General features: G+C 45.5%; 48 protein-coding genes and 1 riboswitch. Of the genes, 1 reads left to right on the plus strand and 47 read right to left on the minus strand.

The window, feature by feature from the left end:
- Positions 1 to 310 precede the first annotated feature (310 nt).
- The 30 genes from G588_RS22795 to nudC form a co-directional block, all read right to left on the minus strand.
- Positions 311 to 1,060, minus strand: coding sequence for an alpha/beta fold hydrolase (locus G588_RS22795; protein WP_022779100.1), 750 nt, complete (start codon positions 1,058 to 1,060; stop codon positions 311 to 313).
- 12 nt (positions 1,061 to 1,072) lie between these two features.
- Complete coding sequence (locus tag G588_RS20195) at positions 1,073 to 1,402, minus strand: hypothetical protein (RefSeq protein ID WP_022779101.1); 330 nt, start codon at positions 1,400 to 1,402, stop codon at positions 1,073 to 1,075.
- Positions 1,399 to 2,118: a DUF6796 family protein gene (locus G588_RS0112635; protein ID WP_022779102.1), complete on the minus strand. Its 720-nt coding sequence runs from the start codon at positions 2,116 to 2,118 to the stop codon at positions 1,399 to 1,401. The genes G588_RS20195 and G588_RS0112635 overlap by 4 nt, the downstream gene beginning before the upstream one ends.
- A 19-nt stretch (positions 2,119 to 2,137) precedes the next feature.
- A complete protein-coding gene (locus G588_RS0112640) occupies positions 2,138 to 2,917 on the minus strand; it encodes a class I SAM-dependent methyltransferase (protein ID WP_022779103.1) in 780 nt (259 codons plus the stop codon).
- Between the two features lie 105 nt (positions 2,918 to 3,022).
- Positions 3,023 to 3,709 carry a DUF6796 family protein gene (locus tag G588_RS0112645; protein WP_022779104.1) on the minus strand — a complete coding sequence of 229 codons (687 nt, stop codon included), beginning with the start codon at positions 3,707 to 3,709 and terminating at the stop codon, positions 3,023 to 3,025.
- Positions 3,710 to 4,078: 369 nt separating this feature from the next.
- Complete coding sequence (locus G588_RS0112660; RefSeq protein ID WP_022779107.1) at positions 4,079 to 4,585, minus strand: hypothetical protein; 507 nt, start codon at positions 4,583 to 4,585, stop codon at positions 4,079 to 4,081.
- Positions 4,586 to 4,611: 26 nt separating this feature from the next.
- Positions 4,612 to 6,348 carry an ABC transporter ATP-binding protein gene (locus G588_RS0112665; RefSeq protein ID WP_022779108.1) on the minus strand — a complete coding sequence of 579 codons (1,737 nt, stop codon included), beginning with the start codon at positions 6,346 to 6,348 and terminating at the stop codon, positions 4,612 to 4,614.
- Entirely contained in the window at positions 6,348 to 8,099 is a 1,752-nt protein-coding gene (locus G588_RS0112670) for an ABC transporter ATP-binding protein (protein ID WP_022779109.1), read from the minus strand. The genes G588_RS0112665 and G588_RS0112670 overlap by 1 nt, the downstream gene beginning before the upstream one ends.
- A gap of 105 nt (positions 8,100 to 8,204) precedes the next feature.
- Positions 8,205 to 8,819 (minus strand): TetR/AcrR family transcriptional regulator, encoded by a 615-nt coding sequence (locus G588_RS0112675; RefSeq protein ID WP_022779110.1) that lies wholly within the window; start codon positions 8,817 to 8,819, stop codon positions 8,205 to 8,207.
- 272 nt (positions 8,820 to 9,091) lie between these two features.
- Positions 9,092 to 9,649: a chromate transporter gene (locus G588_RS0112680; protein WP_022779111.1), complete on the minus strand. Its 558-nt coding sequence runs from the start codon at positions 9,647 to 9,649 to the stop codon at positions 9,092 to 9,094.
- Complete coding sequence (locus G588_RS0112685; RefSeq protein WP_242830368.1) at positions 9,646 to 10,275, minus strand: chromate transporter; 630 nt, start codon at positions 10,273 to 10,275, stop codon at positions 9,646 to 9,648. The genes G588_RS0112680 and G588_RS0112685 overlap by 4 nt, the downstream gene beginning before the upstream one ends.
- Positions 10,205 to 10,942, minus strand: a complete 738-nt coding sequence (locus G588_RS0112690) for a NifB/NifX family molybdenum-iron cluster-binding protein (protein ID WP_022779113.1) — start codon at positions 10,940 to 10,942, stop codon at positions 10,205 to 10,207. The genes G588_RS0112685 and G588_RS0112690 overlap by 71 nt, the downstream gene beginning before the upstream one ends.
- Before the next feature lie 134 nt (positions 10,943 to 11,076).
- Positions 11,077 to 12,000 (minus strand): GNAT family N-acetyltransferase, encoded by a 924-nt coding sequence (locus tag G588_RS20200; protein ID WP_196804984.1) that lies wholly within the window; start codon positions 11,998 to 12,000, stop codon positions 11,077 to 11,079.
- A gap of 86 nt (positions 12,001 to 12,086) precedes the next feature.
- Positions 12,087 to 13,178 carry a radical SAM protein gene (locus G588_RS0112700; RefSeq protein WP_022779115.1) on the minus strand — a complete coding sequence of 364 codons (1,092 nt, stop codon included), beginning with the start codon at positions 13,176 to 13,178 and terminating at the stop codon, positions 12,087 to 12,089.
- A 29-nt stretch (positions 13,179 to 13,207) separates the two neighbouring features.
- Positions 13,208 to 13,618 (minus strand): flavodoxin family protein, encoded by a 411-nt coding sequence (locus tag G588_RS0112705; RefSeq protein ID WP_022779116.1) that lies wholly within the window; start codon positions 13,616 to 13,618, stop codon positions 13,208 to 13,210.
- A gap of 99 nt (positions 13,619 to 13,717) precedes the next feature.
- A complete protein-coding gene (locus tag G588_RS0112710; RefSeq protein ID WP_022779117.1) occupies positions 13,718 to 14,485 on the minus strand; it encodes a ZIP family metal transporter in 768 nt (255 codons plus the stop codon).
- Positions 14,486 to 14,504: 19 nt separating this feature from the next.
- Positions 14,505 to 15,008, minus strand: coding sequence for a GNAT family N-acetyltransferase (locus tag G588_RS0112715; RefSeq protein ID WP_022779118.1), 504 nt, complete (start codon positions 15,006 to 15,008; stop codon positions 14,505 to 14,507).
- A gap of 88 nt (positions 15,009 to 15,096) precedes the next feature.
- The gene (locus G588_RS0112720) at positions 15,097 to 16,866 is read right to left on the minus strand and encodes a glycoside hydrolase family 13 protein (protein WP_022779119.1); all 1,770 of its coding nucleotides are present in this window, start codon (positions 16,864 to 16,866) and stop codon (positions 15,097 to 15,099) included.
- Positions 16,867 to 17,043: 177 nt separating this feature from the next.
- Positions 17,044 to 18,276, minus strand: a complete 1,233-nt coding sequence (locus G588_RS0112725) for an ATP-binding protein (protein ID WP_022779120.1) — start codon at positions 18,274 to 18,276, stop codon at positions 17,044 to 17,046.
- A 130-nt stretch (positions 18,277 to 18,406) separates the two neighbouring features.
- On the minus strand, positions 18,407 to 20,005 hold the full coding sequence (locus G588_RS0112730; protein ID WP_022779121.1) for an alpha-L-arabinofuranosidase C-terminal domain-containing protein: 1,599 nt from the start codon (positions 20,003 to 20,005) through the stop codon (positions 18,407 to 18,409).
- A gap of 143 nt (positions 20,006 to 20,148) precedes the next feature.
- A complete protein-coding gene (locus tag G588_RS0112735; RefSeq protein ID WP_022779122.1) occupies positions 20,149 to 21,327 on the minus strand; it encodes a MerR family transcriptional regulator in 1,179 nt (392 codons plus the stop codon).
- Positions 21,328 to 21,439: 112 nt separating this feature from the next.
- Complete coding sequence (locus G588_RS0112740) at positions 21,440 to 24,427, minus strand: glycoside hydrolase family 3 N-terminal domain-containing protein (RefSeq protein WP_022779123.1); 2,988 nt, start codon at positions 24,425 to 24,427, stop codon at positions 21,440 to 21,442.
- Positions 24,428 to 24,725: 298 nt separating this feature from the next.
- Positions 24,726 to 25,541 carry a nitroreductase family protein gene (locus tag G588_RS0112750; protein WP_022779125.1) on the minus strand — a complete coding sequence of 272 codons (816 nt, stop codon included), beginning with the start codon at positions 25,539 to 25,541 and terminating at the stop codon, positions 24,726 to 24,728.
- 100 nt (positions 25,542 to 25,641) lie between these two features.
- On the minus strand, positions 25,642 to 26,982 hold the full coding sequence (locus G588_RS0112755; protein WP_081644346.1) for an MATE family efflux transporter: 1,341 nt from the start codon (positions 26,980 to 26,982) through the stop codon (positions 25,642 to 25,644).
- Positions 26,983 to 27,099: 117 nt separating this feature from the next.
- Entirely contained in the window at positions 27,100 to 27,345 is a 246-nt protein-coding gene (locus G588_RS0112760) for a hypothetical protein (protein ID WP_022779127.1), read from the minus strand.
- Positions 27,346 to 27,378: 33 nt separating this feature from the next.
- Positions 27,379 to 29,529 (minus strand): ATP-dependent helicase, encoded by a 2,151-nt coding sequence (locus tag G588_RS0112765; protein ID WP_022779128.1) that lies wholly within the window; start codon positions 29,527 to 29,529, stop codon positions 27,379 to 27,381.
- A 60-nt stretch (positions 29,530 to 29,589) separates the two neighbouring features.
- A complete protein-coding gene (locus G588_RS0112770) occupies positions 29,590 to 31,083 on the minus strand; it encodes a GH39 family glycosyl hydrolase (RefSeq protein ID WP_026668766.1) in 1,494 nt (497 codons plus the stop codon).
- Between the two features lie 125 nt (positions 31,084 to 31,208).
- Positions 31,209 to 33,230: a membrane protein gene (locus tag G588_RS21645; protein ID WP_022779130.1), complete on the minus strand. Its 2,022-nt coding sequence runs from the start codon at positions 33,228 to 33,230 to the stop codon at positions 31,209 to 31,211.
- 91 nt (positions 33,231 to 33,321) lie between these two features.
- Positions 33,322 to 34,812: a PrsW family glutamic-type intramembrane protease gene (locus G588_RS21650; RefSeq protein ID WP_022779131.1), complete on the minus strand. Its 1,491-nt coding sequence runs from the start codon at positions 34,810 to 34,812 to the stop codon at positions 33,322 to 33,324.
- A 23-nt stretch (positions 34,813 to 34,835) separates the two neighbouring features.
- Entirely contained in the window at positions 34,836 to 35,654 is an 819-nt protein-coding gene (nudC, locus tag G588_RS0112785; RefSeq protein WP_022779132.1) for an NAD(+) diphosphatase, read from the minus strand.
- A gap of 275 nt (positions 35,655 to 35,929) precedes the next feature.
- On the opposite strand from nudC, the gene G588_RS0112795 reads away from it, so the two are divergent.
- Positions 35,930 to 36,940: a tyrosine-type recombinase/integrase gene (locus G588_RS0112795; RefSeq protein ID WP_022779134.1), complete on the plus strand. Its 1,011-nt coding sequence runs from the start codon at positions 35,930 to 35,932 to the stop codon at positions 36,938 to 36,940.
- A gap of 10 nt (positions 36,941 to 36,950) precedes the next feature.
- On the opposite strand, the gene G588_RS0112800 is transcribed toward G588_RS0112795, so the two are convergent.
- The 17 genes from G588_RS0112800 to G588_RS0112880 all read right to left on the minus strand — a co-directional run bounded on the left by G588_RS0112800 (position 36,951) and on the right by G588_RS0112880 (position 55,648).
- A complete protein-coding gene (locus tag G588_RS0112800) occupies positions 36,951 to 37,982 on the minus strand; it encodes a pyridoxal phosphate-dependent aminotransferase (protein ID WP_022779135.1) in 1,032 nt (343 codons plus the stop codon).
- A 48-nt stretch (positions 37,983 to 38,030) separates the two neighbouring features.
- The gene (cbiB, locus tag G588_RS0112805) at positions 38,031 to 39,020 is read right to left on the minus strand and encodes an adenosylcobinamide-phosphate synthase CbiB (RefSeq protein ID WP_022779136.1); all 990 of its coding nucleotides are present in this window, start codon (positions 39,018 to 39,020) and stop codon (positions 38,031 to 38,033) included.
- Positions 39,021 to 39,030: 10 nt separating this feature from the next.
- Entirely contained in the window at positions 39,031 to 39,816 is a 786-nt protein-coding gene (locus G588_RS0112810) for an adenosylcobinamide-GDP ribazoletransferase (protein ID WP_022779137.1), read from the minus strand.
- Positions 39,803 to 40,315, minus strand: coding sequence for a bifunctional adenosylcobinamide kinase/adenosylcobinamide-phosphate guanylyltransferase (locus tag G588_RS0112815; RefSeq protein WP_022779138.1), 513 nt, complete (start codon positions 40,313 to 40,315; stop codon positions 39,803 to 39,805). The genes G588_RS0112810 and G588_RS0112815 overlap by 14 nt, the downstream gene beginning before the upstream one ends.
- A complete protein-coding gene (locus G588_RS0112820) occupies positions 40,312 to 41,403 on the minus strand; it encodes a nicotinate-nucleotide--dimethylbenzimidazole phosphoribosyltransferase (protein WP_022779139.1) in 1,092 nt (363 codons plus the stop codon). The genes G588_RS0112815 and G588_RS0112820 overlap by 4 nt, the downstream gene beginning before the upstream one ends.
- Positions 41,397 to 42,758 (minus strand): cobyrinate a,c-diamide synthase, encoded by a 1,362-nt coding sequence (locus G588_RS0112825; protein WP_022779140.1) that lies wholly within the window; start codon positions 42,756 to 42,758, stop codon positions 41,397 to 41,399. The genes G588_RS0112820 and G588_RS0112825 overlap by 7 nt, the downstream gene beginning before the upstream one ends.
- Positions 42,745 to 44,829 carry a precorrin-6A reductase gene (gene cobK, locus G588_RS0112830; protein WP_022779141.1) on the minus strand — a complete coding sequence of 695 codons (2,085 nt, stop codon included), beginning with the start codon at positions 44,827 to 44,829 and terminating at the stop codon, positions 42,745 to 42,747. Before cobK ends, G588_RS0112825 begins: the two co-directional genes overlap by 14 nt.
- A complete protein-coding gene (gene cobJ, locus G588_RS0112835) occupies positions 44,819 to 45,571 on the minus strand; it encodes a precorrin-3B C(17)-methyltransferase (protein WP_022779142.1) in 753 nt (250 codons plus the stop codon). The genes cobK and cobJ overlap by 11 nt, the downstream gene beginning before the upstream one ends.
- Before the next feature lie 77 nt (positions 45,572 to 45,648).
- Entirely contained in the window at positions 45,649 to 46,584 is a 936-nt protein-coding gene (locus G588_RS0112840) for a cobalt-precorrin 5A hydrolase (RefSeq protein WP_022779143.1), read from the minus strand.
- A 43-nt stretch (positions 46,585 to 46,627) separates the two neighbouring features.
- Positions 46,628 to 47,392 carry an ABC transporter ATP-binding protein gene (locus tag G588_RS20220; RefSeq protein ID WP_022779144.1) on the minus strand — a complete coding sequence of 255 codons (765 nt, stop codon included), beginning with the start codon at positions 47,390 to 47,392 and terminating at the stop codon, positions 46,628 to 46,630.
- Entirely contained in the window at positions 47,382 to 48,410 is a 1,029-nt protein-coding gene (locus G588_RS0112850; protein WP_022779145.1) for a FecCD family ABC transporter permease, read from the minus strand. Before G588_RS0112850 ends, G588_RS20220 begins: the two co-directional genes overlap by 11 nt.
- Positions 48,403 to 49,170 carry a precorrin-4 C(11)-methyltransferase gene (cobM, locus tag G588_RS0112855; RefSeq protein ID WP_022779146.1) on the minus strand — a complete coding sequence of 256 codons (768 nt, stop codon included), beginning with the start codon at positions 49,168 to 49,170 and terminating at the stop codon, positions 48,403 to 48,405. Before cobM ends, G588_RS0112850 begins: the two co-directional genes overlap by 8 nt.
- A gap of 3 nt (positions 49,171 to 49,173) precedes the next feature.
- On the minus strand, positions 49,174 to 50,328 hold the full coding sequence (gene cbiD, locus G588_RS0112860; RefSeq protein ID WP_022779147.1) for a cobalt-precorrin-5B (C(1))-methyltransferase CbiD: 1,155 nt from the start codon (positions 50,326 to 50,328) through the stop codon (positions 49,174 to 49,176).
- A gap of 7 nt (positions 50,329 to 50,335) precedes the next feature.
- Positions 50,336 to 50,974 carry a precorrin-8X methylmutase gene (locus tag G588_RS0112865; protein ID WP_022779148.1) on the minus strand — a complete coding sequence of 213 codons (639 nt, stop codon included), beginning with the start codon at positions 50,972 to 50,974 and terminating at the stop codon, positions 50,336 to 50,338.
- Positions 50,975 to 51,012: 38 nt separating this feature from the next.
- Positions 51,013 to 52,479: a cobyric acid synthase gene (locus tag G588_RS0112870; protein WP_022779149.1), complete on the minus strand. Its 1,467-nt coding sequence runs from the start codon at positions 52,477 to 52,479 to the stop codon at positions 51,013 to 51,015.
- Between the two features lie 5 nt (positions 52,480 to 52,484).
- Complete coding sequence (locus tag G588_RS0112875) at positions 52,485 to 54,008, minus strand: ABC transporter substrate-binding protein (RefSeq protein ID WP_022779150.1); 1,524 nt, start codon at positions 54,006 to 54,008, stop codon at positions 52,485 to 52,487.
- Between the two features lie 5 nt (positions 54,009 to 54,013).
- The gene (locus tag G588_RS0112880; protein WP_022779151.1) at positions 54,014 to 55,648 is read right to left on the minus strand and encodes a sirohydrochlorin cobaltochelatase; all 1,635 of its coding nucleotides are present in this window, start codon (positions 55,646 to 55,648) and stop codon (positions 54,014 to 54,016) included.
- Between the two features lie 296 nt (positions 55,649 to 55,944).
- Positions 55,945 to 56,062, minus strand: a riboswitch (cobalamin riboswitch). This riboswitch is flagged as partial in the annotation.

The raw sequence follows: 56,062 nt of genomic DNA on the forward strand, positions 1-56,062 counted from the left end.
CCTCCAGTTTAGACACTCCTACAGTAATCCAATCTATTTCCAAGTGTACATGCCTCTTTTCTCAGGCACTCCTACAATAAACCATTGCTGTAACAAGTGTCTTTCTGTAAATGAGTTGTTCCAGCAAACACTCATACTATCACAAATCCGCTCCACGAGTGATAAACTCATTATATCAAGCAGGAGCTTCCCTTTCTTCAAAAGAGCTCTCACACATGCAAGATGAAGGGCTGATCGAGTATAGGAAAAATCATTTCAAACTTCTTATGTCAGATTAGATATTATGTGTATTGCCACACTTTCCCCTTTTTCATTTTCCTCTATTTATGAAATCTTCAATCTCTTCCACATACTCTCTTGTATGTGCTGCCATGTATCCACAATGCGGGTATCCTTTTCTAATAACCACCTTCACATCCGGCATGTACTTGGCAAAAGATTTTATAGAAAGCTTCAGGTCAAAATCCTTCTCGCCATATTCAAGATGGAGTTTTGCCTGCTGCTCTTTTGACAATGGCTTCATATCGTAGGTACAACAAGCATGGCATATTGCATCGATATCACTCAGAGTTATCCTTTCAAAATTCTTGGTCATCATCTTTGCGAAGTCATAGCCATACCAATCCACTAGGGATTTTGATGCTTCCACATGAGTCTTATCCAGCTGTTTCTTTCTCTTTCTGAACAGATTACACACAAGCACTTCTGCCATCTTAGAACTCTTATTGAGTGCAACACCGTCAAACCAGGCACGTTCTAAATTAAAATCGGAATCCCAGAATAGCCGCCATGCAACTGCTACGCCAAGTGAAGCTCCGTATACAAGCTTGATATCCTTATAGTCTTTATCAGTCAGAAACGCTTTAAGCTGCCTGTACTCTTCATCGGCGCTGATATATGCCCCGGCTTTACCATGACCTCCCTGATCGGGAGCGATGATAAAGTAATCTCCCTTAAGATACGGACTCATCAGATCATGCAGATTTGCTCCGGATATCATCATCGGTGCCAGCAATATGAGCTTTGGATTATCCGGATTTCCATATTCGTTGATATACATATCATTTCCCCTTCAAAACAAAAACACCACAATACCATCATAGATATTCATTACTTCAAGAAATAGCAGAGCCTGTAAATATGCCGTTTTGAAATCAGAGACTCTGTTCCATAATCCGATAATGAGTATAAGCGCTGTCAGCATTACTATGTAAAACTCTGTCATGAAGACCTTGCGCTTTTTCTGCATAGTTTCTTTTGTTATAAGACCTATATCTATAGCCCTTTCCTGTACTGCTTTCGGATAGAAATACAATCCATCAATAGCGCCCCCTCTTACCGCGTACATTACCATCGCAGTAAAAAGCAGGCAGAATAAAACCATCTGTATCAGAATAATCATCTGTCACCAACCTTAACTTTCTTCGCCATAACCAAAAGTCCAACGAACATCCACAAATTCCCTATACTGATCCAAGCAGCAGTAATAGCATTGCGAACTTCTGATTCAGGAAGGAACTTAAACAGCATGACTGCGGCCATTCCTACCGCAGGACAGAATATCCAGCACCATTTAGGATATGGAGTCAGCCCTTTTGTGAATGCTGCAATATGTGCCACATGTTGGATGATCCAGAATAGAAAGAACACTATCATTCCCGGCAAAAGAAAGTATTTACCAAATTTCACTGCTGCATCCACTGCAATCTCCGGGGCAACATCGTTCATATACTTGTAAAAGAAGCATGTGGATAAACAAGGAACGTGCACTCCACACCCCGCATAGGCCAACACACCAAGTATTCCTGTCCTGTACAAATGAGCGTATTTCTGTGATTTAGGAACAATCAGTCTATATACACCAAAGTAACAAAGTGCCTCAAGTGGAATACCTATGAATCCCAGAAATGCTGACCAAAACATTCTGGTATCCGATAATTGCAAATATGCTGATAAGAACCATTCCATACCTGTTTTAGAAGAATCATGCATCCCATAGCCTATAAGCACATCTCCCACAAGCACCATGCATGCGGCAAATATGCCTATCCGCATAAGCTTCTCTATCCTGTTCCAGTCTAACTTGTCATCAATTCCGATGTCATTAAACTTATCCATACATTCCGCCCTTAATGCTTTACCATTTAAATACAGCAAGCCTGTTGTTGATATTCTTGCCCACAATGGCAAAGAGTTTTCCGCGTATTGAGTACTTCTTCATTTCTTCGTTATAATTCGTCTCAGACACAAGGCTCATCCTTGGTTCAAGATCCAGATATTCACGGCCTGACTTTGTTCCCCAGCCGAAAGAAGCATTAGTATGTTTCACAGCATCGTGATGGCTACCATTCTTTTCAAGGAACGGAGAATGAAGCTCCGCAAGAAGATATCCATGTTCGAAGCTGTCACAAAGCATGTTGATGCATGTCTTTACCTGGTCTTTGGAAAAGTATTCAAGGACTCCTTCCATAACCACGATGGTCATGTCTCGCTTAGGAAGTTTCCTTGTCCATTCTCCGTCAAGCGCACTCCCATCGAGCATTGTGCACCTGTCCCTGTCAGAGTACACTTTACGTCTCTTCTCTATCTGATCCGGAAGATCCACATCAAACCACGTGATCTTGCCATTGTCTACCTGCAAGAACTTATCATCAAAGCCACATCCAAGATTAATGCAGAGAGCATCAGGGTACTTGCTGATAAGTCGTTTTAACTCATTCCTATACAGTATTGTTCTGGCTACAACTCCCTCATGTGATAAAAAGGGATCGTATTTACTAACATCAACTCCAAGAGCATCAATTATCTCTTTTGCCTTAAGGTCGATAATCCTGGCATTAGACCTTGCTGTCTCACTTGCCTTTATTGCAAGCGGGATAAGCGCTGTTTCCTGTACATCACCAAAAGTAAGTTCCATTGTCCACTCCTCCTTTATATATGTTAGCCTATGCTAACTTAAAATTATAATATTCTCTTCACCTTCTGTCTATAGGGCATGTCCTTTAGTTTCTGCCGTTACTTCTTATATCCATTCCCTCTCATCCTTGTCTACCAGGCTTAACGCACAGACCAGATACATGAGCAGCCATCCAAAAGACTCGAAACCGGAATCTAGACCTTCAGAAATGTAATTCATGAGCTGCCCTAATATTGAGGTAATCACCGGGCAACAAATAAATGCAGCCTTTTTCACAGGAATCATTTTCTTAAATACCATTCCGATCCAGGCAATTGTAACGAAAACATCGCATACTACAAATCCGATGCCCATGGGAACTGCAATACTTTTCAATACTCTGAACACCATATCAGCAGAAGTTTTCACATCGCCTGTAGCAGCCATTCCTGCATTAAACACAACAGGGAGCATGCATATACCTATGTGGATGAAAGCAAAATAAAGTATTCCGCTCCAGTTTGCAATCTTGAAAAGGCCAAACAGCTTAGAATAATTAAGGTGATATTTCTTTTCCATAACCCTAAGAAGTTCAACAGCAGCCACAGCAAACAGGGTTGCGCAAGCAAATCCGAGAATGGACGATACTGCATATCTCCAGTCAGGAGCTACGCTCCATTCAACTCCCATATAGGCATCCGGTGAACTGGACGTACTAAATGTACCGTAGCCAAGGAGATAATCTCCTATAATCGCCAATATCATCGAATATACCCCGAACATGATCTTCTGTCTTGATGTAAGATTCTTCATTTTCTCCCCCTTACAACGACTTTGTGAGCCTGTAGTCACAACAGTCATCACCTTCAGCCACTGATTTAGTCCGTTTATAATCAACTCCCCTGAAGCCGTTCATATATCTTTTGCCTTAGCTTTTCCGTATTTTTCAGCCAATTCCGAATAAAAACGCTTAAATATAGAAGATTTTTTAAGAGTATTGCTCATACAGACTGCTCTCCGTTGCTTCTTCATCCCCAATCTGTTACTTACTATACTTCATGATACTACTTATTGTTAGTCATTGCTAACTTTTCTCAAAAATTTATCATCATAGTCATAGTACGCAAACACCTCCGCAAACTCTCTCATTTCCGCTTCTGTCAATTTTACCTCTTTTCTTATTCACCCCATCAAACTTATGAACAGTCCTACAAGAGCTGCAGGAATCAGTGCAAACACCAGCCCCGGGAATATAGCCCCTTTTAAATGGAACCACTTCTGATGGTAAGCCTTGTCCATGTGCTCTGTTCCTTCCAGCCTGAACATTTTCATATTTGCAAATAGCACCCAGTCCAGAAAGAGTGTGTCATAGGCTCCAATCCATACCATGAGTCCAAAAGCGATCGCGAATCCCTGCCAAAATGTAACTGCCCCGGCAAGCTTCGCGCATATGGTAAGAATAACTGTAAACATGATTATTCCACAGGACTTCGCCAGTACTACCTTTTTTGATTTATATGAAACATCCACTCTTTCATGTGTTTTGAAGTATTCTTCTTGAATATCAGGCGGGTAATTATGGATACATGCCGGACTGTACATTTTTTCCCCATGAAAAGACACAAAAAGAATTGTTGTAAATAATACTGCAAATACTATCGCTTCAATTACCAATACATACCAAACCATGTTACCTGCTTCCCTCCCTCATAATTTCATGCAATTTTCCAGGATACCGCTTCTTGTCTTTCACTAACAAAATTCTTATATATTCCAGGCTTGTTCAACAGTTCTTCATGGGTGCCCTTCTGAACTATCTTACCGTCTGCAACAACCAATATCTGGTCCGCATGTCTTACGGTCTTAAGTCTGTGTGCGATCATGATAATTGTCTTGTTCCTGGTAAGCTCTTCAATTGCTTTGGTAAGCTCTGCCTCATTCTCGGGATCAACATTAGCAGTTGCTTCATCGAGGATAATGATAGGCGCATCCTTCATGATGGCTCTGGCGATAGAAATTCTCTGCTTCTCGCCACCTGAAAGAGATGCGCCTCCCTCACCGATAATGGTATCGTATCCTTCCGGAAGACTCATAATGAAGTCATGACAGCGGGCTTTTTTTGCAGCTGCAATTACTTTCTCCATTGGAGCATCAGGCTCACCGAATCTTATATTGTTGGCAATGGTATCTTCAAAAAGGTAAACTCGCTGGAAAACGAAACTGAAATTCTTCATAAGGCAGTCAAAGCTGTAATCCTTAACATTTCTGCCTCCAAGAAGAACTTCGCCTGAACCGACATCCCAGAATCTTGCCATAAGATTGGTAAGAGTAGTCTTCCCGCCGCCTGACGGCCCCACTATTGCGGTAGTAGTATTCGCCGGAATCTTTACTGATACTCCATCAATTATCTTCTTATCTTCATAGGCAAAAGAGATATCTCTAAGTTCAATATCCATTGAATCAGATACAATGTCCGCCCCGTCAATATCCATTGGCGGAATATCAAGAACTTCATTTGCCTTGTCGACAATGATATTTACATTTCTCATAAGTGCAGAGAAGCCTCCCATCATATCAAGACTCTCATAGATCATAAATGATGAAATCGTCATGATTATAGTATATAGAAGCGGCATGGAGCCTGTAAGGTAGAAATATACTGAAACGATGCACATGAGTACTCCGGTAAGCTTGGTCGCAAGTCCCTGAAGGAACATGTATGGTATAACCGTAAATTCCATTTTAGTATCCGCTGCCTGTTTTTCTTTTATAGCATCTTCAAGTTTTCTGGCAGTCTTCTCAGTCAGATTGTAATTCTTTACTTCAGCGATACCCTGTATGTACTCAATTACTGCGCTAACAAGTGTTTCACCTGCCTTAGCTACTCTTGGCGCAGCCGGGCGTGTTGCGCGCTGCATCATAGTATTGAAAAACGAGAAAACAAGTATGCCTGCTAAAAGAATAAGCGCAATACGTATATCAAATACTGCAAGGAACGCGAATATCACAGCAGTTGTTACCAGACCCTGAGTCGTGATCATTACCACCAGTGTAGCCACATCCGCCAGTTGTTCCATAGTATTGGTAGTAATATTGGTTATTCTTCCAAGACTGTTTGCGTTAAAAAAGCCCATTGGAAGATACCTAAGATGCTCTGCAATCTCAATCCTTTTTCCCGAGCAAGTATTATATCCTGCCTCAGTCTGAAGCATAGTTGTCTTTAGTCCTACAATCACCTGCCCCGCAATAGAGACGCACATTAAGCCAAATGCAGTCCAAATGGTGGTATAGCTCATATTCTCTTCCAAGATACCCTGAATGATTGTTGCTATGGCCGGAATCTTGATCATGGCAAACATTGCCTTTAGCACTCCTAAAAGCATAGCGGACAGGAGCTTTTTTCTATTTACTTTATTAGCAAAATCGAAATACATTTTTAAAGTACGAAACATTATGCCACCTCCGAATCTTTGGAAGATATGTGGGCTTCCCACATTTCCCTATATAGTGGTGATTCTTTTAGAAGCTCCTCCTGAGTTCCCTTAGCCACTACATTTCCGTCATCTATCACAAAAATCTGATCTGCGGAGGCTATGGTAGAAAGTCTGTGAGCAATAACGATAAGTGTTCTTCCTGCGATAAGCTTTGCAACACTTCTCTGAACAAGAGCCTCATTCTCCGGATCAGTATAAGCTGTAGCTTCATCAAGTATGACAACAGGTGCATTCTTAAGCATCGCCCTTGCAATGCTGATTCTCTGTCTTTCTCCCCCTGAAAGATGTCCGCCTGCGCCACCGGTTTTTGTATCATATCCCTTTTCAAGATTCATAATGAAATCATGGCAACCACATGCTTTCGCTGCGTTTATCACTTCTTCATCGGTAGCATCTGGATTTCCCATTCTAATATTTTCCATGACAGTTTCATCAAACAGATAGTTGTCCTGTGAAACGTATGCAATATTCTTGTTATAATCTGCCAGCGGAATATCCCTTATATCCACTCCACCATACGTGATCACCCCTCTGTCCGGATCCCAGAAAGATGCGATGAGTTTTGCAATGGTGGATTTACCCGATCCCGAAGGTCCTACAAGTGCATTGACAGTTCCTTCTTTTATTGTCAGGTTAACGCCATGGAGCACCTCGTTCTCGTTGTATCCAAAGTGTACATCGTTAAACTCTATAGTATTATCCAGCGGCTTTTTATTCATTGTCTCCGGACGGATCAATTCTCTTTTCCCAAGAATTGACGTAGCTTCAGCAATAATGGATCCCGTTTTCTTTAGATTATCCATGTGTCCTGCAACTACCATGAACGGTGATACCAGTCCCAGCGTAAGAATGATAAGAAGCATGGCATCCGTACCGTCAATTTTTCCCTGCATGTAAAAGAGTCCTGCAAAAGGCAAGAGCGTTAAAAGCTGCGCAGGTAAAAGAGTGAGAGCAAGATTCTGCCATAAATTGCACCTTCTCATCCATTCGATGAAACAGTCTGCACCTTCTTTCGCAGCAACTATAAACTTCTCGTATGAGGTCTTAGTCTTGCCAAACGCCTTTATTACCTCAATGCCATTAATATACTCTACAGCTGTGTCATTAAGGGCTTTGGTCTTAACAATGGTATTGTTAAAGCTCTCCTCGGAGCCCACCATCATCAGACTGTAAAAAATCAGTCCCAGCGGAACACTGATGAGCGAAAGCAAAGTAAGCTTCCAGTTGATAGTGAACATGATCACAAGAATGCCGATAGGTACCACCGCATTAGAAATCATCTCAGGGATGATATGCGCAAGCGTTGTTTCTATAGAGTCTACTCGCTCAACAATTATGTTCTTGTAGGAGCCGGATGAATCCTCCAAAACATCTCCCAACGGCATAAGACTTAGTTTTTTGGTAAGTCTTCTTCTGATTTCCGCAAGAACTCCAAATGTTGCCCTGTGGGACAGGGTTGTGGATATGCTGTGAAAAGCCTTATTTACCAGCCAGCAGCATGAAATGATAACGCATTGTGTCAGGAAAAAACTCATATCCCTCTCACCATCAATAAGTGCTCTTACAATCTTTGCCACGTAAAAATAAGGCACAAAGCCTGCCAGGACGCTTATTGTGGCAAATATAATACTCAGGATGTATGAGCTTTTATTCATGCCTGCAAATTCAAGCACCCAGCTGAGTGTGGATCTCTTTTTAGTACTGTCCATATTCTCTTCTTTCCCTCCCTTTCTTTCGACATGTACTTCGCCCTCTGTTAGCGTTAGCTAACACATATCCTTTATAAATCCCCGCAATATGCGGGGATCTGATACCTATAATTCAAAAAATTCCTTCCATGCCGGTCCATAGAAATTCTGTACTGTTCCGGCAAAGTGAACCGCTTCTTCTCTGGAGAATCCATGTGTCACTGTTTGAAAAAGTGCTTCGATGCACGCGGTCACCAGAAGATGGAATTCTTTTTGATTAATATCTTTCACATGAATTCCGTTTTTCCTGATCTCATCCATGTACCGTAGCGTCACTTTTTCCTCAAGATTTGCTATATCATGCTTGAAGTTCTCATAAATTGAGCCCTTGGACTTGCAAATAATAAGCTCAAACTCATCATAGTGGTCGTAGATAAACTCCATAGCCCTTACCAGCTCGCCCTTTGAATCGCTTACATCTGCTATTTTGTTCTTTGAAAGATCATCAAAGTATTCATCTTCAATTTGATGATACAGATTCATGAGTCCATCCAAAGCCGGCTTGACCAGAGAAGTAAACATCTCTGCCTTCCCGGGGAAATGCTTATAAAGGCCGGATGCGCTCATACCACAGGCAGTTGCAATGCGGCGCATAGATGCGTCTTCAAAACCATACTTTTTAAACTCGTCAAAAGCGGCCTCTACAATTTTCTCATGATTCGCAGTCTTATCTCTTGGCATGTTCTCTCCCGTTTAGATGCAACAAAGAATAAGCGAACAGTGTACGCTAATGTATTTTTAGAGTACACTGTTCGCTTTCCTTCGTCAATCGTTCTAAATGAATATTTTTCTCAGTTTTCTTTTGTACACGATAAAGCAAGTTTTGTCATGAAGCCTGCAATTTAACCATATGCGAGTAGACTCCATTCATGCCTAAGAGAGTATTATGATCACCCTGCTGAAAGGATGTATTATTTACGCCTTCATCAAGGAACTTCAATATTAGATGGAATTTAATACACGACTATCCCCATTACTGCAGCAATGCAAATCAGCAAGATCGGTGATATCCCTGATTTAACTATTTTTCTGGAGCCAAAGTAAACAGCAGCCAAAACAGAGCATACTACGACAGCTTTTATATCCGGGTCAAGTATTGTTCCCTTAATGACAGTGTTCTGTAAGATCATACTAATGCTCATGGCAAGTATTACCCCCATGATACATGGCTTTAGTCCTCTGAGCACCGCTTTTACATAAGGATTATTTAGCAGTCCCCTCATCAGTATCATTATAAGTACGATAATCACAAACGCAGGAAGGACAACTGAAAATGTTGCAATCAAAGCCCCGGGAATCCCTGCTGTCATGCTGCCTACATATGTAGCCATGTTGACCATGATCGGTCCGGGTGTGCTTTCACTTACAGCGATCATATAGGCAAGTTTCTCATCATCAAGCCATCCATAATGCAGAACCACATCCCTTATGAGTGGTATTGCTGCATAAGCTCCGCCAAAAGAAAACAGTCCGACTTTCAAAAATCCAAGGAAGAGATCAAAATATATCATATGCTTCGTCCCTCCCCGTAAATTTTATTCCTGACGCAAAATGTTACAAGACTGCAGAGGCCTGCTGCAATCATTAAAGATATTGATGATATCTTTATTGAAAAGAGATTAACTGCCATCATAATAAGAAAAACAGTTATTAACACAAACAGCTGAAATGGTTTCTTTGGCATCTTTATTATCATCTTAAGTGCCGCATCCAATATCAGTATGCCTACAGCAATCTTTATTCCTTTAAATGCGCTGGCTATCCATGCTATTTCAAGAAAACTGTCAAGGAACAGCGAAATCAGATAGATGATAATAAAGGACGGAAGGATCACTCCTGCTGTAGCAGCGACTGCTCCCACCATTCCACGCTTTTTGTATCCCACATAAGTAGCACAGTTTATCGCAATCGGACCAGGTGTTGATTCAGCAATGACTGTGATATCCATCATCTCATCATGGCTGATCCATTTTTTCTTTTCCACACAGATATCCTGTATCAGCGAAATCATGGCATATCCGCCGCCAAATGTAAATAAACCTATCTTTGCGAATGTCAGAAACAGCTCAATGACCACAATGACCTCCGCAATGATGATCCTCATCATGGTGATTACCACATGTATGTCCTTCTCCATGATGATTGCACTTAACGTCCGGATTATAATCCAGCGCCCCATCAAGAAATGCCTTTACTGCCTCATCTGCACTACCTGATACGCCACCATATAGCTTTATTCCGGCTTTGCCAAGCGCTGCCTGGGCTCCACCGCCAATTCCTCCACAGATAAGTATGTCAACCTTACCGCCCATAAGGAATCCTGCAAGAGCACCATGCCCCTGACCGTTTGTATCTACTATTTCTTCGTTTACAATCTTTCCATCTTCCACGTCATAAACCTTGAACTTCTCTGTATGACCAAAATGCTGAAAGATCTCACCATTATCATATGTTACTGCAATTCTCATATCGTTTTCTCCTTTTACTCTAAGGTTCTTAAAATTCTCACTCTGCATAATATTAAATCTGACATTGCCACCCGAGATAGTAAGGCTCCGTCCTTCTACCAGCATCTCAGCGATCTTTTTACGCGCGCTCTCATACATAGCTGTTACAGTTGTCCTGGCAACTCCCATTTCTCTGGCGCACTGTTCCTGAGTCATTCCCTCCTTGTCCAACAAACGGATTGTTTCAAACTCATCAAAATTTAGCTTTATGGCTTCTCCTTCGATGGTCTCTGACGGACAAAAGCCAAACTGCCCGGGAAGACCCGCTATTTTTCTGCATTTTGTAAACTTAGGCATACCCCATCCTTTCTGACATATGTCAAAATGAATATTATCAGCGATATTGACATATGTCAACAAGTGCTCGAGTGACGAAAAAAAGCCCAAACTACGATTTCAGTCCAGGCCGCTTTCACAAAATATATTTAGATTTAATCTTCAAGCAAGTTTTTGAACACCTGTGTTATTCTTGATTCGCCTTTATGGTTCCAGATAAACTTCACATCACTTCCAACAGAAGGCTCTTCAGTTAATTCATCCGAAAGCGTCGCAGGGATCAAGAGTTCCCAGTATCGAACCATGTATTTATCCCCATCTATAGCTTCTACTACGCCAAGATGCTGCTCAAATATCTGCATGAAACCTTCCTGAACTTTGACCTTGCGATATACAGGGAATTCCTTATTAATCTCCTCAAGCCTCTTTTCATCTTCGAGTTTTTCAAAGTCTGCGCTCTCTATGAGCTTGCCTTTTATCTGTGAAAAGTCCTCACTGAGAGGAAGGCACATAAGGGCATCAAATGTATTTCCCTGTGCATCCGTGATACCGCATTCTGCGCCGCGCTTAAACCCAAATCTCGGATAGTAGTTTGGCTCTCCCATTAGTGCAATGGCTTTTATTCCCTCTTCCTTTGCAAGCTTTATGGTCTCTCGCATAAGAGCACCACCAATGTCATTTCCTTCCATAGTCGGTTCAACAGCCAATGGACCGAAAGTAGCTATTTCATGTCTGGCATCTCCATCGACGATCCATGCCTTTGTATAATAAACAGCCCCGACTATTTTGCCGTCGACCTCTGCTATACGGCTGATCTCGGGAATGTAATCCTCTGATTCCCTGATAATGCGAATAAGAAAATGTTCGGTGCATCCGGGCCAATACTTATTCCAAAAACTACGCATAGCCATTAGTTCTACATTTTTATAATCTGCAGGCGTCTCCGCCCTTATTATCAAATTCTCAAGCATGGTTGTTCTTATTTCCTCTCTTGTAATCGCAATTTCTTCAGTTTCTCTGATACTTAATAGATATTTCCACAAACATAGTTCAAGTATAACAAAAAAAGAGACTTTCACGAATTATTATCGTCAAAAGTCTCTTTATTCTTTGATGCAATTCACATTATTTGGTCCATATCACATCTAAAGCAAAAAAATTCTGGCTATATTCCAAGAATCGCCTCTACTTCATGCCTTTTTTCATAGAGAACACATCCGCCATCGTGATCATCCATAAGTACGCCTTCTTTCTGCAATGCTTTGAATAATCTTGAGTTCATGGCTTCCCTGAGGGATGTGTCCTTAACATTTATGTCTGAATATGGAGAAAACGGGCAGGGCTCAGCTCCGCCCTGGGAATTGATGTGAAAGAACCCTCTTCCGGCTGCAATACATCCACCTGAGCTCTTCTCATCACCGGGGAAAGATACAAATACCATCTCCTGATGTTCCTGCCTGAGCCTCATTATCTCTTTTCTAAGATATTCCCTTTCCTCATCTCCGGGAGCCAGGTGCTTTGAGTCGTCTGTCACAGGCACAAACTCGACAAATATCACTGCTTTACAGCCCTTATCTGAGAGCTTACCTATGAAATCCTCAGAGGATACATCTTTAAGGTTATCGGTAGTAACTGTCACCGATGCGCCATAAATGAGGCCGCGGCGGTTAAGCTCATCCATATTTGAGATAAGTTTGTCATAAACACCCTCACCACGACGGCGGTCAGTCGCTTCCTTTTCACCCTCGATGCTCATGATAGGGATAAGATTCCTGTTATTATCAAACATGTCAAAATACTTATCAGTCATGTAAGTACCGTTGGTAAAAATAGGAAACAGAATATTCTGTTTATTGCCCGCAGCTTCTATTACACCTTTTCTAAGAAGCGGCTCTCCGCCTGCCAGAAGTATAAAGCTTACTCCAAGGTCATCTGCCTCATTGAAGATCTTAAGCCATTCATCATCAGTAAGCTGTCTGACCGGCTCAGAATCATTTGTAGCATTGTTGCATCTTGAATAGCAGCCTGCGCAGTGAAGATTACAGCTGCTGGTTATACTTGCAATGAGAAATGGAGGGATATGCTCACCCTCTGCTTCCAGCCGTGCTCTTTTCTTTGATGCCGCTTTAGTTGCCAGTGCAAACTTAGCCATATATGCGCTCTCTTTTGGGTCCTTGAGAGTAGCTTTTATCGCGTCTGAAACTACCCTTTCGACTCCATGTGTCATATATTCCTGAATGTTAAAATCTTTGCTCATAATTCCAATACCTTTTCTAAAAACTGTAATTACTCAACAAACTTTTTAGCAAATGCAGCAGCATCCTTCATATCATCGGCATTGGGCCTGCCTTTATGGATGCCTTTAAACTCACCCTTGCAGTGGAATTCCCTCTCATCCATAGGAATACCGACCTTGTCAGCTTCCGCCTTAACCTTCTTGTATGTGGAATTAAGCATTGCTGCAGATCCGAAATTAACGATTTTTCCTACGTTGTTACTGTCCAATGAACCAATAAAATCACGTACCTCCGGATCTATATTGAAAGCATAATAAGAATTTCCAAGAAAGAGTATGTCTACCGGTTCGTTCACACCTTCACTGATTGGCATTGCCTCGACACCTAATTCCTTGGCAACTGCTTCGGCCAATCTCTTGGTATTTCCTGTCTTTGTGTAATATCTGACTGCATATTTCATGATAGTACCTCCAAATTTCCATGATTTGTATTGTGCGCTATTTCATTGTCTAAAATCTTTTACTGTATAATAACCCTTCATACAAAAAAAATCAAGCTATCACCCTAATCCTACATCCAGAGCCATCATGAGTATGAATCCCAGAGCAAAAGAGATCGTTCCGATATTCGAATGCTCACCCTCGGACATCTCCGGGATAAGTTCCTCTACCACGACATATATCATGGCTCCAGCCGCAAAACTCAAAAGATAAGGCATCAGCGGAATAAAAAATCCTGATGCGGCAATGACTAAAAGTGCACCTATAGGTTCAACAATTCCGGACAGAACACCATACAGGAACGTCTTTCCTTTGGGAACTCCTTCACCCAGAAGCGGCATGGAAACAATTGCACCTTCAGGGAAGTTCTGGATTGCAATACCTATTGCCAGAGCCAGGGCTCCTGTAAAAGAGATTGTGCTGTTCCCGTAGAGCCAGCCGGCACATACTATTCCTACCGCCATTCCTTCAGGAAGATTATGGAGCGTGACAGCCAGTACAAGCTTAGTTGTTCTCTTAAGCCCGCTCTTCGGGCCTTCCTCGTTTTTATCCAGATGCATGTGAGGCGTTACCATATCCATTACCAGAAGGAAAAGCATTCCTATCCCGAATCCGACTGATACAGGGATAAACCCTAGTTTTCCCATTTCTGCTGTCTGATCAAGTGCAGGAAGCAAGAGACTGAAAAAAGATGCGGACACCATCACTCCTGATGCAAACCCAGTCAGGGCTCGCTGCATTTTCTGCCCCATCTCTTTTTTAAACAAAAATACACTGGCCGCTCCCAGCGCTGTACCCAGGAACGGAATAATGATTATATTCCACATATCTTACAGCTCCTTTTCTTTATGACTCACTGTCTATGAACTTATGAAAGAATCTGTTCATGGTACTGTGCACCACCTCTTTGGGGCGCTCAATCTCCTTATAACCCGTCTTTTCGTAGATGTGGATCGCAGCCTGAAGATTATCATGGGTCTCAAGATATGAAGCCTTATAGCCGGCCTCACGCATCTTATTCTCAATGAAATCTATCATCCGGTAGCCAAGCCCTGAACCTTTTGCAGAATCTGTAAGATAGAGTTTTTGCAGCTCTGCTGTATCTTGCATAGGCTCAAATCTGTCATATCCGATTCCTCCAATAACTTCACCATTTGCATCCTCAATGACATAGTACCTTCGCTCATTATTGCCATAATAATCACTTAAATGATCCAATACGGAGTCAAAATAAACTGTTCCCGGAATATCAAGCTTAAACTGTTTCAGGTTATCTCTGACAAGCGCAGCCACTGCGGCATTATCAGCTTCTGTCATTTCTCTGAGTCTTACCATATCGCCCGTTATCATAATAGAGCTCCTCCTGTTTCCTTATTTTACCAGTATCAGAGCAGATTGGCGATATGTAATCCTCTGCGGGAGCTTTCGTTTTATCAGATCAGTAGCGAAGGATCAGGATTCCGTCAGGTGCAAGAACTCCGCTGCCTGTATCGCCCTCGGTCCATTTTCTGGAATAGATAACTTCCGAAAAGCTCTTGGTATCTATAGTTACATCCTTCTCCTCGCAGTTAAGGTAGATCTGTATACTCTCATTCTCTCCGATCTTCATGTAGGAAACCACTCTCTCCTGGGGAATATCATTGGGGAAGTGGAAATTCCTGCTCTTACAGGACTGAAGGGAATGTCTCATGGCTATGAGCTTCTTCACCTCAGATATCTCTGTATCTTTTTGGCCCGAATCTATCTCGTCCCAGGGCATGCATCTGCGGCAGTCGGGGTCGAAGGAACCCTCCATCACCACCTCTGTTCCGTAGTAAATGCAGGGACTTCCCGGCATAGTGAACAGTACTGCAAGTTGCTGGTAAAAAATATCTATGTTGCCTCCGCACTTGTTGAGAAGCCTGTTGGTATCGTGAGAATCCAGCAGGTTAAACAGTACGTCGTTGACCTGAGAATAATACATGGTAAAGCATCTGTTGATGTCGTACTCAAAGGTCTCTCTGCCACGGTTCTTGTAGAGCCAGAAGTCCGCGATGGCTGTTGTGAGCGGATAATTCATGACCGAATCATACTCATCTCCCAAAAGCCAGCTGATGGAATCGTGCCAGATCTCGCCCAGCAGATAAAAATCATCCTTAATATGGCTCGTCATGTATCTGATAGCCTTGAGGAATGAATGGGATACCTCATTACCCACATCAAATCTAAGACCGTCAATGTCGAAGCTCTCGATCCAGAACCTGATAATGTCCAGAAGATACTCCTGAACCTCAGGATTGTTGGTGTTGAGCTTGGGCATATATCTGGCAAAAGCAAAGGAATAATATCTTCCGTCCCTGGTATCCCCCTCAAGATCCACAGGCCACTTATTGATCATGTACCAGTCCGCATACTTGGACTTCGGTCCCTTCTCCAGAACGTCCAGCCACATGGGGTGATCTGCACCGGTGTGGTTGAAAACAGCGTCCAACATAACTCTGATTCCGGCCTCATGAGCCTCTTTAACCAGCAGCTTAAGATCCTCATTGGTTCCAAAGTGCGGGTCCACCTTCTTGTAGTTCCTGGTGTTGTATTTGTGATTACTATTGGACTCAAAAATAGGATTCAGATAGATTCCTGTAATGCCAAGTTCCTTGAGATACGGAATCTTGTCCCTTATTCCCCTTATATCTCCGCCGTAATAATCGTGGAAATCCACCTTGCCGGTCTGCCACTCCATCACATTTTCAGGATCTATACTGTGGTCACCGTTACAGAATCTCTCGGGAAAAATCTGATACCACACTGTATCGTTGACCCAGGCGGGAGTTCTGCAGACATCTGCAGGATTCATCCAGGGCATGATGAAGTAGGAAAGGGTCTTGCCCTCCATATTCATCTCGTCCTGCGTCAAAAAGCCGTCCTCAAAGAGATATACACATTCATCGCCGCTGTGAAGCTCGAAGTAGTACTTGCATCTCTTATACTCAGGCTCTAAGGTGGTGGTCCACCATATATGATTCTTAAGTCTCTTTTTATAGCAGATATCTGCTCTCCGGCCGTTCCAGCGCTCGTTTCCGCCCATTATTCCGGCATCATAAGGATCGCCGTAGATGATGTAGACATGATCCACATCATAGCCGGTCTTAATATTGATGATGAGCCGGTTCTCATCCAGGCTATAGCAGTACTGCTCTGACATTCTGTGGTATATTGCACTTAAATTCATAGTGTCCTCTCCTTCGGAAAACGTTTTCCGTAACAAAATCACTATAACCCGAAAGAAAGAATTAGTCAACAATAAAAAAACCTGTCTCCAATGTAAGATGGGGACAGGCACACGCTCCTTGAGATAGAATCACTTACTTTGGTCATTATGATTGCTACATTTCACTTATTCTTCCCATCAAATATAACTTATCGGCAGTGCCAACAAGTTTTCTCTGAGATAAGTTTTTTTATCTATCAGGCAAAGTATCACACCAATGCCTCTTTTCTTATCCGGAATCTTATCAAGAATCTGGTTTGTTCCTGCCATATTTGCCTTGGGATTACCGGTCATTTTGATTTCAACCGGATAAAGCATCCCATTTTCTTCAATTATCAGGTCTATCTCATTCTCTCCTGATGCAGACCTATCTTTTCCGCGATAGTAAAAAATACTGAATCTATAATCAATCCCTTCATTTGAAAAAGATTTTAATATTTCTGAAACTACAAAAGTCTCAAACATGTTTCCGGCTACAGCACTGTTTTTCAGCGCATCTGCGGTAAGCCAACGGGTCAGATAGCATGCAAGGCCTGTATCTCTGAAATATATCTTTGGAGATTTAATTGCCCTGGATAGGGCACTGGAGCTGTATGGCTGCAAAAGATATACAATACCGGTTCGCTCCAATATTGAAATCCAGCTTTTGATCGTAGGCTCTGAAACACCCACGTCACCGGCAATGTTGGCGTAATTAAGGATTTCTCCGGTCCTGGCTGCCACTGCAGTCAAGAATTTCAGGAAAGTAATACTATCTGCTGTAATCAGCTCATTGATATCCCTCTCCAGATAAGTATCCACATATGAAGAATAGAAGTCCTGCCAGTCTCTTTCTACATCATATAGTTCGGGGTAAGAACCCTTATGGATTATTTCCCAAATATTGTCGTAGAACTTTAATTCTTTTTCACGATCCGCCAGATATTTATCAGTTGGTGCAAAATGCTGATTGAATCCGATGCCGTTTATTTCTCTCAGGGACAGTCCGCCAAGTTCCATTACCGACACTCTTCCTGCCATAGATTCACTCATTCCCTTCATAAGCTCCAGCTTCTGAGAACCGGAAAAGATAAACTGACCTCTGTCCTCTGATTCATCGACTATTACCTTTATTTCTTCCAAAATTCCATTTTCCTTTTGAACCTCATCAATGAAAAGAGGTCGTGGATTATTTAGGAAAAATAGTCTTGGTTCTTCTCTTGCCTGAAGACGGGTTAACTTATCATCAAATGTAACCCTGTTATAATCAGCAAATATATGCTTAAGAAGCGTTGACTTTCCTACCTGCCTGGATCCTGTTAGCAAAAGGCATTTGCTGGTCTTGGCTCTTGTTAAGACCACATTTGAAATTGCTCTCTCAATATATGACATATGCACCTCCGACTAATCTAAAGTCTAATTTTATTTTAGCCATAATTAGAAAGCTTTTCAATATAAAAATTGTGACTAATCTAAAGTCATGTTTTAGATTAGTCACAATTCTCAATATATCATATCTAACTCAAGCTTCAAAAACATACACATTCCAGGAAAGTGGCTTAACATGAAGCTTGAATTCGCCGTTTTCAAAAGTGTAGTTCTCTTCCTCCTTAGGGGCGATAAGCTTCTCGTTCTCGAAGGAGTTGTTAAGCTCCAGGTCATCAGTGTGCATACGATAAGCTGCTGCCGGCTTGTAGCCTTCAAAGCCCTTTAGATCAATTGTGAGAGGATATTCGCTCTCTTCATTTCTGTTGATCACAAACACCGTAAGGCGCTTGTTCTCTTCATCCCAGGCGCTGGCAGAATCAATGAAGTTAACACCCTCTTTTCCTGTGTACTGTGAGGTATCCTCAATGGCGTAACCGGGCATATCGTAGATCTCGCACTCTACCTTGGTATCAAGGGATACACCCTTTGCATACTGCAGCAGCTGCATGAATACATAGTGAGAGCCTGACTTCCAGATATGATCATGGTCTGATGCAGCAAGAGCTCCCAGTCCGCCTGTCATACATCCGATCTTAACTCTGTCGGCGTGACGAAGAAGTGCCAGCTGAATTGAAGCCATAGACAGTGCGTGGAGCATATCTCCTCCGGGGAATCTGCGCTCAGGCATATTGTCGGGGTCATGACGGATATATCTTCTCTCCGGATCAAAACGGTAGTGGTTGCGGGCCATATTGTAACGGCCATAGCCGGGATTAAGAGGCTGCAGTGGCCTTACCATGGCGCCGTACTCGTCAAAAGAGATGTTGACCTGCTTGGGAGATCTGTGCTTGGAAGCCACATAGTCGATCATGGCAACCTCAGTGTTGATGAAGTCCTCGTAGTACAGTGCTCCGCCGAGAAGTGCCTTGATATCTCCGGGAGGAGCGCTGTGATAGTGATGAACTGACACATAATCAACTACGTCATAGCACTTATCCAGGGCATTCTGATCCCATTCAGGGAAGCCCTCCATAAAGGGTGCCGAGGAACCGCATACTGCAGTCTCAATGGTCTCATCAATCCATTTGATGGCCTTGGAGGTCTCAAGGACCTTGTAGCCGTAGCCATCGGGATTCTTACTCCAGGAGCCCAGCTGCCAGGGGCCGTCCATCTCATTTCCAAGGTACCACATCTTAACATTATAGGGATCCTCATGGCCGTATTTCTTACGAAGATCTGACCAGTAACTGCCGCCCTCATGATTGGTATATTCCACCAGGTCCATAGCATCCTGAATGGTGCCGGTTCCCATGTTTACTGTATAAAGAGGCTCTGTTCCGACTTTCTGTGCCCACTGCAGGTATTCATCATGTCCCACCTCATTGGTGTAATACTGATGCCAGGCGGGATCAAGGACAACCCTGCGCTCAGACTTAGGTCCTATTGAGTTCTTCCACTCCCAGGCAGATACGAAGTTGCCTCCCGGCATTCTGACTGCGGGAAGGCCCGTTTCTTTAAGTGCCTCAATCCAGTCTTTTCTAAATCCCTGCTCATCCGCTGTAGGATGTTTGGGATTAAACATTGTTCCGTTCACCATAGTGCCTATTGGCTCCAAAAAGGCCGAAAAAAGCCTGTTTGAGATCTCGCCGATCTTGTATGCAGGATGAACGGTAATCTTTGCATTCTGTGCCATTAATCTATATCCTCCGATACATTATTTTTCCCATAAAAAACCTTGTATACCACATCTCTTAATGTAGCATACAAGGCCCTTAATCTTCCAAAACAATCTTGTTGTGATTATCTCAATTATTGCTTAGTTTCCGGCATCTGACTTCATTTGTAGCAGTGGAAGAAGCCGCTGTCATTATCCATCACAATGGAGCCCTCTTCCTGTATCTTTTTATCAAGGAAAGCCAGGATCTTCTCCTTGTTCTGCTCAATATATCTGATGCCTCCGGCGTACCTTTTGGTTAGTCTCTGGAATAAAAGCTCCGCATCATCATAGATTATCGGGCAGGGAAGCGCCACCAGATCTACTCTTTTGAAATATCCGGAGAGTTCTTCCTTGAAAGCATCCTCATTGGCCTTCAGCTCATCTCTTCTTGCGATGACAAAAGAGTTATCAAGCCCCATATCGGCTATCATCTTCTCCCAGAAGCTGTCCATCTTGCTAATGCCATAGGTGTTAACGGAGAACAATCCGCCACTCACAAGGGATTCTGAGACGTTTCTTACAAACTTCTCTCTGCCCTCAATATAGTTCAAGAGGTAATGAGCAACAGCCTTGGTGTACCTCTTTTCCCTGATTCTGTCCCAGGTCTCATCCAGCTCAAGATTACTGAAGATGACCTGAATATCGCTGTCCTTGGGCAAAGTGCTCCTGTTCCCCTTAAGATACTCATAGAGATCGTCGGCCCAGTTACCATGAATATCATAGCCATCCACCTGAAAATTCACGGGGATTCGGTCCCAGTTCTCTCTCCATAACAATCCGAAGCTGCACCCCAGATCCAACACTCTGTCACCCTCTTCAAAATTCAGGGAATCATAGATCTTGACGTACCACTCTATACCGTCAGCAGCGTGACTTGCCGCATACCATCTTCTCTCGTCCTGTCCCTGGCTAAACTCCATCTTCCTGATAATGTCCGCCACATCGTCCCAGTCGGGATTCTCATCGATTCGTGCCAGCGCTGCCTTGATGCAGCCTGCGGACTTCTGCAGCTGATAGATTCTGTCCTCCATGAGCTGCAGCTGCTTTCTTAAAGTCGCCTCAATGGACTCCTGCTCATCGTTTTCCAGACTGCTCTTGATCTCTTCAAGACTAAAGCCCACATGCTTAAGTGCGATGATCTTCTCCAGTATCATAAGTGAGCTCTTGTCGTAGAGCTTGTAATTTCCTTCGGAATACCCCACGGGCTTAAGAAGCCCTTTTTCATCGTATACCCTCAGTGCCTTGGCTGAAACCCCTGCCTGCTTGGCTATCTCCCCTGATGTCATCTTTTCCTTCATAGGTCCTCCTGCCTTCTCTGTATAGGTTATCTGTTGTCATAACCTGATGTTAAAGGCTGCCCCAAGGGCCGAGTCAATACCCCGGTCTTAAGTTTTTTAAATTTTCTTTACCTCAGTTGCCACTCTTATAGAGTATATTTTCGGTAAAACCGTAGGAATCGTCAAGCTTGGGAAGGTTAACAGGAAGAGTTCCCGTCACGTTGCCGTCGCCAAAGCAGGCCATCAGCGCTACCGCAAGGTTGGGGGCATAGGCACTGCCTGCCCCGGACTCAGGCGGAATCTGCGTCATTGCACCTGAATTGTAGGACAGCAAAATAGCGTCTGCGTCAGTAAACCTCGCCGCATCGTAGGGAAGCTGACAGGAGATAAGGATAACCTTTTTGCCGTCTTCATGGAGACTGTCGATAATATTGTCAAAAACGCCGGAGGATATGCCCTCTTCATTCGTTGGATCAAGGTTTTCTTTCTGATACATTCTGTGAACAAGAATGCAGTGATCTGCTGCCTTGGCGGCATCGATGCAGGCTGCTGCATTCTCAGCGTCATTTTTCATTACAACTATCTGAGAATCATCCCCATAGACTTCCTGTTCCTTCAGCATCTGCTTCACCAGTTCGCCGGTACCTATGCGGCTTGCGCAGCTGTCGGAGAAGAGTATCAGTGTGGACTCTCCCTCTGAAATTTTTACGGGAAAAGCGTCATTCTCATTCTTAAGGAGTGTAAGAGCCTTCTCTGCCATATCCCAGGCCACCTGACGGTTCTCACTGCTGCCTACGCCTGCCTTAGCGGTGGCAAGACGCTCCTCAGATGCATTATCTGCATAATCTCCAAGAAGTCCATACTTTTGCTTCAGCGTCAGTATCCTTCTTACAGAATCATCGATGGTATCTTCGGAGATCCTGCCCTCCTTAGCAAGTCTCTTGGCTGTCTCGATCATTTCATGAACCTGCTCAAATTCCGCCATATTATGTATGGGCGGAAGCATAATAAGGTCCGCTCCGGCATTAATTGTCATGAGCATAACATCTTCCGGTGCAAAATTGTCCGATATTGCCTTCATATCAAGGGCATCAGTAACAATGACCCCCTTGAAGCCCATTTCACCCTTCAGAATGTCCGTAAGTATCCTGTGACTCATGGTGGCAGGAATGTATACCTCTTCGCCTGTGGAAATCGATGTGTAGGTCTGCGTCTCAATCTCCGGATACTGGATATGGGCAGTCATGACCATGTCCGCCCCGGCATCAATGGCACTCTTGAAAGGTATAAGCTCATTTTCTTTTAGCTGATCCAAACTAAGATCAATTCTGGGAAAACCTGTATGCGAGTCGGTATCTGTATTTCCATGCCCGGGGAAATGCTTAAGGGAGGAAATAACACCGTTTTCATGAAGACCTTTCATATACGAAACAGCATACTCAGAAACAACCTCTGGTGAATCGGAAAAAGAGCGCACTCCAATAACGGGGTTGTTGGGATTATTATTGATATCCACAACGGGAGCAAAATCCATATTTATTCCAAGAAGAGCCAGCTCCTTGCCGTAGATCCCCGCCATTTTCCCGGCATTTTCCGGATCTCCGGTGGCTGCAAGGGCCATATTTCCAACTCCTGTGGTTCCAAAGCTCACACGAGCTACACTTCCGCCCTCCTGATCAACTGCTATGAATAAGGGCAACCTTGAAGCAGCCTGCATATCTGAGATCAGATTCATTGTCTGCTCTGCGTCTACGAAATTTTCTCCGAAAAGCAGTACTCCGCCATAGCCATATTGCTTAAAATACTCCGCCATGGTCTGATTTACAGAGGTCACATTGATGGCCTCTGTGCTTGCTTCTTCGCCGTTTTCTGCGGAAGTATCCTCCATTTTACGGAAGGAAACCAGCATCATCTGCTCTATCTTTTCATCTAGTGTCCACTGACCAAGGAGCCTTTCGACATCATCCTGCACTCCACAGGTAAGTGTGAAATTATCAGCGTTAACATTAAGCTCTGCCATCTCTCCCATAAGAAGCGGATAGTTGATGTCGCCGTGTCCCGCAGGAAATCCAAAGGCCACGGGAACATTGATATCAGCCAAAAACTGCCTTGTTATCATATCCGCAACGGATTCGAACTTGCCGCCTCGGCTGCTGCCACTGTAATCACCAAGGTCCGTTGGAAGCTCCGCCCACTCTCCAAATACGATGCCGGCTGCGTTATCAAGTACTCCGTTGTGCTTCAGCACCGTAAGATATCTGTGAATATGCTGAACATTCTCCCCCACATCCTCCAGGAACAGAATATAGGGCTTCCCTGTCCTGGTGCAGTCATAGGCTGAATCCAACACAGCGGTTAAAGTGGCCAGATTTCCTCCGATCAGAACTCCCTTAGCCGTTCCCTCTATGCCAAGTTCATCCTTTTCACAGGTATAGGAAGGCATTTCCCCTTCCAATATCTTCTCTGTCGCTTCGAAACAGCTATCGGGAAGCCCGTTAAAGGTTCCGCTCATGCAGGAATGAATTGAAGGAATGCCTGCTGTAGTCCAGGCAGAATGGTAGACTGTAATATCACTGTAGCCGATTATAAGCTTCTGAGCATCCTTAATCTTCTCCTTAGGCAGCGCATCTGCCACCTCTGAGGCACCGTACCCTCCACGGACGCAGAAAATTGCCTTTATTTCCGGATCCTCCAGAGCCCAGGTCAGATCTTCCATAACATCATCAAGGCTCCTGGTCTCATCGCATACGTGCTTACCTTCAACAGGTTCGTACCCCCAGTCCTTCAGTCCCTGAATTGTGGAATCTGTCTGTTCCCTGCTTGGAAGCGCAGAAGGTGAGATCACAGCAATTTTATCCCCTTTTTCAAGGAACATGCTGCTGTTCTCACCTTCATAGTCTCTGTATTCTACTTTGGTCTCTGTATCTTCTCCCTCGTTTATAAGGACCTGTTCATTTCCCTGAGCACCGGAAGCTCCCTGTGTCTTGGTATTATCCTGTGCTGCGGTATTATTCCGGGACGCAGTACCATCCGATACTGTGCCACTATCCTTTTTTCCGCAGGATACGACCGTAGTCATCAGAACAATAGCCATCAAAAAAGAAATCACACGTTTTTTCATCTTTTCCCCCTCAAAACTTAAGGCCGATCAGGCCGCATTACTAGCATTCTTACTCTTTATAAAGCTCGCTGTGCGCTTTTTTACATTTTCCTGAAGATTAACAAAGAAAAGGAAGCACCCGTGCAGCCTTGGACTCAATACTCATGGGACCGGACATAATCATAATAAACATAATAACGGCAGATAGTAAAAAAGTGAGTTTTCTCTTCATACATTTAATCTCCTTAAACGTTATGTACTCTACAATTTTACCATCTGCCGATATGCAAATTTCTTAAATTAGTATAAAAAGAGGGGCTTAAAATGAATATGTAGCCACGTAGTCCACACCCTCAGGGGCCTTTACAGCCGGAGCTTCAAAGGAAAGCACAGGCTTTCTCATCTCTGAAACAAGCTGGCTCTCAAAATGATACAGGGCAATTCCAAGATCGATCTTCTGAAGATCGTAATCAGGTGTCATATAGCCCTTGTCATGCTTCTCATAGAAATGAGCCTTTTGGCCCTCTACTACTACTCTCCAGGGCTGCTTGTTTACAGCAGAAGGAGCTACTCTTACCGCCTCGAGATCATCGAAAAGGCCATGTTCCTTGGCATACTGCTCAGTCATTGGAGTCTCAAAATTGCCTACATAAAACAGCTCTTCGAACTTAAGTCTTGAATCCGCCTTGACACCCTTTCTCATAACTGCCTCTTTTACAGACATCTTCCTGGCAGTCTTGCCCAGAGGACTCATACAGGGCATTATCTCGCCCTCTGCAAGGCCTGTAGCCTGCTCGAACTTCTCTCTTGGCATTGTTCCGCCGATCCATACTGTACCAAGTCCCATCTCATGGGCCTTCATAAGGAGCTTCTCAAAGCTGTAACCGTAAGCTTCCTCAGCGTGCTCACCCCTGGCAACAACGCCGCTGACATAGCACTTCTCTCCTGTGAGAACAGGACTTGAGAGCTTGTGCTCATCTGCATCAAGAAATTCGAATCTGACCTTGATACCGAAGGGATTGGATGCCTCTTCGGCGTACTGTTTAAGCTCCTTAAGAGTCTCCTCGGGGAGCGAATTTCCATCAAATGATCTTACACTTCTTCTGGTTTTAGCCAGTTCAACAAAGCTTTTCATTTTAAACCTCTTTCTTCAAAAAGCAAAAACAACAGTCGGATATGATTATAACATCATTTATATTTTATTCAATTACATTGTTCGCAATTTCAAAAACTGTTCACAATTTTCTCTTATAGCTCAAGTACCTTAGCCATGCCGTGAGGCCGCTTATAGACCAGACAATACCAACGGACCACCAGATTCCCCAAAGGCCTATGGCAGCGATCCCTGTCAGCATCACAGGAACAAAAAATCTTCCGATAACCTCCACTATACCGTTCAAAAGTGCGAAGAAAGAGTCGCCAAGCCCGTTGAGGACACCTCTAATAACATAGATAAGTCCCAGCATTGCATAGAAAACACTTGTTATTCTAAGTGCCTTGGCTCCCATCACAATAACAGCTTCATCCTCAACAAAAATGCGGATTATCAGCTCACCAAACAGCTGCATGACAGGCAGCATAAGCACGGAAAAGACCGCCATGAGCACAAGGCTCGTCCTATATCCCGCAAAGATCCTGTCCTTCTTGTTAGCTCCGTAATTCTGCCCGGTATATGTGGACAGGGCTGCGCCAAGGGTCTGATAGGGCTGATGAATGATCTGCTCGATCCTGCTGGTGGCGGTAAATGCGGCAACTGCCACTTTTCCGAAGGAGTTAACAACCTTCTGAAGCGCCATACAGGATATCGCTATCAGTGAAAACTGCAGAGACAGCGGGATTCCCAGCCTTAGAACCTTAAGGGATATACAGGAGTTGAACTTAAGGTCCTCCCTGGACATTTTGAAATATTCATTTTTCCTTATGGCATAAAGCATGCAGCTGATGCCGGATACCAGCTGTGATATAGCCGTAGCTATGCCGGCTCCCGCAACACCTGTGTGGAGACCGCATACAAACAGCACATCCAGCGCTGTATTGAGAATACAGGAAAAAATAAGAAAATAAAGAGGTGTCTTGGAGTCTCCAAGAGCCCTCAGCATTGAAGAAGCGTAGTTATACAGTGAGACAAACACAAGACTTACGCACATAATGCGCATGTAAATAACCGCATCCCTCATGATCTCTGCGGGAGTATCAAGAAGAGCCAGAATAGGCGCGGTCAGCAGAAAAGCCAGCGCTCCCACCACTAAGGGGAACACCAGCATTATATATCCGGTATTGGAAATACAGCTCCTTATCTCTTTGTCATTTCCTTTGCCGAAGAACTGGGAGGTTATGATTCCTCCGCCGCTTCCAATACCGTTACACAGGGCAAAAAACAAAAAGGTCACCGAGCCTGTTGCTCCAATAGCCGCCAGGGCATCAGCTCCCACAAACTGTCCCACTATAACAGAATCCACCAGGTTATACAGCTGCTGAAAAAGATTGCCGATAAGCATGGGGATTGAAAAGCGTATTATCAGGGAAAGTGGGCTTCCTTCAGTCATATTCAGTACTGCAGACTTTTGTTCATTCATTTCCATTATCCTTATATTTCTTAAAATCCATCAAAACACTTATATGATTTTAACCCTGCATGTCAATAATAGAAATTCATTTTCTGTCGCCTGAAGCATTATTTTTTGTCATTATTCTCAGCCGAATTTCTTCTTGCTGTAGGCCCGCAGGGCAAAGCTTATGCACACCGCCGCTACTGCGATAACAAGGCAGGTATACAGCACCGGCCTAAGAAGCGTTGCATATAAACTCGGATCAAAAATCCCCTCCCTGTGGAGCTTCACAGAATAATAGATCCAGTAAATCGTCGAAGCAAGTGCTGTGATCCACAGACATACACGTACCGCAAAGATGATCATTACTTCTTTTCTTGTTTTTTTCATACCTTACCTCACCTGCCTTTTGGCTATATAACCTCACTCGGAGGCAATCCTCATTCCCATGGCGAAAGCAACGGGGAACACAAATATCCTCTCTTCGCCGTCGTCAAACCTCACTATGAACTTCGTCGGGATCTCATCATCGTCATAATTAACGTCGACGATAGTTCCGGAGCCGTATTTCTCCTGTTTGATCCTCTCGCCGATGATAAGCTGTTGTGCCAGATCCTCTTCATTCACCACAGTAGCTGCGTTCTTTTTCTTCAGAAGAGGTGTCACCATCGTCTGCTTAGCACCTTTCCTCGGTCTTGGCTCTGCTGCCGCTTTCTTCTTGTCCTTATGGGTCAGCTCCTTGAGGAACACGGAAGACTTGTCATCATACTTAAATATGGACAGCTTCTCCTTAGCCCTGGTCATTCCAACGTAGAAGATCCTTCTCTCCTCCTCGAAGTCCCGAATCTCCTGCGGCGTGGCCTTCTCAAGCTTTTTTACCACCTTACTTGGGAAAACACCGTTTACCACATCCATAAGGATAACCGAATCGTACTCAAGACCCTTACTGGAATGGATTGTTGAAAGAATGAACTTAGAGCTGTAATCAGGCTCTTTTTCCGTGATAATAAGCCTTAATTCCTCAAGCCTCTCCAGGAAGGAAGGGATAGTCTTCTCGTTCTTTGCCAGCATTTTCATGATAAAAAGCTTGTTGCTGTCCATGTTGTTGGAATCCAGGTATTCTCCGTAGCCCATGTAGTTCTCAAGCCTGTTGATTGCCTTATAGGGGCTCTCGGAAGCCATGTTCCTGAAATGGGTTCGCAGCGACCTGCAGTTAGCAAGAACCCTCTTGTGTATATCAATACTCTCCGCCGCATCCAGAATTCCCGAATGATCCCTGTCGGCGATAAGGCACATAGCCTCAGCGTCGGGCTTTCGCAGATATGCCTGGAACTTGAAGTATATCTTCATAAACAGCTCCGGATCTGCAGGAGATAGCGCAAACTTCAGCATATTTGTCACATCCACCACAACTCTGTGGGTAAAAAAGGCCATGTCTGCGCTCTTGATCCTGTAGGGAACCTGCTCCCTCTCCAGAATATCCACAAGCGGCAGAATACTCTCGTTGTCTCTGTACAGCACCGCCGTCTGCCTGTCTGTTTCCCTGGCCACCTTGAGCAGATACTTGTACTGGCCCTCACGACTCTCAAGACCAAGGAGACTAATATCACTTCCTGATGCCTTGTCAGCACACATATGCTTCTCATGGCGGCTCTTGTTGCTCTGGATAAAATAGTCAGCAGCCATCACGATATTGGCATTGGACCTGTAGTTTCTGTCCATAACAAGCACCTTTGCCCCGGGGTGCTCCTTCTCGAAATTAAGAAGAGCATCGGGATATGCAGCGCGGAAACCATAGATACTCTGGTCCTCATCGCCCACCATGAAAAGATTCCCCTTTTCTCCCGATAAAAGAGATATTATCATATGCTGAATCTTGGAGGTATCCTGGGCCTCATCGACACAGATATATCGATATTTGTTGCGGTAAAATTCAAGCAGATCTTTGGAACCCTTGAGCATCCTGTAGGCATATATCATCTGATCGTCGTAGTCCATTAGACTACGTGCCTTCAATTCGCTGTTATAAGCCTCATATATGGGCTGAAGTTCAATCCCCTGATCTTTACCCAGCTTATCGATTTCATCCTTCGTAAGGCACATATTTTTGCAATATGTGATAAGTGTACGAAGCGTCTTGATATCACTCTCTGTAGGATAATCCTTCATCACTCTGACATATATATCGCTAAGGAGCTTACCTGTCAGCTTCTCATCTGTAACAAGTTCAAAGGAGCTCTTGCCGATGATCCTGCCGTAATGGGCTATGACCTTGGCGCAGATTCCGTTGATGGTCCTAAACTCCAGCCTTCCTGCCATCTCGGAGCCAAAAAGCTTCTGAAACCTCTCGGCCATGTCCCTGGTTGCGGAAATTGTATAGGTCAGCGTCAATATATGCTCCGGAGCAATTCCCTTGCAATACAGCATATACCCCAGCCTGTTCACAAGAACCGTCGTCTTGCCGCTTCCCGGTACCGCCAGTAACAGAACCGGTCCCTCCACGGTCTTAACTGCTTCGAGCTGACTGTCATTCAGCCCGGAGCCGTATTTGTCAAAAAAATCCTGTTCTATCATCAATAACTATTGTTATTCCTTCGTAATTACTTCATTTGTTCCCGCTACTACTCTATTTTCTCAGAAAAATGAGATTACCTTGTCATAGTCATAGCCACGGTCCGGAGTGTAATTTCTCTTATTGAGTGTAAAATACACTACTCCGTGCTTTTTAACGCATGTGGTAACAGTCATATGCCCATTATCTGCCTTGATCACATCACTTCCAACAGCCGGATAAGCTGCGCTCTTAATTAGCTGAGTCTCTTCAGTGGTCGGATAAGCAGGCTCTCCTATATCGTGCCATACTTTCAGAGGATTGCAGCAGGTCTCATCAACTGTTTTGGTGACAAGAGCATATTCACCCTCAGCTCCGCCCAACAAATATTCACGCTTAATCTCTGTCTCGCCTATGTTCCATACAATTCCAGCATAGCCGTTCTCATTTTTGACAATAACGCAGTTATCATCCCTGTGGACACATTCGCTGCCAAAAACCTTAAGCTGCTTATAGAAATAGAAGGTCCAGAAGCTCGGCTTAGGAATATTTCCTGCTGCCACCATTCCAAAACCGCCGTGGAACAGCGAATCCGGAACTCCCTGCTCCTCGAACACATCTCCGAAGGTCCAGTAGGAATAGGCTTCGTTCACATCTCCAAGCCTTGACAGCTGTCTTGCAAGGTACGCTGCGTTGATATTGGTGTCGTGAATGACACCCTTGGGAGTGTAAGAAGTACTGAACTCAGTCAGATGGATCGGCGTATCCTTAAACTCCTCGAAAGAGTCCACAATATCCCTTGTGGACTGAAGGTTTGCAAATCTCATCTCTGAATCTTCCAATTTGGAATAATCGTAATGCCCTATTCTCTCAGGAAATTCCACGCAGTAGTGATGCCTTGTGATCCTGTCGGGGCGGATTCCCTCTTTTTGACAGAACTTAAGGAAGCTCTCTATCCACTCAGCGTCCTTAACTCCGCAGATAGCAGGTCCTCCCACCATATAGCGGCTGTCATAGGCTTTGATGGCCAAAAAGGTCTCCTTGAAGAGTTTGAAGTACTCCTCCATGTCCGCCTTGTACCAGAATCCCGGAAGATTGGGCTCGTTCCACACCTCGATGGGCCAGGTCACGGTCTCTTCGCCGTAGCGTTTCTTAAGATGCTGCAAAAGAGCAATGACCATATCCGTCCACTTCTTGTAATCCTTGGGCGGAGTGGTGTTTCCCTTCCAGTAAAAGATTGTCTGGGTTCCGCTGGCCAGCTGCCCCGGCATGAAGCCAAGCTCAAGGTAAGGGCGGATTCCCAGCTTGAGGTAGCTGTCAAATATCCTGTCTATATAAGTATAGTTGTACTCAACCTTAGTCTCGCCATCTTCTTCATACTCATGATAGATTGAAACATCATCTGAAAAAAGGCCGTGACCTCTTATATAGGAAAATCCGATCATTTTCTGAACGAATTCAAGCTCCTTTAAGTATTCCTCGGTAAGGGCCAGTCCCAGACGTCCCGTTCCCACGCAGTAATCCACGTTGTTGCGAAAGGTGGCCCTGTTGTCAGGATCAACAATAATCTTTTCCATACTCATTTTTCTGCAATTCCCCCGATATTTTTATGTGTCTTAACTATAACATGCCCCTCGAAACGTAGGCGGCGATACATGCAAACGAACCACCACCCAAGTCCCGAGGGGACAATAATTACTTTTTAGTAATCAAGAAGCCTGTTTCCGAAGGTTATATCTGTCTTGTAGGTATAACTTCTTCCGTTTTTCCTCTCACTGGCCTTGTAGTTGGCTGTAACAGTGCCCTTCTTCAAGGTAACGGAGGTATTATCGTCTATTGTTATTTTGCCGAGATCCTTCATGGTCTCAGTGTGCATGATGGTGACAAGTTTCTTCTTAATATCCTCTTTGTTCTCGGCGTAATTGGTAAATACATTGATGAAACCTGTAACAGTAACATTGCAGGTACCGTCATCATTGAGCCTGCACTGTACGTCAATGGAAACATCACCGTCACCAAAGTCGTGGTACCACCAGGAATCATAGGTGGAGGTTGACTCGGTACTTCTCATCTGGCCCTTGGTAGAAGTCCAGACTCCGCATATATCCAGCCATTTCTGATTGGACTCAAGCTTGGAGATAAGACCGGATACAGAAATATCGTTATAGGCTGTGTCCTCCGGAAGTGCCTTCAACGCCTCAAGTGCGGCATTAAGATAGCCCTCGTCCATCTTCTCCTTGGCCTTCATCATCGAACATGCATTGGCCATGTTCTCGGAATCCTTGTAATCACCTGCGCTGGCAAAAAGTCCCCTTGCGGAATCATACTGCCTTGCGGCAAACATCTGAGTTCCGGCTTCATATTTACATTCCTTGTACTTTTCATCAGCATCAAGAGTATCCCCTGCTGCCTTGAAGTACGTGGAAGCATCATCGTAATCTTTTGCTTCGTAGCACACCATTCCTTCGGCATAAGCTTTGTACTGATTGCTCTCAGCATCTTCCACACCGCTGAAGATCTCTGCAGCATCGGCATATTCGCCATTTTGAGTAAGTTCTTCTCCCATGGCAATGATCTGGTCTGTGGAATCCTTATAGCCGTCAGCCTTGACAAATTCTTCCTTGGCAGCCGTGTAGTCACCGGACTTCTTATATTTCATGCCCTTCTCATAGTGACATTCCCTGGCAAGTTCCTTGGAATCGGAGTAGTTGCCGGTCTGTTCCAGTTCCTTGAGTGCTGTATCGTAATCTGATTCAGCCATGGCCTTTTGAGCCTCCTCATAATGGATACAAACCTCAGCCTCCTTCATCTTCTCAGGGGCATCTTCATAATCGCCGGCAGCCTCAAAGTATTCCACCGCCTGTTCGTAATTGCCCTCTTTAAAAGCAGCTTCACCTTTGCCGTACTTGGTTGAAGGAAGGCCTGAATACACGTAGAAACCAATACCTGCTGCAGCGATAAGCGCCACTACGACAATACCTGCAATAAGACCGGTATTTTTCTTCTGCCCCTTACCATTCATCATAGCTTCCATGGCTGTTGACGGCGGGTTCACAGGCATATTGAAGGTAGGATCTTCCATCTGACCACTCTGACCGAAGCTGTTACCCATCATGGGGTCATTGCCGATAGCACCGTTTCCATATGGCGTATCGTTCATCCAGGTGTTATTCACAGGACCGTTGTTCATAGGATCATTGTTCATGGGGCCATTATTCATAATACCACTATCCATGGCGCCATAATTCATCGAGCTGTTATAGCCCTGCATTCCCTGGCCATATATTTCTGCGCCCTGCACTCCGGCTCCCGGCATTTCCATGGCAGGAGCCTCATTGTTCATCGGCTGCACGTAAGGACCTTCACTGTATGGTGTTTCCACGTTAGGAGTCTCCATACCTGGTGCGTCCGTACTTGCTGTATCCATATCTGGTACTTCAGTGCCGGGTATTTCCATACTGGGTACTTCCATATTAGGAGCTTCCATACCGGGCGCATCCATGATAGGGGATTCCATGTCAGGTGTTTCCATACCGGGCGCATCCATATTAGGTACTTCCGCATCAGGAACTTCCGTTGCCTGTACGTCAGCAGGTGCGTCAGTAGGTGCATCAGTAGCTACAGGCTCTGCAATCGGAGCTGCCGCTTCAAGAAGGCGTGTTCCGCACTTTACGCAGAAAAAATTCCCTTCTTCATTGTCATATCCGCAATTAGGGCAAATCATTAATTAAATCCTCTGTTTCATATGTTTTTTATTAACACAATAAGCGATATTTTAACTTTATTCTGCTTATTTCACAAGTCTTGACATACTATTATACCGGCTTGTCCTCATGGGCAAATTCCCTGATACTCTTATAGGCACTGACATTCATAACGCACATGATTCCTGCCTCGGCAAAAAGGAAAAGAATAATGAAAATGGCGTTTGGAATCTTGGATGCCAGCATAAGAGCCGCATCGTAGAAGCCATGGAATAAAACAGCTATTGCAATACCCCTGCGCCTCAACTTGCCTGCGCCGATTTTATCTCCCCTGTTCTCCAGAGCCTTGGCCTGTCCGTAATAATATCCCATATATATTCCAAAAATGCAGTGTCCGGGGAAAGCAGATCTTGTAAACGCAAGGCCTGCATCGGAACCTATCATATACAGCAAGTTCTCACTCAGCTCAAAGCCAAGCGCAACAGTGGTGGAATAAACAACTCCGTCAAAGCGGTAATTGAACGCCGGATGTTTCCAGGTAATAAGCCGCAGCGCAGCATATTTGCAACATTCCTCAGTCAACGCCGCCACTATGAAGGCATCCATTACAGTGAAAATAATGGACCCTCGGACTGCAATAAAGTCCAGCACAATGTCAAGCACCGAACCGATCATTATTACAACAACAGGGACCGCCAGACCACCGGCAAAAAACAGACCTACCAGCAGCGGGATCGGCTCAGGCTCGATCTTGTCAAGCCTATAGATCAGTACCAGAAGAGTAATACCCTGAATTATCGGAATAATGCAGGCAAGCGCTACGTTACCTCCATGAACAAAATATGCGGAGAGCAGCATACCAACTGTAAGTATCGCAATCACAACCATAGGGAGCTTGCGGACATAGAAAGTGTCCTTCTGCCCTGCATAATCGTAAGTCTGTGTGGAATAGCCATAGTTCTGGGCTGCATAGTTATTGTTCTGAGCCGTATAGCCCGTATTCTGCGCCGCATAACTATTGCCGGGCATCTGATAGTTATTTTGAACCGTATTGTACTGCGCTGAAGTTGCGTTACCGTAATTCTGAGCCGCACCGTAACTACTCTGAGCTGCTCCATAATTATTCTGAGCGGTTCCATAACTATACTGAGAAGCACCATAACTATTCTGAGCTGTGCCATAGCTATTCTGAGCTGCTCCGTAACCATTCTGAGCTGTGCCATAAATATTCTGGGCTGCTCCGTAGCTATTCTGAGCTGCTCCGTAATTATTCCGGGCTGCTCCGTAGCTATTCTGAGCTGCTCCGTAATTATTCCGGGCTGCTCCATAGCCATTCTGAGCTGTGCCATAGCTATTCTGAGCTGCTCCATAACCGCTCTGGGGCGCGCCATAACTACTCTGCCCCTTAGTCTGGGCATTATTTGCTGCAGTATACGGATTCTGCCACTGAGCCTGTGCTGTTGCCACATTGGTATTAGTCTGCGGCGTAGCGGTATTCATCTGACCTGCACCGGCATTCATCTGCTCAGGTGCCTTGGCACCGCAGGTTGAGCAGTATGGTGAACCCGGAGTGATCTCACTTCCACAATTAGAACAAATCAATTTTCATTCCTCCCTGACAACAATTATCTTTTCCCCTCTTTAAAAATCCCCATCATTTCGTTAGTAAGACTTAAATTATTGGGCTGGAGCACTATATCCTCTCTCTTAACCCATTCAGCGTATTTCAGCTCATTTTCATCCCTGTGTATCTCATCGTCCCCATCGGCCTCGCAGAAAAATCCTGTAAGAATGTCCTGAGCCATGCCCCAGGGCTGAGATTTATAATAACAGATGTTTTTTACACGGATCCCTGTCTCTTCCATAACTTCCCTTGCAACGGTCTCCTCGAGAGTCTCCCCAATCTCGGTGAATCCTGCCACAAGTGCATTGTGAGCATAGCCTCTGTTGTATCTCGTTATCAGAAGGCTGTCTCCCTTGGTTACTCCCACAATCACTGCGGGATTGATCCTGGGATAGATAATATTGCCGCATTCAGGACACGTAAGCGCCCTTTCCGTCCTGCTGTGTATGAGCTTTTGTCCGCATTTTCCGCAAAAATGGTTATCTTCGTACCATCTCCAGAGATGATAAGCCGTAAATATCGCAAATACATCCTTGCCCTCGAACCTATCTCTGGCATCACGTATTGAGTAATATTCACAACCCTCTTTTTCTGAAAAAGAGTCCTCCCGAACCAGGAAGAACCGCCTGTCATCCAACGAAAACAGGTATATTCCCTCTGCTGCCTCACAGTCCTTCCCTAACGGAAACAAACTTTCCTCCCGGTCGGTATAAAGAAGAATCTTACCATCGCGGTTAAAGGCAACAGCATAGTCCATATCTCCCATTTCACAGTCGATATATTCATTTCTAAGCCTACTGGGAAATATATCCTGGATCATGTTTTTGCCTCCGAATTTTTTATTCCAAAAAAATTTACTACCTAAATTTAATATGTTTTAGGTAGTAAATCAATAGTCACAATTTGCTTATTTTTTTGTTTTAAAAAGCGCCCTTTCTGACAGCCCTCAGAGCATCTGACTGAATGTCCTGATTGTAGGAAAGCTGTTTGGCAGAAGGTTTTTTAAATGAAAAAATCATAATTAAAAAATTCATGTTTTTGAGGGGTTTTTGTGGTATATTAGTTATTAGTTATGCGAAAGATGGGGGTGAAAAAATGATTATCAATAATAACACCATAGAATACAAAGAAAAGCTTGAAATTCAGTATAATCAGCGCATGGATACCCTGCTGACCGAGCTCCCTTCCTACTGCCGAGAATACGAAGTCTTCGTAAGGGACAGGAATTCCCTCAAGACCCGTATGGAATATGTCTTCGACATCTACAACTTTTTCAAATATCTTGTCAAAAAACTCCCTGAAGTCAAGACCGTAAGCGATGTTACGCCCAAAGTCCTGGAAAACCTTAATGTCTCTGATTTTGACAACTATCTGATCTGGCTCTCCGACTACAAATTTGATGATAAGGATGACAACGAGAAGGCCAAGACCAACAGTCCCGCCTCCAAGAAGAGAAAAATAATGTCCATCAAGTCACTGTACAGTTTCCTGAGCTCCAAAGGCTATATTTATGCCAATCCTTCACTGGAAGTCACTATTCCCAAGATAGCCAAAAAGCCCAGGGAAGCCATCGCTATTCTGACCACAGATCAGTGTGACAAACTCCTCAAGGTCATTGACGCAGATATTACCAAGGCTAAAAACAAGATATCCCAGACCTCCACAGTAAAGCAGACTCCCAAGGATCTCATGCGTCCCCACTTAGGAATACGTGACAAAGCAATAGTCCTTCTGATCCTCGACACGGGCCTTAGGGTTTCGGAGCTCTGCGCCATCAACTGCGGCAATATTTCCTTTAATCCGGGATATATCGATGTGATAAGACAGGGAGACGGTGATGTGATAAGAACCTCGGACAGAGTCTACCCCTCTCTCCGGGTCATGGATATTCTCAAGCACTACATGTACGATGCCAGAGACAATATCGGCGCCAACGAAGACAATTTTGACGCCCTGTTCCTTAGCTCCATCCACAGACGTATTACCCCAAGATCCGTAGAGCTCATGGTCAAAAAATACGGAAGCGAAGCCCTTGGCAGTGACGTTCACGTAGATCCAAGAGTCCTCAGGGCAACGGCCTGTGACAAAATGGAGACTGTAAAATAATGTTATCCGATCAGAATATATCAGGCAGAATCCTACTTCCCGCCACGGATATTCGATAATAGCCCTTGGACAGCCCTTCAAAATTAGAGCAGTCCCTTATCAGAACTTTTTTATCAAAAAGATTATTGTAAAGGTCGTCCTCTGTCCTGACTAAAACATAGCAGGTATCGGAAGGATAGGCCTTTATTTTTCTGCTTTCCAGAAACTTTGCCAGCTCCTGTCTGCGGTCAGCTATAATCTCCTTGGATAATGCGACATAATCAGTGTCAACGATATATTTTGCACAGGCCCGGCCCGCCTCCAGCGCAAAAACTGACATGTTCCACTCGGGAACACAGGCCTTAAGTCTGTCGATATTCTCGCAAGCACCCATACAATAGCCGATCCTCACTCCGGGAATGCCAAAGAGCTTGGTATAAGCATTTACGATGAACAGATTCGGAATGTCCTTAAGGTATCTTACAGCACTCTCTGCTCCATCGCTAAGATGAAGGAAACATTCATCAATAAGAACCGCTGCGCCCACCGATGCACATTTTTGCAGGACTGTATCAAGTACCTGCCCCGGAATTGCCCTTCCCGTGGGATTGTTGGGATTGGTCAGGATCACAAGATCAGTATCTTCCTTTATCTCCCGGGCAAAATCATCTGTAAGGGCATAGTCCTCCTCTTCCCTCAGCCTGTATTCCCTGATATTAACGCCCTCCAGAGCCTTAAGTCCGTGTCTGTAGCCGTAGAATCCCGGCACGGGAAGCACCACGTTTTTTGGGGTTATAAGCCTTATTATGGCGAAGATAAGCTCCGAGGCACCATTTCCTCCAAGAATGTTATCTGCGGTCAAAAATGAGCACTTAACAAGCTTATTTTCCGCCTCTGCCACCGCGCACCTGAAATCCCTCTGGGCGATGTCAGGATATTTTCCCACATCGTCTATCGCCCGCTCCAAAGAAGCCCTTATCTCCTTAGGACAGGGATTGGGATTGAGGTTGACCGAGAGGTCGTATTCAATTGTCTTTCCGTATATATCTCCGCCGTGTATCACTATATCTCCCTGTGGTACTAATTAATTTATTTGCCAATATACCGGCCCTCATCTCAGGGCACAATATGCGATTACCCACAGAATCACCATACAGCCCCCGCAGAGGTATTCTGTCAGGTACATAAGCAGGCTCGCTCTCTTAATATCATCTATTTCAATTTCCCTTACCGGGTCGCCGATATAGGGCTTTTTGACCACTTTGCCAAAATAACTGGCATCTCCCGCCAGTCGCAGGGACAGAGCCCCGGCGCAGACGCTCTCTGTCTGGGCGGAATTGGGACTCTTGTGATTGTATCTGTCTCTTTTGAAAATCTTCGCAGCGCCCTTAAAAGAATAATTCTTACCACCGAATAAGGTTGCCAGAATCATAAACAAGGCACTTAGTCTTGAGGGGATATAATTTGCCACATCATCCAGTTTTGCTGCGACTTTCCCGAAATATTCATAACGTGTGTTATGATATCCAACCATGGAATCCATGGTATTTATTGCCTTATATAACAGCCCTAATACCGGGCCGCCAATAAAGGTAAAGATTAGTGGTGCAATGACTCCGTCTGAAGTATTTTCTGCAATTGTCTCCACCACTGCCCTTGTGACTCCTGCTTCGTCCAGACATTCGGTATCTCTGCCCACGATCATGGATACAGCCTTCCTTGCATCCTCGATAGTGCCGTTTCTAAGCGCATCGTACACCTTCATACTCTCCACATGAAGGCTCTTGGCCGCCAGAATGTAACAGGTAAGTATTGCCTCAACTGCCATTCCCAGATACGGATGAAGAAAATAGGCCCCAAACATCAGGGCTCCGGTCACAGCCACCGTTACAGCTATAACCAATATACACAACAGAATTCCTCTTCTTTGCTCACTTTTGTAGTCCCTGTCTTTGTTTTCCACATCACCTAAGAGCTTTTTATCCAAAAATCCGATGAAACTCCCAATTGCCCTGATGGGATGGGGAATATTGTAGGGATCTCCTATGATCTGATCCAGGAAAAAACCTATGATAAATGCGATAATATGGTATTTCTCCACCTTTTTCTCCTCATACCCAAAGGGCGCTGAAAACAGCCATTACAACTAAAATAACCGTCTCGCCCGTAACTACATAATATCCTGCGGTATCCCCGGTGACGCCGCCAAAATTCCTGTTACACTTATATCCGTACAGAGGCGTATAGACTACAAGTGCCGCCACTGCACAGATTCCCGCAAAGAAATTAGTCATAAAAATATATACCAGTGACAAAATCCCCCAAAATGTCAGAATGCAGATATCAGGCACTCCGCTCTTACCTGTCTCCATAGCCAGCATTCCGTCCTTTTTGGCCCTCGGAAAAACAATACTGGTAATGCCGCAGACTGCCCTGACAAGAGGGAAACTGCCATAAAAGCCCCGGAGAATATCTGTCATGTTGCTGTCAAAGGCCCTGTACACCAACACATACGCCGCTCCGAGCCATATCAGAAGCTCTACTCCTGCTCCGATTACGGCAAAGGCTCCGATGTGGGGATCCTTCATGATCTCCAGTTTCTTTTCCTTGGATTGATAGGAGCTAAGTGCATCCTTAACGTCCATGAATCCGTCCACGTGAAATCCCCCTGTGATCACCAGCGGAACCAGCGCCGTAGATATGGCAACCACCAGTGCCGGAAGCTCCAACAGATCCAGGAGTCTTGCAGCCATAAGGGCTATACCGCCGATCACCATCCCAACCAGCGGTAAGAAAGCTATAGCATGCTTGTAATTATCTTCATCCCATTCAAAATTCGGCATGGGAATCTTCGAATACATTGAAAAAGAGATTGCCATACTCTTAAATAAGTTCATAGATCTTGTCCACCCTGCTTTTTAGATTTTTATTGACCATATCCACTATGCGGACATATTTTTTCGTATCTTCATCGTAGCTCTCTCCTTCAAGGGGAAAAGAGTTGGCTACAATAACCATATTCTCAGCTTGCTGCGCAAGGCTCATCACCGACTCCGTGATGTAGTCCGCAATCTCCTCGCAGCTCTTAGGAAGGTTCTGCTCCTCATGCATCTCATTTCCGACGAGATTAGACATGCACTCCAGAAGGCAGGTTGCCTTTGGGAGATTACCAAGTTCATCTATGAGTTCATGGACCTTAATAGTCTTCTCTATTGTCTCAAAGCCCTTCCCTTCTCTCATTTTGCGATGTTTTTTCACACGCTCTTTTCCCGATTCCCCGAAGGGGATCATGGTTGCGATATAGTATTTAGGTTCATTCCCGGCAATCTCAGCCACAAGATCTTCAGCTCTACGGGATTTGCCGCTGTCGGGAGTTCCCAGTACCAGATATATCATGTATCAAACCTCTTATATTCATCGATGCTGTAATCAGCGAACTTGGCGCCGTTCAGATAATAATCCATAACCATGTCCAGAAGAGGAAAAAGCATAAGCGCTCCTGTGCCCTCTCCCAGAGCCATATTTCCGTTGATGTAGGGCATAAGTCCCAGTTTCTCAAGCGCAAGACTATTGCCCGCTTCACGGCCTCTGTGGGAAGGAATAAGATAGTCCCTGACCCCCGGCACCAGAATGTCTGCCACGAGAGCCGCTGTATTGCTGATAACTCCGTCTGTAACCATCGGAATATGGCACTGAGCACCGCCTATGAAGGCTCCCGTAAGTCCCGCAATATCAAGACCTCCAAGGGTACTTAGTATCTCAAAAGCCCGCACTCTCTCATCTGTAATTCTGTCAAAAGAATACCGGGCTATGGCCTGTCCGATAACCTGTCTCTTACGGTCAAGCCCACTGTCGGAGAGCCCTGCTCCGCGCCCTGCCAGATTGCCCCCTGTAAACCCAAGAAGCGCTGTCAGAACCGCTGCGGAGGTTGTGGTATTACCTATCCCCATCTCGCCTGTGGCTATTATGCCATAGCCGCTGTCAGAGAGCTCTTTGACCAGGTTTCTGCCCTTTTCAATAGCGCTTAAGGCCTGTTCATAGGTCATGGCTGGTTCTTTGGTAAAATTGCAGGTCCCCCTTGAGACCTTCATGTCTCTTACTCCGGGGATTTCCTCGTCTGAATCAATTCCAATATCCACGGGAACAATATCTGTTCTGGCGTATCTTCCAAGGCTGCAGGCGCTGCTGATACCGCTACCAAGAGCCTTAGCGACGGATAAAGTAATATCCTTGCCGCTCTGGGATACTCCCTCTTCCACAATACCGTTATCAGCGCAGAATATTATGGCTGCTCTTTTAAAAGTCTGAGGATCCTTGTTTCTCTGAATGGCTCCGATCCTGCAGATCAGTTCCTCAAAGTCACCAAGCCCGTCTATAGGCTTGGAAATGCCGTCCCAACAGCTTTTGATATGGCTGTATATCGCGCTGTCCGGCTTATCTATTTTAATCTCATTTAATTCTTTCAGGATTGTATGGTCTAACATTCCAAAAACCTCGCAATTAATTCAGGTCTTGAAGGATAATACAGATGAGCAAAGCCCGCAAACACGTTTTCCTCAGCTCTGTAGCCCATCCAGGACTTTCCTGACGGCTTTGTCAGGTAGCAAAACTCCCCGTTGTCATCTGTGTCATAATAATGAAATTCATGAGCTCTGATATCCTCAGAAGCCTTGAGATATGAGGATTCCAAGGCACATGTCACTGTGACGTACCCAAAATGTCCAAGACGGTTTGTCATATGTCCCCGACCGGAAATTGCCCCCACCATTTCATAGCTTTGACCCTCCGGGTCAGTGAGGCTCTCCTGTAGGTACAAAAAGCCGCCGCACTCAGCCAGAATGGGCATTCCTGTCTTTGCAGCCCTGCGAATCTCCTCTTTCATCGATACATTTTCCGACAGTTCCTTCGCATGAAGCTCAGGATAGCCCCCGCCGATAATAAGTCTTGATACCTGAGGGACCTTTTTGTCATGAATCGGGGAAAAGAAAACAAGCTCCGCCCCCATCTGCCTCAGAAGATCGAGATTGTCCTCATAATAAAAGCAAAAAGCCTCATCAAGTGCCACTCCAACCTTAATCTTCTCTGTATTCGTTTTTAAGGACTCCGGGATGTGAAATTCCACCGGCGCCGTTATCTTTTTTGCATTCTGAGCTATTTCCACAAATTTCTCGAAATTAAGGCTCTCGGAAAGGGCATCCGCCACCTTGTCTATCATTTTTAGAAGCCCCTGAACCTCTCCGGGCATCACAAGTCCCAGATGGCGGCTCTCCAGATTAACTTCGGACATCTTAGGGAGAGTAGCAATCACAGGAATACCTGTCTCTTCCTCTATTCCTTTTTTGATATCTTCAGAAACCATTGAGGAAATGTTGTTAAGGATAACTCCTTGTATGAGCTTCTCCCTGTCATAATCACAGAATCCCTTAACAAGTGGTACCACCGATCTGCTCATACCCTTGCAGTTTACCACAAGAATAGCCGGAGTGCCTGTAATGCTTGCAATATCATATGACGAACCTTCCGTAGAATCAGCTCTTAGTCCGTCAAATAGTCCCATGACTCCTTCCAACACTCCGAAGGAGCGGCCATCAGCGCCTCTTGCCAGAGCCTCTTTTACACCAACGTTCCCCATTAAAAAGACGTCAAGGTTCCTTGAGGGAATCCCCAACACCTTCCTGTGAAACATAGGATCTATATAGTCCGGGCCGCATTTGAAGGCTCCCGGCAGGAATCCCCGCTTTTCAAGGATCCGCAGAAGTCCGCAGGTGATCAGCGTCTTGCCGCTGCCGCTTCCGGGCGCACATATCATGATTCTGGGAAAAGACTTAGTCTCTGTCATGCTTCTCCCCCTTTTGAAGAGTAATGATATATACCGGATTCAGAGCATCCGCAAGGTGATAGCTCCCGGCCTTTTTGTATCTGCAGGCAAAGACCTGAATTATGTCCGGCTCAATATTGGGGTAATCCCGCAGGCACTCCATAATCTCCGCGAAGGTCTCGGCAGTTACCGCATTTATCACGATCCTGGCGCTTTCGTTACTTGTAAATACTGTAGCTAGTATCTTGCCCATATTTCCGCCGCTGCCGCCAATAAATACATGGGTGGGAGCGGGAAGATCAAGCGCCTCCGGAGCCTCTCCATGAATGATCTCGATATTATCGGCCCCGAATTTTTCCTTATTCTGCTGCAAAAGAGCTACAGCCTCGTCTTTTTTTTCAATTGCATATACCTTAATATCCGGCGATAGTAAGGCTGCCTCGAGAGAAACAGAGCCCGTTCCCGCTCCGATATCGTAGAATACGGCATTACCGGTAAGAGCAAGCTTTCTCATGGAAAGTGCCCGTATCTCCTCTTTGGTCATAGGAGCTTTTCCGCGGATTATCTCATCGTCGGATAGTCCATGCGCAACAGGCTGATGCACAGCTGTGAGATTTTTGACATAGATAAGGCATTTGCCGCTTATATCTGCTGCAAGTTCCGGCTTTTCGGAGATTTTGAGAATCTTCTCATCAGTGGTTCCCAGATCACAGCCAACTGTCACGACCATATTCTCCCCAGTATTTTGGGCCTTAGCTGCCACAGATTCTGACATACCAATGATCTTACTGCTGCCTGCCGTTAAACTGCAGATTTCCCTTGCGTGGTCTGCATCTGAGGGAAGTATTATTACTTCTTCATTTTGAGCCACATATCCTCTTACATTGCACTGCCTTCCATGGGCACTGACAATCCGCACTTTTTCCAGAGATAGTTCTAGTCTCTCCGCCAAAAATGTCACTGAAGAGATGCCACAGATACGCTTAATCTTATAATTCCTGTCCCTGAAATATTCGGAAACCTTTTTGGCACCGCTGCATAGGCTTATATCCCCGGAAAACAACACCAGAGGGTGCTTAAATTCACTGTTTTCCTCCAGATATTCATATATTTTTTCCCCGCTGTATTCAGGAATAATTGGAGTTTCTTTATGGAATTTTTTAATAAAACCATTGCTCAAATTCCTGATAACAGCCTGGGCTCCAAAGATAACATCCGCTATCTCAAGTTCTTTTGTCAGCTCCCTTGTATAAAATTCCTCTCCGCCCGGACCGATTCCTGCAAGTGTAATATTTTTTTGAGGTACTATTTCAATCTCACAGTGCTCAGCCAGAAGCTGCAATACCTCCTCGAGACTGTAGCCCTCGCTATTCTCGCTCTTGTTCTCGGGATTTTTGAGCACAACGGCTTTAATGCCGCACTCCAGCGCTGCCTCAAGTTTCTCCGACAGTCCGCCTGTCCTTCCGCTTTCCTTCGTAAATATGGCAGAAGCATTGATCTCTTTAATGGTAGCCACGTTCATTTGCCTGGAAAATGGTCCCTGCATGGCGATTATCTGCTTTCCCGACAGGCCCGCCTTGACGCATTTGCCTATGCTCTCCTCGTTGGGCAGTACCCTGGCATAGAGCCTTGAAACATCATGGAAAGAATCACTTATGTCCTGAAGATCCTTACTACCTGTGAGAAGAAGGATGTTTCCGCTTATTGCAGCAAGCGCTGATACTGCTTCTTTTAGCGTGTCTGCGTAAATAATGTCATCTCTGCCCGTAAGTTCTTTGCCGGTGTCCCTCTTGAGCCTTAAATATCGCACCTTCGCACTGTCGCAGGCTCCTTTTATTTCCTCCGAAACCACAGTGGCAAAGGGATGTGTGGCATCCACAACTATGGTAAAGGAGCCGTCTTTAATGACTTTCTCTATCTCCCCGCGGTCTTTTCTGCCCACAAGAAGCTTGTCCTCGCCCTTTTCCGCCAGGATGTCTCTTCCGTATTCAGTTGCAACGCTGACCTCATGGGGAATACAATAGTCCCTCAGATAATCCGAGAGTATTCTTCCCTCTGTGGTTCCGCCAAAAACAAGCACTTTACCCTTCACTTCTGTATCCTCTTGCGGTGACCATATAATCACCGATATTCTCCGTGGATGAATTACCTATAAAAACAGTGCAGAACATATCTGCCTTGGCATTTTTGAGTTCCTGCAGGCTCATAACTTCGCAGCTTACACCTTCGCGGCCGATATTTCTTGTTATTCCGCAGACTATGCTGCCCGGAAGTGTTTCCATCAATATGTCGCAAGCATGGGCCAGATAGCCGGCTCTGCCCTTACTCTCAGGATTGTAGATGACTATGGCAAGGTCCGCTGATGCCGCTGCCCGCAGCCTTTTTTCGATCAGCTCCATTGGTGTCAGCCTGTCGCTCATGCTTATCAGACAGAAGTCGTGAATAAGCGGCGCTCCAAGCATTGCGGCTCCTGACAGAGCTGCCGTCACTCCCGGCACAACCTCCACCGCTACCTTGGGATAGTCACCTCCCAGCTTGTAGGCAAGCCCCGCCATGCCATATACGCCGGCATCTCCGGAGCAGATCAGAGCAACTTCGCTGCCTTCTGCTGCCTTCTCCAGTGCCATTCTGACTCTGTCCTCTTCCCTGGTCATGGCAGTACTGATAAAATCCTTGTCCGGGAAAAGAGGCTTCATTAGCTCGCAGTAAACCGTATATCCGTAGATCACGTCGCACTCCGTAAGGACCTGCGCTGCCCGAAATGTCATATCTTCTTTATCGCCGGGGCCTATTCCCACTACCCATAATTTGTTTTTGTTTTCGTTTTTATTCATGTATCTTCCTTTTACCCGCTAATCGCTATCTTTTATCTGATTTTTTCAGCCTTATATCTATCCCTGCCAGTCTCCGATCAGGCTTTCATCAGCACATCCAACATTCCTATCGCCAGTGTCATTCCATCCTTCGAGGTCTTATGAAGGACCATTTTGTCATAGCCATAGGCCGCAACCGCCCTCTCACAAACATTATCAGCGCCTGTGGCCTCCATAACCAGATCAGAGTGGGCAAAATCTCCGCCCTGTTCCATCAGAAACTCTGCCGAGTATGTCATAAATGGTATTCCCAGGCGCTCAGCCAGCTCTATAAGCCCCTGCTCATCCGCCTTTTTATCAATTGAGACCAGTGCCTTGAGGGATTTTGCATCGATTCCCAATTCCCGAAGCTTGCCGGTAAGAAAATCATAGAGTTCCTCACAGCTTTTTCCCCGTCTGCAGCCCATTCCCACAACGGTGCTCTTAGGGATAAGGCACAGCCCCTCCTCTTTCCGCATCTTTGGCGAAACAGTAAACTCTACTTCCTCTCCCGCCAGCAATCTTGCGGAAAAAGCCTTGGCTTCCTTCATGTCGTTTATGACCATGTTATTGTTTTTGGCAAAAACGTCCACAGCAAACTCACCATTCACATCTGTCGCCGTCGTGATTACCGGTACTGCAGCTATAATAGCCGCCAGCTCCCTCGCAGCCTCAACTGCGCCGCCGATATGACCTGACAGAAGCGGTATCACGAAGCTTCCCTTCTCATCTATCACCACAACTCCGGGGTCTGTGGTCTTATCCTTGCAAAAAGGTGCAATTGCTCTAACAGCGATTCCTGTCGCCCCGATAAAAACAAGTATATTTCCCTGCCTGAAGTTCTCACTTGTCCATTCAGACAGGCCGCTTGCCTTCTCATAATCTGACTCTTCCGACGTTTCCCCGGAAATGCCCTTTTTGATCCTGAGCATCAGCTCTCTTCCGGCCTCTGTAAAGCATATGAATTTATATCTTCCGCACTCGGTTTTTTCCATTTTCCCCTGCCGTATATATTCAAAATATTTTTTTAAAAATAATTTATTTGCTCGCTATTACAGATAACAGTTGTTTTCTTACTTTTCTGTACATATCGAGAGAAAGCCCATATAAAGGCTGTATAACGCCGCTGTCCACTATTTCTTTCGGTGTCATACACAGTGTAGTTCCGTCATCTTTTACCAAAAGACATCTGGCCGAAATCTCAAGTGCAAGTTCCAGCTCATGAAGTGACATTATTATGGTCACTCCCCGGGCTGAGAGCCCCTTTATTACCTCCATCAGCTCCAGTCTGTGTCTGATATCCAGATACGATGTGGGTTCATCCATTACAAGATATTCCGGATCCTGGCAGATTGCCCTTGCTATCAGCGTTCTCTGCTTCTGTCCGTCGCTCATGGCAAGAAATGCTCTGTCACTGATGTCATCGATAGCCATAAGTTCGCAGGCTTCCTTTGCTGCCTGATGATCCTCTTTTCCAAAAAGTCCGAAACCATCGCTGTAGGGAAGTCTTCCCGACAGTACCACGTCATAGGCGCTCATATGCTCAGGCTTTACCCTGTCGGTATTGACAATGGCCATGCGCCTGGCCAGCTCCTTAAGGGGAATCTTTCCTATTTCCTGATCCTCTAAAAGCACCGCTCCGCCCATTGCCCTAAGCTCTCCGGAGATACTCCTTAGAAGCGTTGATTTTCCGCCGCCATTTGGCCCGATTAGAGAGATTATCTCTCCCTTTTCCACCTGAAGATTAACTCCGGTAAGTACCGTTTTTTTATGATAACCTGCCCTTAGATCCTTAATTCTCATGTCTCTTGTGCCTCCTGATTATCATAAATATCACTATAGGTGCACCAAAAAGGGATGTAACCGCCGAAACATTTAATTCCATAGGTGCGAACATCATCCTGGCAAGAAGATCGCTGAAAAGGCAGAAAATTGCGCCTGAAATAAAGGACGCCGGAATCAGCACCACGGGCTTGGAGGATTTAAGAGACTCCCTCATAAGGAAGGGCACCGCGATTCCGATGAAGGAAACAGGTCCTGCGAAGGCTGTGACACAGGCTGACAAAAGGCTGGACAACAGTATTATCAGCACTCTGCAGAGCTTTACATTAACACCGACGCTTCTGGCATAGGACTCACCAAGCCTGAAGGCATCGAGACTCCTTGACAGGAGCAGTACTCCCAGCATCCCCACTACCACTGTAACTACACAGTATATGGCTCCTTCAATATTTGCCCCGGAGAAGCTTCCCTGGGACCAGCTGTGAAGGTTAACAATATCCGAATCATCTGCGAAGGCAATCAGGAATTCCGTGATAGCACTGCAAATGTAGCCTATCATAATTCCCGCCGCCAGAAGAGCCGCCATATTCTTGACGCTCTTGGATATTAGTATTATGAATCCCGTGGCCAGTAGCGAACCCACAAAAGCCGCAGCTATCAGCATTATCCCTGATACGCCGCCGGTAAAACTCCTTCCTGCCGCCAGAATAAGGAGAAGTGCCACCGTCATCTTAGCTCCTGAGGAAACGCCCAGAATATAAGGTCCCGCAATGGGATTGGAAAAGAACGTCTGCAGCAGAAATCCGGACACAGCAAGTGCGCCTCCCAGCACAAATGCCATAATTGTCCTTGGAAGCCTGATATTCATTATGATATTTCTCTTCTTCTCATCCGCCGCTGCGCCTGTCAGTATTTCCCAAAAGCTCCGCAGATCAATCCTTACGTTGCCCACAAGGAGATTAAGCAGTATTGACGTGATCGCCAGGATCATCAGAATTACGAACACGCACACAATACGGCGTCTGCCGCGGTCATGCATCCTTATTTTTTCCTTTGCGATATTCTGTGGTAAATTCCGGAGCGTAGAGCCTCGACATCTCATAACCGCTCTGGGCTACGGCTTTTCCCACTATGATAAGGGCTGTTTTGGTTATGCCCTCTTTGCTTGCTGCCTCCGGAAGAGTCTTAAGACTGCAGATGACCTTCTTTTCATCGGGCCAGGTGGCCTTGTAGACTATGGCGCAGGGAGTATCCTCGGTCAGTCCCGCAGCAATGAGCCTCTCAGACAGCCTCTTCGAATCTCCCGCTGACAGGAAAAAGACCATCGTGGCTTCATGGGCCGCCAGGGCCTCCACCGACTCTTTTTCCGGGACCTTGGTTCTTCCTTCCATCCTTGTTATTATGACGCTCTGGCTTATCCCCGGAAGGGTATACTCCAGATTCAGACTGGCTGCTGCCCCGCAAAAAGAGCTCACACCCGGCGTAACGTCGTAGCTTATGCCGTCCTTATCAAGAAGGTCCATCTGTTCTCTGATGGCACCATAGATACTGGGGTCTCCCGTGTGAAGTCTTACCGTCGTCAGTCCCTCTTTTTCCGCATTTTTAATTATTTCCAGCACTTCATCTATATCCAGCTTGCTGCTGTCGTGGATGCTGCAGCCCTCTTTCGCATAGTCCAGGAGCTCCGGATTAACCAGAGATCCCGCATAGATTATCACATCCGCCTTCTCTATCAGTTCCTTGCCCCTTAGAGTTATCAGATCCTTGGCTCCGGGGCCCGCACCTACAAAATGTACCATAAGCTATACTTCCTTTATCCACTCATGAGCCCCAGCCGTTGCCACAAGCTCAGTATTTTCCTTGGAAAAAACGATTACCTCAGCCTTTACTCTGCTCTCAGACCAGGTCTCAAGATATTCCCTTATTTTCTCAGCCATGAGCCGGAAAACCGCCTCTCCCCGGCCTGTCTCGTTAATTATTCCCACCGCTTCGTCCGTCATTACGCAGTTAAGAATGCGGTCTTTTACGGCTAAATATTTATCTTCGTCAAGGCACTCCTTAGACAACTGCGCCAGAATCTCCATTCTGTGGTCTCCGTACATGGAGTGGGTGTTCTTGATTCCCCCTGCCACTTTAACGAGCTTACCTATATGCCCTGCAAAGAGTAGCCTTGATAAACCTGCTTCTGCAGCCATTTTCACGGTATCGCAGATAAAATTTGAACTCATGACCACGTCATTTTCATCGATGCCGTAGACCTCCTGCAGGAAAGTTAAGCCGTAATTACCCGGCGCCGCCATCAGCATATCCCTGCCCTCGGCTCTTCTAACACTTATTTCCGTGCGAATGGTATCAAGAAGCGCCGTATCACTCATGGGTTCCACGATTCCGGTGGTTCCAAGAATCGATATACCTCCAACAATGCCAAGCTTAGGATTAAAGGTCTTCTCTGCCAGCTCTTTTCCTCCGGGAACGCTGATGGTAACTCTCACTCCCCGGTCTGTCATATCGTACTTTTCAAGAACTGCCTCAAGGCTCTCCCTGATCATTTTTCTCGGAACAGAGTTAATGGCCGCATTGCCCACAGGCTGATCCATTCCGGGTTTGGTAACCCTTCCCACGCCTTCTCCGCCGTCTATATTGATTTCCGGCTCCTGCACCAGCTCTACCGTTGCAAAGATCTTGGAACCTGCGGTTACATCAGGATCATCTCCTCCATCCTTGATAACGGCGCAGCTCACCGTCTTCTTAGCTTCATCTCTTTCGATATCCGTAATCTCAGCATTATAGGCAATCCCCTTGGGAGTCATAATACTGACATTATGAATATCGCTTCCCGTTATCAGCATGATAAGCGCAGCTTTAGAGGCAGCCGCAGCGCAGCTCCCTGTAGTAAAACCGCATCTTAACCTCTTATCACCCTTTACGATGAATAATCCTTCTTCACTGATCTCCATAAACTACTTAACACCGCTTCGTAAGGCTGTACAGAATAGAATTACAGATTGCCGCAGCCACTGTGCTTCCGCCCTTTCTGCCTCTGTTCACAATATAGGGGACGCCACTATCTATTATAAGCTCCTTGGCCTCAACCACGTTTACAAAGCCCACCGGTACGCCTATAACCAGCTCCGGCTTAAGAGCCCCTTCCTCCATCAGCTCCTTGATCCTAACCAGCGCCGTGGGAGCATTGCCTATTGCGAAGATCATCGGTACTTCCAGCTTTGCAGCCTTCTCCATGCTGACTATGGCTCTGGTAACTTCTCTTTCCTTAGCCTCTTTTGCCACGTCCTCATCTGCCATAAAGCAGTGAACCTCGCCCCCGAACTTAGCCAGGGTCTTCTTGCTGATGCCTGAAAAAGCCATATTTGTGTCGGTAACTATATGAGCCCCCGCCTGTATGGCCTTCCTGGCTTTGGCAATCACATCTGCTGAAAACACAAGGGTATCTGCGTACTCGAAATCTGCCGTGGTATGAATAACCCTCATTACTGTGGGAAGAAGCTCTTCGTCAATGTCTTTTCCCAGCTCTTTTAATTCCTGTCCTATTATTCTAAAGCTCTCCTTCTCTATATCAGAAGGCTTGATATGTTCAAGATTCATTCACATTCCTCACACAATAATGAATTTGATCAGTATGATCATATTCCGATGATCCTGTAGATCATTTCCCAGTCAAGGCTCTGCCTCAGAACATCCGCCAGTCTGTTCAGCTCTTTTTCCTGATGAACGAAGGCTCCCTCAATCTCAGGAACCGGCTCCGTTATGCCCTTTTTGTCATAAACCAGCTTAAGCAGGGCCTGTGTCAGGTCCGCTGAATCAAAAATGCCGTGGATATAGGTCCCCAGCACATTCTCATTGGCAATTACGGGAAAAGTATCAGTGTCTGCAGTACTTTCTCCCATATGAATCTCATAGCCCGTAACCTCCATTCCGGAAAGCGGCGCATAGACTCCGGTCAGATTACCGATTGTCCCGCTGACCTGACGCAGGTTCTTGGTCTTTTCGAAAACCGTATCCACATGCAGTAGAGACAGGCCTTTTGCTTCTCCTCCCGTCTCACTGCACTCCGGATCTGTGATGCATCTCCCCAGCATCTGAAAACCGCCGCATATGCCGATAACAAGCACCCCGTTACCGGCAAGTTCACCTATTTTTGCGGCGAACCCCTCTTTATAAAGCCACGTAAGATCACCAAGAGTGTTCTTGGTGCCGGGCAATATAACAATATCAATATCTTCCAGTTCCTCCGGTGAAGTCGCATAGAACAGACTCACCCCCGGTATATTTTCAAAGATGGTAAAATCCGTATAATTGCTGATAAAAGGAAGCCTTACAACAGCTATCCTGACCTTGGCGTCTGCTGCCGTCTCGCTGCCTCGCCTTAACCTCTCGGACACACTGTCCTCTTCATCAAGATCCAGCTTCACATAGGGCACGATCCCTGCAAAGGGGATGTCACTATAAGCCCCAAACATCTCAAGTCCCGGCTCCAGAAGCGTCACATCTCCTCTGAATTTATTGATTATCAGACCCTTTACCCTATCTCGTTCTTCCCGGGAAAAAAGGCTGATGGTACCCAGGAGTTGTGCGAACACTCCACCGGGATCAATATCTCCAGCAAGAATTACCGGTGCATCAAGGATCTCCGCAAGGCCCATATTTACTATGTCATTTTCCCTGAGGTTGATCTCCACAGGGCTTCCGGCGCCTTCGATCACGATGATATCGGAATCCTTGGCCAATCTGTCATAGGCAGCCCTGATATCAGGAATAAGGCTCCTCTTCATCCTGAAATACTCCCTGGCCGGCATGTTTCCTATGGGAAGCCCGTTAACAATGACCTGCGAGGTGGTATCCCCCATAGGCTTCAGAAGTATCGGATTCATGTCCGAAGAGGGCTGTCTTCCCGCCGCCACAGCCTGAAGGGCCTGGGCTCTCCCTATTTCCCTGTTGTCAGGGGTTACGAAGGAATTAAGGGCCATGTTCTGGGATTTAAAGGGCGCAACTCTATAGCCGTCCTGCATAAGAACTCTTAGTATCCCCGCTGTCAGTATGCTTTTTCCAACTCCGGACATGGTGCCCTGGATCATTAGATTTTTGGCCAAATATTTTACCTCTTAAGTTTATGGAAAAACTCCGTTTCCTCTTTTTCCTCATTTATTACGCTGTAAAGGTCCCTGATTATGGTTCCCGTGCTGTCAGAGAGCTGATACAGGGACTTATCCGTATACCAGACATTTCCCGATAAAACAGCCCCGAAGTCGCCAAACACGGCGTCCTCCTCAACGAGCTGCGTAAGAGTCTCCGGCGCATCCTGAATAGTTGCATTATAGATAAGTATGTCGGCATTCTGTGCGTAGTCATAGAACGCCTCAACACTGATAGTTACCTGGGATGCTGCGCTGTCATCATCTCCTGTTGGCGCCAGATACGTTCCTCCTGCCATTCCCACAATCTTGGCAAAATAGTCTCCGCTTCTTCTGGTGACTATCTGATGATTGGAATTAATGGAAAAGATCGCAACGTTTTTGCCTGAAACATCACTTAAATCCAGCGACTCAACATGCTGCTCCTGCTCAGAAAAAATCTCACTGGCAGCCTCTTCTTTGCCGGCTATAACGCCGTATACTTTAACCCATTCGCATCTTCCAAGGGGTTCTTGCTCATAGCTTGACCTGTCGATAAAAACCGGAATTCCCAGCTGTTCCAATTTCTCCCGAACCTTGGGAACATGCAGGATCATAGTGTTTTCAATGGCAAGATCCACGTCCTTCATGACTATCTGCTCATAGTCGGGAGCGCTGTATTTACCGCCATAGGCAAGGTTTCCACTCTCCATGGCCTCTTTTGCCGAATCAATGTACCAGTCATCCTGCATGGTGCCTGATAAAGCGATGTCTCCAACGCTTCCAAGGCTGTCGAAATGGCACATGACACTTGAAGCCGCCATATATACTGAGTCCAGCGGTCTCATAAGTACAGTGATATCGGATGAAACCTGTGGAATTTCTCCTCCTTCCGGAATGAGAAGGTAGTTACTGCCATCATCCACGCTTATTACAACGTATTCATCGCTGTAACGGTGAATGCGGTAACACTGCGCATAGGCATTTTCGTCTGTAGAAATATAGGTAAGGCCCGGTATTGCAGGCGGCTGTAGCGCAGCCCCATTTGATGGATTCTTAGTAACATCGCTACTCTCTGCCTGATTATCAGCAGCTGCAGTCTCTTCGGCACCGTCACCGCCTCCAATAGTAAGAAGCAGCGTATATTCAATAAGGTGAGGCTTGCTCATGGCAGTGGTATCCGCCTGAACTGCGAACTCTTTTCCCAGAACAACAGGAACTTCAAATACAGAGCCGCCCTCGGTGCTGACAGGGTAAAAAGTCTGTCCGTCAACCACCATATAATCATAATTGGAGCTGCTCCATATCAGTGTTGCCACAGCCTTCCCGTCCCTTACGGTGACGCGGCATGGGCTCTCTATATATGCCTTACCGCTTCCTCCCTTAAGCACCACGGATGCGGTGTATTCCCCATCGGAAACACCGCCGCATCCCGTAATACATAAGAATATTGTAAGCAGAAGAATAAGGCTTTTTATATACTGAACAACCTCTCTTTTTTGCTCCATACCTATTATTTGATCATATCACCTGTGTGCTTAACATAGATATCCTGAACTGCTTCAATTCCGCCAAGACCTGAGATCTGGCAGTCTACGCTCTCGAAGCTTCCGTCTGCTTCAAAGCCGCTCTTCCAGGAATCCTCATCATCTCCTGCCATATCGTTGTTGGCGTGGTCTCCTGCAACAACCATGAGGGGTCTTAACACAACCTTCTTGTAGCCTGCCTCTTTTACTGCTGCAATAACATTTGTCAGCTCGGTCTCCTCGGGCTCGCCCTCAACGGTTCCGATAAACACGTTCTCATAACCAAGCTTCTGCATCTGAGTCTGCATCTGACTGTAGGTAACCTTTGCTGTATGTGAAGTTCCGTGGCCCATGAATACGAAGGCTACTCCTTCATCCTTTGCTGCTGCAAGATCGGCAAAACCGGCCTCTTTTACTGCTGCCTCTGTTACAGCAACTGCTACCTTTTCCTTATCCTCGTTGATCTCGGAAGCATCTTTTCCCACAGTTCCAAGTAAAGGCTCAGCGATGGCTACTGTCTCGAACTTGTCCTTGTAGCTCTCAACAACTTCCATCAGCTCATCGTACTCAGCGCCATGCATAAGGTGTGTAGGCTGGATAACAAGGTTCTTAACGCCGTTGTCAACAGCTCTCTGAAGGGCCTGCTCCACGTTGTCGATCTTCTCAGCATCCCTTGCGTATACGTGATTGATAATGATCTGAGCTGTAAAAGCTCGTCTAACTGACCAGTCAGGATAAGCTGCTGCAAGGGCCTTCTCGATACCGCCGATGTCCTTGGCTCTGCTGTCATTGAAGGATGTTCCGAAACTTACAACAAGAAGCTCATTTTCTCCGATATCATCTCCATTAAGGGGATCATCCTTACTCGCATCTCCTGTATCTCTTCCAAAGTAGTCAGGATCTGCATCTTCGCCCTCTACAAGTTCCTTCTGATCATCTGTAAGAGCATCCCAGGCTGCCTTAGCCTTTTCGCAATCCGCGTAGGTGTTGTCGTTGTAGGTCTGAACATAAATTGCATCAATAAGATCTGCTACTTCCTTAGCCAATTTCTCGTCCTCTTCTCCATTAGATGCCTGAACATCAGATACTGTTACTTCATGGTCGTACCATTTTCCCTTGGTTCCTATAAGAGCCAGCGGGAATCCTGCGTCAATGGCAGGTACGGGAACATCAAAGCCGTATACTTCTTCTGTGGTTCCATCCTCATATTTAACTATATCTGTTGTGGGCTCAAGAAGAACTGCGCCGTCCTTCTGGGCATCCTCGGCACTTCCTGGGAAAAGATTGATGATATTCTTGGAAGGAAGTGTGATATGAATGGTCATCTCTCCATTCTGCACCTTAAGAATTCCCTTATCTCCATAGGCTTCATTGATGTGGAACATGCTTGAATCTGTTGTGAAAGTTGCTGTGTAGGTTCCATCCTCAAGAACTGCTGTGTCCTCTGCTGGTTCCTCAGCCTTTTCAGCTGTGACGGACTCAACGTTCTCTTCCTTTACTTCTTCGCTTACTGCCTCCGTGGCCTGGGGTTCAGCTTCCTGAACTGCCTTTTCTCCGCAGCCTGCTGTTACTGCAGCTACCATTGTCGCAGCCATAAGGACTGCCAGCATTTTCTTTTTCATAATAATGTCTCCTTAAATGTTATATAATATATATGTGAAATATATATAATCGAGTAGGCTGACTCCTACTTGATTTCGCACACGAACATTCCGCATTTCATGCTCCATGTTCTTACGACCGGCAAATGAATTTGTATGCAAGCATCCATTCGCTTGCCGGTCTTGTGCTACAAAAAAAGCCTCCACCAAGATGGTGAAGACTTTTATGTGCACAAAATCAAAGCAAATGCGCCGATACGCTCATTTCGGGCATTTACCTACATAGCTTTGTACAGTCAATTCCTCGTGACTTGGTTTCCCATGTACGACGACAGGCAGGTCTCCCGGCTGATCGATATGACTACAGTCTCGCTTCTTTCGCCTTCCCGGACCACTCCAGTGACATAATGAAAAAAGCTCTCGAAACACGGTGAC

The organism is Butyrivibrio sp. AE3009, from assembly GCF_000420845.1.
Classification (GTDB): domain Bacteria; phylum Bacillota; class Clostridia; order Lachnospirales; family Lachnospiraceae; genus Butyrivibrio.

Excerpts from the sequence above, each read along its gene's own strand:
- G588_RS22795 (WP_022779100.1), bottom strand. The coding sequence starts at position 1,060 with ATGTATATCAACGAATATGGAAATCCGGATAATCCAAAGCTCATATTG.
- G588_RS20195 (WP_022779101.1), bottom strand. The coding sequence starts at position 1,402 with ATGATTATTCTGATACAGATGGTTTTATTCTGCCTGCTTTTTACTGCG.
- G588_RS0112635 (WP_022779102.1), bottom strand. The coding sequence starts at position 2,118 with ATGGATAAGTTTAATGACATCGGAATTGATGACAAGTTAGACTGGAAC.
- G588_RS0112640 (WP_022779103.1), bottom strand. The coding sequence starts at position 2,917 with ATGGAACTTACTTTTGGTGATGTACAGGAAACAGCGCTTATCCCGCTT.
- G588_RS0112645 (WP_022779104.1), bottom strand. The coding sequence starts at position 3,709 with ATGAAGAATCTTACATCAAGACAGAAGATCATGTTCGGGGTATATTCG.
- G588_RS0112660 (WP_022779107.1), bottom strand. The coding sequence starts at position 4,585 with ATGGTTTGGTATGTATTGGTAATTGAAGCGATAGTATTTGCAGTATTA.
- G588_RS0112665 (WP_022779108.1), bottom strand. The coding sequence starts at position 6,348 with ATGTTTCGTACTTTAAAAATGTATTTCGATTTTGCTAATAAAGTAAAT.
- G588_RS0112670 (WP_022779109.1), bottom strand. The coding sequence starts at position 8,099 with ATGGACAGTACTAAAAAGAGATCCACACTCAGCTGGGTGCTTGAATTT.
- G588_RS0112675 (WP_022779110.1), bottom strand. The coding sequence starts at position 8,819 with ATGCCAAGAGATAAGACTGCGAATCATGAGAAAATTGTAGAGGCCGCT.
- G588_RS0112680 (WP_022779111.1), bottom strand. The coding sequence starts at position 9,649 with ATGATATATTTTGATCTCTTCCTTGGATTTTTGAAAGTCGGACTGTTT.
- G588_RS0112685 (WP_242830368.1), bottom strand. The coding sequence starts at position 10,275 with ATGGAGAAGGACATACATGTGGTAATCACCATGATGAGGATCATCATT.
- G588_RS0112690 (WP_022779113.1), bottom strand. The coding sequence starts at position 10,942 with ATGCCTAAGTTTACAAAATGCAGAAAAATAGCGGGTCTTCCCGGGCAG.
- G588_RS0112700 (WP_022779115.1), bottom strand. The coding sequence starts at position 13,178 with ATGAGCAAAGATTTTAACATTCAGGAATATATGACACATGGAGTCGAA.
- G588_RS0112705 (WP_022779116.1), bottom strand. The coding sequence starts at position 13,618 with ATGAAATATGCAGTCAGATATTACACAAAGACAGGAAATACCAAGAGA.
- G588_RS0112710 (WP_022779117.1), bottom strand. The coding sequence starts at position 14,485 with ATGTGGAATATAATCATTATTCCGTTCCTGGGTACAGCGCTGGGAGCG.
- G588_RS0112715 (WP_022779118.1), bottom strand. The coding sequence starts at position 15,008 with ATGATAACGGGCGATATGGTAAGACTCAGAGAAATGACAGAAGCTGAT.
- G588_RS0112720 (WP_022779119.1), bottom strand. The coding sequence starts at position 16,866 with ATGAATTTAAGTGCAATATACCACAGAATGTCAGAGCAGTACTGCTAT.
- G588_RS0112725 (WP_022779120.1), bottom strand. The coding sequence starts at position 18,276 with ATGTCATATATTGAGAGAGCAATTTCAAATGTGGTCTTAACAAGAGCC.
- G588_RS0112730 (WP_022779121.1), bottom strand. The coding sequence starts at position 20,005 with ATGGCACAGAATGCAAAGATTACCGTTCATCCTGCATACAAGATCGGC.
- G588_RS0112735 (WP_022779122.1), bottom strand. The coding sequence starts at position 21,327 with ATGAAGGAAAAGATGACATCAGGGGAGATAGCCAAGCAGGCAGGGGTT.
- G588_RS0112740 (WP_022779123.1), bottom strand. The coding sequence starts at position 24,427 with ATGAAAAAACGTGTGATTTCTTTTTTGATGGCTATTGTTCTGATGACT.
- G588_RS0112750 (WP_022779125.1), bottom strand. The coding sequence starts at position 25,541 with ATGAAAAGCTTTGTTGAACTGGCTAAAACCAGAAGAAGTGTAAGATCA.
- G588_RS0112755 (WP_081644346.1), bottom strand. The coding sequence starts at position 26,982 with ATGAATGAACAAAAGTCTGCAGTACTGAATATGACTGAAGGAAGCCCA.
- G588_RS0112760 (WP_022779127.1), bottom strand. The coding sequence starts at position 27,345 with ATGAAAAAAACAAGAAAAGAAGTAATGATCATCTTTGCGGTACGTGTA.
- G588_RS0112765 (WP_022779128.1), bottom strand. The coding sequence starts at position 29,529 with ATGATAGAACAGGATTTTTTTGACAAATACGGCTCCGGGCTGAATGAC.
- G588_RS0112770 (WP_026668766.1), bottom strand. The coding sequence starts at position 31,083 with ATGGAAAAGATTATTGTTGATCCTGACAACAGGGCCACCTTTCGCAAC.
- G588_RS21645 (WP_022779130.1), bottom strand. The coding sequence starts at position 33,230 with ATGATTTGCCCTAATTGCGGATATGACAATGAAGAAGGGAATTTTTTC.
- nudC (WP_022779132.1), bottom strand. The coding sequence starts at position 35,654 with ATGATCCAGGATATATTTCCCAGTAGGCTTAGAAATGAATATATCGAC.
- G588_RS0112795 (WP_022779134.1), top strand. The coding sequence starts at position 35,930 with ATGATTATCAATAATAACACCATAGAATACAAAGAAAAGCTTGAAATT.
- G588_RS0112810 (WP_022779137.1), bottom strand. The coding sequence starts at position 39,816 with ATGAACTTATTTAAGAGTATGGCAATCTCTTTTTCAATGTATTCGAAG.
- G588_RS0112815 (WP_022779138.1), bottom strand. The coding sequence starts at position 40,315 with ATGATATATCTGGTACTGGGAACTCCCGACAGCGGCAAATCCCGTAGA.
- G588_RS0112820 (WP_022779139.1), bottom strand. The coding sequence starts at position 41,403 with ATGTTAGACCATACAATCCTGAAAGAATTAAATGAGATTAAAATAGAT.
- G588_RS0112825 (WP_022779140.1), bottom strand. The coding sequence starts at position 42,758 with ATGACAGAGACTAAGTCTTTTCCCAGAATCATGATATGTGCGCCCGGA.
- cobJ (WP_022779142.1), bottom strand. The coding sequence starts at position 45,571 with ATGAATAAAAACGAAAACAAAAACAAATTATGGGTAGTGGGAATAGGC.
- G588_RS0112840 (WP_022779143.1), bottom strand. The coding sequence starts at position 46,584 with ATGGAAAAAACCGAGTGCGGAAGATATAAATTCATATGCTTTACAGAG.
- G588_RS20220 (WP_022779144.1), bottom strand. The coding sequence starts at position 47,392 with ATGAGAATTAAGGATCTAAGGGCAGGTTATCATAAAAAAACGGTACTT.
- G588_RS0112850 (WP_022779145.1), bottom strand. The coding sequence starts at position 48,410 with ATGCATGACCGCGGCAGACGCCGTATTGTGTGCGTGTTCGTAATTCTG.
- cobM (WP_022779146.1), bottom strand. The coding sequence starts at position 49,170 with ATGGTACATTTTGTAGGTGCGGGCCCCGGAGCCAAGGATCTGATAACT.
- cbiD (WP_022779147.1), bottom strand. The coding sequence starts at position 50,328 with ATGGAGATCAGTGAAGAAGGATTATTCATCGTAAAGGGTGATAAGAGG.
- G588_RS0112865 (WP_022779148.1), bottom strand. The coding sequence starts at position 50,974 with ATGAATCTTGAACATATCAAGCCTTCTGATATAGAGAAGGAGAGCTTT.
- G588_RS0112875 (WP_022779150.1), bottom strand. The coding sequence starts at position 54,008 with ATGGAGCAAAAAAGAGAGGTTGTTCAGTATATAAAAAGCCTTATTCTT.
- G588_RS0112880 (WP_022779151.1), bottom strand. The coding sequence starts at position 55,648 with ATGAAAAAGAAAATGCTGGCAGTCCTTATGGCTGCGACAATGGTAGCT.